Here is a 57671-nt window from a genome sequence, read left to right as displayed (position 1 = left end):
AACAATGGACGTGGGGAACAATGTATATTTCACGTGATGATTATGAGCCACATTGTGAATTTCATAATGATCCTGTAACTGATGATTGTTGGCTCCAAAATAGATATAAGTGGGAGTATCAGAATTTTGGTGTTCTAGCTAGAGAAGATGAATTTGAGCCGGATGTATATAAAGAAATGCTAAAAGGTCCACGAGGTATTTTATTATTGGAAGATATGGAGTCTCGTGTATTAGCAAAAAATTATACTGCCATTGATAAGGCATTTAAGTTAAAGCATAAAAGCTTAGAATCGGAACTTGAAAAACATTATAATAAAGTGGCCAAAAGTATATACAAGTTAACGCCTCTAAATTGGTATCGTGCTAAATTATATTTTGATATGAATGTTGATAATCCTTCTGTAGAGCTTTTGGTTTATAAAACTGAAGATGATTCATGTATTATAAAGTATGTAGAAAATAATGATGAAGAGCCGGCTATTATTTCGGAGGTTATGTATGATTTAAAGAATGAAGTTTTAGCGATGATTGATACTTTTAAATTCTATAATCAAAATCCGTTCTCTGGATTAATATTTATATTAACAGCTAATGGTGAAGTATCTTTAGAGCTAACTTATGGAGATAAATGATTTAAAGTTCGTTGATGAAATTGATTGGATGAGCTTTCATGCAGATAGGAAAAAACTCAAAAAAATGGCTTGAGAGAATACTTCTTTCTTGTTTAATAGTAGTAGGTATTATTTTGGGCGGTTGGCTTTTCTTTGCTACAAACTTTATGCACCCATTTATCCACTATTTAGATCTGAGGGGAAGTATAATATATTACAAAGAGCCAACTAATATAATTGCTTCTAATGTTCTTGGTTTTGATGAAGTACGAGGGAAAATATATTATATAACTACAAATGGTATTGGTGTATATAATGAATTAAATAACGAACATGTATTTATATTACATAAAGAGCCACCTAATGAAATCAGAATAGATGACATTACTAATGTATATCCGGAATTTAGTCGATTCTCTGATGCGGAACAGGAGGTTTGGAAAAGTAAATTTTATGCTGACTTTAGGGAAAGAATTCCTATAGAGGAAGGCAATATAATTAGATTTCCATTCTTTTTCTCTTACGAAACCCGTGGAATTTATAATTTAGCTACAGGATCTAAATTATCGAAAATTGATACGTATAAAATTTCTAACAATATATTTTATAATGTTGATTTTGGTAGTATTACAAAGATAGATTTAGAAACAGGTACTGTATGGAAGTACTATTCCAATAACTTATTAAATTATAATTTTCTTAATGAGACGATTTCTAGTAAATCAAAAGAGTTTATTATTAATGAATTAATCAAAGAACGAAATCATGATAAACAATTGAAAGATAAAATTATAGCTATAGATCATTATAGTCAATTTAGTAAAGAGGATAAGGAGGTTATAGAAGAATTATTTGTTAAGTTAGTTACTGCACGAGATAATATGAGCTTAAAACCAGAACATAAAATGAGGTTAGAAAACTATTTAGAGTGATTAACTTTTCAATGTATTCATACTTAGTTGGGGAGGCTGGCTAAAGAATATATATTATTTATTACTATAAATAAAAAGGGTTAATGATAAACCAGTAAACCAAAAGCTAAAATAATATAGTGGGTATAGGTATAATTATGATTTATTTTAAAAATAAAAAAAGCTTAGATACATTTTTAATGGTCTTTATATTGGGTGCTGTTAAGGCATATAGACGAAATTATATTGACTTGACCATTCTAGAATATTACATATTTAGTATGTTAATTCGATTAATGTGTAGAAAAGCACATCTGTCTGATAAACTGTTAAATATAATTGGTGATGGGATGAGTTTAGAGGATGTTGATGAGTGGATGGCTCGTAGAATCCCTATACCAGCATTAAATGATACGTTAGATGATATTGAATGCAGTAGTTGGATTGCTTTAATAGAACGGGAGTTAGAGGGTAATACTTTATCTGAAGCGTTAAAAATTTCTACACATGATGAAAAGAAGTTCGGTATCTATTTCTTTACCGATTATGTAGAGGAGATATTTTGGGCGTTGTTTTTGTTAGGATTGTATGAAGTCTTACAAAAACCTGAATTCATTTCTGAATCAATCTTAAGTTGTATTAAACAGACCTATTTGTCTGAAATATATACGTGTGAACGTATTCAGAATGAAGATCTTCAAGCATGTATTTCCAATTTACAGGAGATAGCCGATACTAATATATCCGGGCAATTAAGTAAAGATTTAATTACTATGAAAGCAAAATTAGCATCATTACAGGTATTATTACCATTTTATGGTATGAGTTCTGACAAGTTAGAAACAGGCATTGATTTAAAAGCCACTAAAGGGATGTTTTGGCAGATCAAAGTTTCAGGGAAGTTTATAGACTTGGGATTATAGATTCTAGAAGATTTTTAAGTTGTATATATACTTATGATTATTATTTAAGAAAACTAAGCTAGAAGGCTTTTCAAAAGAGGCATTATATAACTTTAGAACAATGCTAATGAACTCAAACCATGGTGCTAAATACTAACAATAATCGCTGGTATTATTTAGGTTATGAACTAACATTTCTTGATTTAGATAAACATCGAATCATTACTAATGATGATGTAAGAGGAATAGAAGATCCTCCGATGAAATTTCTAATAATTAATGTGAGGATATATGGATAGATATATTAATAAAATAAGAGATTTACTTATTGATTGTATGCCTGAACATTGGTATAAGGCTTATTTATATTTTGAATGTACAGAATCAGGTACGAGTTCGGCTTGTTATTATGTAAAAACCCCGGCTGGTTCAATCATTAATTATGGAGATTTGCTATATAATTGCAGTGATGAAAAAGTAAAATCTATAAAAGCTGGGACTAGTAAGATTTTAACGTATGTACGTTTACTTCATGAAGCCTCTACAGAACAATGGACGTGGGGAACAATGTATATTTCACGCGATGACTATGAGCCACATTTTGAATTTCATAATGACCCTGTATCTGACGATTGCTGGCTCCAAAATAGATATAAGTGGGTATATAAAAACTTTGGTGTTTTGGAAAATGAAGATGAATTTGAGCTGGATGTATATAAAGAAATGCTAAAAGGTCCACGAGGTATTTTATTATTGGAAGATATGGAGTCTCGTGTATTAGCAAAAAATTATACTGCCATTGATAAGGCATTTAAGTTAAAGCATAAAAGCTTAGAATCGGAACTTGAAAAACATTATAATAAAGTGGCCAAAAGTATATACAAGTTAACGCCTCTAAATTGGTATCGTGCTAAATTATATTTTGATATGAATGTTGATAATCCTTCTGTAGAGCTTTTGGTTTATAAAACTGAAGATGATTCATGTATTATAAAGTATGTAGAAAATAATGATGAAGAGCCGGCTATTATTTCGGAGGTTATGTATGATTTAAAGAATGAAGTTTTAGCGATGATTGATACTTTTAAATTCTATAATCAAAATCCGTTCTCTGGATTAATATTTATATTAACAGCTAATGGTGAAGTATCTTTAGAGCTAACTTATGGAGATAAATGATTTAAAGTTCGTTGATGAAATTGATTAGATAAGCTTTTACGGACCTGTTCATTAGGTATTCGGAATCGATGGGTGGCAAACTATACTACAAAGAGTTAACTAATAGAGTTGACTCTGATATTAGTGATATTGATGAGATAAGAGGGAAAATTAGTGATGAAATTTAAAACAATTTATTCTGTTTTTTGGTACTTATTTTTAGGCTGCTCTTTTGTATGGCTAATTTGTGGATTATGCTACAATTTCTTCTATAATGATAAAGTTGAGCAGTCTAGAGTAGAATTGATACAAGCTTTAAATGCATATTTTCCTCGAGAACAATATTTGAATGCTAGCGAAGTATATGAGTCGAACAGAAGAACTCTTTTCTCAAAAGGTATGGCAAGAAATATAAGGAAAGATTCATTACATAAAGATATAGAATCAATAAAACCTATAAGTGGGAATTGGGAGTTAATTGACCAAGCTAAAACTCGTTATGTATATGAAAATGAATCGTATAGAGTATATGTATTAGAGGATCCAAGGAATGATGGATATATTGTAGTTTTAGCACGTAATAATTGGTTAGAAAGATTGCATTTATAATTTTATTTTAAATGGAGCTATATATGAAGATTGGTCTTTCATTATTTTTATTATGTATATATTGTCTATATTTTATTAGGAATCCTTATTTTGTATTAGACAAGGAACAAGTTAAACGTTCTAAATCTATGTTATATACGGAAATAGGAATAGGCTGTCTGGTTTTTATAATCATTAATATTCCTTATGATGGTGCTAATTTAATTCATCTTTTAGCTGTTATAGGCATATTGAGTTGGGTATTAGAATTGTGGTTGAGAATTTTGGCCATTAAGTCTGACTCTTCACTTACTTTAGAGAAAATGCCTATTCTATTGAAAAAAGCAAAAAGAGATTTTTATTCTGTAATACCTATAATAGTTATTTTTATGCTTATGATTCTTTTTAATGTGATAACTGATAATTTTAAATAATCTTAAATTGCAATATGAAACTGAATATAACTAAAATTAAGTATATTTTGATTGATTAGTGAAAGAGAGTTGTATGAATCAACTCTCTTTTGTTCTATAAAACATATATATACATAAAATATTGATTTTATGTTTTCTGAGAGATATAAACGAACTAATAAGTTAATAATTATTTAAAAGTAATATATAGGAGAGAGAATTATGAAAGTAGTATCAATCGCTGCCGGTTGTGTGGGCTTAGTTGGCGTTATGTGTGCAACGACAACTTTGGCAGCGGATGTACCTTCCTCATTTATACAACAAGAAGCGGCTCGAGCCGATGCTTCTTTGCGTCAACGCGCGGAGGCACCGATGGCAAGGGCCGCTTTGTCGCGTTCAGAATCAAGTTATGACAATTTAAATGGCGCACCTATGGATGCATTGCCACAAGAAGCAGTGTCATTTCCAATTGACCAGATTGTGATTACGTCATCAGAACCGGTCTTTAAGAAGTATAGGAACCGACTGAAAATATATAATCATAACAATATTGGGGCAGAGGGGATTGTTGTACTGCAAAAGCAATTACAAGAGCAAATTCTTGCCGATGGATATGTAACGAGTCAAGTGATAGTTCCGAATCAGGATTTACAATCTGGTACACTCACTTTTGAAATTTTACCGGGCTATGTGGAAGATATTGTTCTCACGAATCCAAAAGCTCGCACGAATTGGCGAAGTGCGTTTCCTGTTCGTCCCGGATATGTACTGCGTAGACAAGCATTAGAGCAAGGTATAGACCAGATGCGAAATGTACCGGGACAAGATGTAAAGCTTAGCATCGAGCCAGGTACAAAGCCACTTCACTCTATTGTGAAACTAACGGTAGAACAAAAAGGATTTGTACATGGGTCGTTGATTTTAGACAATGCGGGTTACGAATCGACAGGGAAATACCAAGGCACTATGTATGTATCATTTAGTCAGTTGGCAGGGCTTAATGATACTTTATCGGCTAGTATAACGAAGGATATTGGTCATCATGGTGATGGACATGGATCAAAGCAGTATGCCATAAATTATGCCGTACCTGATGGGAATCGAATGTATCGCTTATCCACCTATCAATATAGTTATCATCAATTGGTATTTATGCCAGAAGCATTCCGTTCTTCTGGGAATACTCGGGGGATTGAGTTTTCTGTAGAGCAGGTTTTGAATCGGACGAGTCGCTCCAAGACCGCTGCTGTCGCTAAGGTGATTCATAAAACACGCCATAGTTACATTGATGATATAGAAATTGGTGTACAAGAGCAACATACCACAGCATTGGAACTAGGATTATCCCATCGTCAGTATAGTGGGAATACTATGTCTGATGTATATCTCTTTTATCGTCAAGGCATACGAGGCCTAGGTGCTACAGTACGTAGTTGGGAAGGATTGGCAGATAATCCGACTACGTTATATAAAATGGCGGGACTTGAAGGTGAAATTCAAAGCGGTGTACGAATAGGTCATAAACAAGGTGTGTATACGATGCGTTTTAGAAGTCAGTTTACCAATCAACGATTGTTTGGAACTGATCAATTTAGTATCGGTGGACGCTATTCCGTACGTGGCTTCAGTGGGGAAGAAACATTACGTGGTGACTCCGGTTACTACATTCAAAATGAATGGGCCTTACCATTTAGACGACAACGAATAACTCCGTATATAGGTATAGATATAGGTCATGTATGGGGGCCGTCCACAGCGACACAAATTGGTAATACCTTAGTAGGTGGGGTTATCGGTGTTCGTGGGAATATCGGTGATGCATTTCGCTATGATGTGTCATTAGGCACTCCACTTAAAAAGCCGGACGGTTTTACTACTGATACAAGTGTATGGGCTTTCAGATCCAGTTATCAGTTTTAATTAAAAATGTGTGTTATTAAATGAGAGGGTATAAGGAAAGAATAATGAAAATTAAACAGTATACAGCAACCGCATTGTGTGCAGCCCTATTAGTGACAAATTCTGGACCGTGGATTCCGCTAGCAGTGGCACAATCTATTGTACCGAATCAAGGAAAAATGGGTCCAACTATGGATGAAGCCCCTAATGGAACGCCCATTGTCAATATTAATAAACCGAATGCTAATGGGTTATCTCACAATCAATATGATATGTTTAATGTAGATGACAAAGGGGTTATTCTAAATAACTCAAGGAGACCTGTATCTACAGAACTAGCTGGCTATGTGATGGGGAATCCTAACTTGAGAGGTGCTGCAGCTAAGACGATTTTAAATGAAGTAACTGGAACGGGTGCGACTGCTATGAATGGTGCCTTAGAGGTAGCAGGCCGTAAGGCATATGTTATCATTGCTAACCCAAATGGGATTGCTGTTAATAATGGGACATTTATTAATACTAGTGCGGCTACTCTGACAACAGGAAACCCTATTATTACAGACGGAACTATTGCTGGATATGATGTAAAGCAAGGTACTGTGAAGGTATCTGGACAAGGTCTCGATGCATCGCGTACATCTCGTACAGATATTTTGGCTGAAGCGGTACAGCTCAACGGCAAGGTATGGTCTGATGAAAGCCATGTGGTAACCGGTAAAAATACAGTATCTGTCGATGGTAGTGGTAAGGTAACTAATGTTACGAAGACCAGTAACTCAGAACAGGTAGGTCTTGACGTTTCTCAAATCGGTGGTATGTATGCGAATAGCATGTACTTAGTAGGAACCAATGATGGTTTTGGCGTGAATAATAAAGGGATTCTTTCTGCACAAAATCATATTTCTGTAGACAGTACCGGCAAGGTACAAAATAGTGGCACTGTGGTGGCGCCGGATATAAGCATTAGTGCAAAAGGCTTTACACAAGTCGGTAAGGCTAAATTCTATGCTGATTCGGCACGTATTTCAGCAGATGCTTTCACACAAACCGGTAATGCTGTTACGAAAGATGCACCGGTACTCATCGTGCGTAATAATTTAGCGGTGTCTACCAATACAATAAAAAATACAAATGGTAGTGTGCTGAAGTCTGAGGGTGTGTTACAACTAGGAAAGACGATAGATTATAACGGCGCTATAGCCGGCAAGATGGATGCGTTGACTAATGTGGCGGCTACTATCGAGGCTGGTCAGCAGGGAGTGATTCTTGCCAAATCCATTGCTAATAAAAATGGTGGAGTTACCGTGAAACGAGCTGCCACAGGGACTACTGAGCATGTAAAAAATGAAGTGGCACCAGCAGGTAGTATCAAGCGGTACCAGCTTTCTGAGGAACGCATTTATGGGCACGATGATCCGATTCCACAAGATAAGGTTGTAGTTCACTCTTCTGAAAATTTACAATTGTCTATTAATGGAGAGCATCATGATAGCTGGACGAAATATGAATATGATCGTACACGAGTAAAAGAAGTAGTAGATACCTCTAAACCGGGACGTATTATTTCTGGCGGTAATTTACAGATTGAAGCGGATGTTGAGACTAATGATGCCAGTCAAATTAGTGCAGCAGGGGCACTGGCAGGTAAAATCGGCCATTATGAAGCGCTTAATCCGAAAGGAAATGAATATATTAGTGAGAATGGGACTGCTACTGGTTATAGTCGCCATAAACATCATGGATGGGATTCCACAAATATTCGTGAGGCGGAGTATCATAATGATGTAGTACAACCGATAGATATACCGGTAACTGTTTATGGTAGCAATATAGCAAACAGCACAACAGGTGCTACGGTAGATACGTCGGTATTGACGTCTATGAGTCAGTTATCCACTAATCCGAATACAACATATGCGATGGAAACTGACCCAAACTTTACCAATCGAAGAAGCTTCTTATCCTCTGATTATGTCATCAATCGTTTACAACTCAACCCTATGCGTACACAAAAACGATTAGGAGATGGTTACTATGAACAACAATTGGTGATGCAGGCTATTCTACGTCAGACAGGAAAAAGTAGACTACAAGCGGGATTAACAGAGGAGGAGCAGTATCGTAAGTTGATGGATGCAGGCCTCACTATAATGAAGTCTAAGTCCATGGTACTTGGACAAGGATTAACTGAGTCGGAGCAACAGCAATTGACGGAAGATGTGGTAATGCTTGTTAGCCAACCGGTAGTATTGCCGAATGGTAAGACTGAAACCTTACTCGTACCAACATTATATTTGGCGCCGACCACACAACGTGTTGAGGGGGCTGCGAATATGCAGGCTCAGTCAATTAACTTGCAAGTAGGTACGATGCATAATCGCGGTAGCATAGTGGCCGATGATGCGATAACCGTACATGGCAATACGATACACAATGATAACGGACTGATTAAAGGTCGCACAACAACAGTGGTGGCGGATACCGATGTTCGTAATACACAAGGCACGATAGAAGGCCGTGACCGTACAACTGTATATGCTAAGAATGATGTGATAAATGAGGGCGGTACGATTAAGCAAACCGATGACAAAGGAAAACTTGTCGTGGCGGCGGATCGTGATGTTATCAATAACGGCGTCAAGTATGAAGCTAGCAATAATCAGGTTGTATGGAACAGTGCCAATAGCCGCCGTGAGATTGTAACCGCTATAGATCAAGGTCAAATTACGGCGAAAGGTGATGCTGTAGTTACAGCAGGTCGTGATGTTGCTATGCAGGGTGGTAAAGTGACTTCCGATAAAGATGTTACTCTAGTAGCTGGACGTCAGGTAAATATGCAGTCTATGACAGCGAATCATGAATTAGAGGAACATCGCTATGACAAAGGAAAATCCGGTGGTGGTCATTCTCAGACTACAGAAACACATGATTTAGTTAATGAAGTAACCACTGTAGGCAGCAGTGTGGAAGGTAACAATGTAACTGTGGCTGCTAATGATGATGTAGCACTTAGTGGTAGTGAAATTTTGGCAGCTGATAAGGCTCAGGTGGAAGGTAAGAATGTAAAACTTGATACCGCAGCGGCTACAAGTACTGCCAATCATGTGTATAAGGACAAGAAGAAGAGTTTAGTTAAACGGGAACGTACGGATGCAACCGGTGTAGCACAAGTGACGGCTGTAACAGGTTCTGTTGTGAGTGGCAAAGACGTTGCGGTTAAATCTGGTCATGATGTGACGGGGAAATCTGCTAAACTAATGGGTGAACAAGGCATTCGAGTGACGGCAAATGGAAAAGTTGAACTCGGTGCGGATAAGAATGTAACAAAAGAGGCGAGTACATATCGTCATAAGACTTCAGGTTTAATGGGAAGTGGTATCGGATTTACTATTGGTACAGAAAAACGAAATATAGATGACACCAATCGTGAAGAGAAAACTGTACGTAATACTATTGCTAGTACAAAGGGCCGTGTAAACATTACGGCTAATGATACGGTACATCTTACTAGTGCTGATGTATTGAGTAAAACCGGTACAATGATTGAGGGAGCTGCAGTAACCCTTGATGGTAATACTGATACGCAGCATATGACACATGATGTTCGCTATAAAAAGTCCGGTTTAACAGTAGCATTAGGTGGCGCTTTAGCTGATAGTATAACGAATGCAACGCGAACTATTAAACAAGCTGGTGGCCGTGATGACAAACGTTTAGCAGCACTTGAACTTAATGAAGCTCGTAAACAGTTACAAGATGGATATGAAGCTGTAGATAGTGCTTTACATGGAGCTAAAATACGAGATGCAGTGACTGGTAAAGTTGAAAAAGTAGATGGCAAAGCTAAACGAGGTCCAAAGAATATTGATAATGCTATTAATTTATCTGTATCAATTGGTAGCACATTACAGAAACAAGGTCAAACTGTAGATACCGCAACTTATAAGGGCGGCGCTGTTATTAGTGACGGCGATGTTCGTATAACGGCTCGTGATACTAAGAAAAATGGTATTACCCTTACTGGTGAAAGCGTATCTGCTCAATCTATTAGTTTGGCTAGCGCTAGCGATATTAATCTTGAGGCTGGTAAGAATACAGTAGATGTGAAAAATGACTATAAGAGTTCTGGCTGGAGTGCAGGCGCGAGTATTAGTTTAACTGGTGGTGGACTTCTCGATATTAGTGCGAGTGCTCATATGGCACGACAAAATGGAGATACCCATCAAGAAAGTTATGTGCCAACAAAAATTAAAGCTGCTAAATTAGCTCAACTTAAGGCTAAACGAGATACGAATATTATTGGCTCTACTGTAGCGGGTAAAAAAGTAGAAGTAGATACAGGTCGTGATTTACATATTCAAAGTTTGCAAGATGTAGATAACTTTAAAGAACATAGTAAGTCCGCTGGATTCTCTGTATCCTCGAAACCTAATTTCAAGGATCCAACTGGTAGCATAAATGCTAGCGTAGGAAGAATCGATAGCAAATGGAAAAGCGTAACTCAACAAGCTGGTATTCTTGCTGGAGAAGAAGGCTATGACATTAATGTAGGTAACAGTACTACATTAGAAGGTGCTCTAATTAAAAGTAACGCTCCGAAAACTAAGAATAAACTGACTACAAAATCTCTAGAGATGAAAGATATCCAAAACGAAGCTGAGTATACATATAGCAACAATGGTATTGGCTATAACTACTATGGTAGTAAAAAGAAACTCGAAGAGATGAAGACCAACGATAAAAAAGGCTATGATAAGATTTATAACAATATCGGTCTAATTCCAAATCTAGGTGTTGGCTCCAAAGGTAAAGCAAGTTCGACTACTCACTCTGCTATTTCGGATGGTATACTTACAGTAGATGGTAAAGAGATTGATACTAAAACCATCAATACGAATACAGAAAATACATTACATCAATTAGATAAGATTTTCGATAAAAAGAAAATTGAAGAACGACAAGAATTAGCTCGTCTATTCTCTAAAAATGCATTTGAACAATTACATAATTGGCAACCAACGACTAAGGATGGTAAAGTCGCTAAGTCAATTGCGCATGGTATCATTGGCGAGTTATCTGCACGTATGGCGGGTAATGCACCAGGTAGCGGATTTAAGGCTACTATGACTAATGAGATGCTAATTAGCGAAATTAATAAAGTGGCTAAACATGATCCAGCTGTAGCACAATGGTTGAGTGCTGCCGTAGGCGGAGTTGTTAATAAAGTAGGTGGAAAATCAAGTAATAGTGGTGCTGCAGCTGCATCTTATGCTACAAAGTGGAATGAAAATCAACAATATTCTGGATATGATAAAATGGATCATTTTACACCTGAAATGTTTGAAAAAGATAAACTTGATACTATTATTAACACTCACAAACGAGAGATAGAGGCGTTCGCTATAAATGAAGCACGATATCTAAGAAGTCAAGGTAAGCATATAATTGATAATTCATTTGATTATATGTCTGTTCAAGGTGAGGTCGCATTTGGTGTAAAAGCTTTTGCAGGTGGTTATATTATAGATAGACATGGTAATGTTTATGGAACTTTTGCAGCTGGACCTGGAGTATCTTTGGGGGTGCCAGCGGCGGTTAGTTTTGGAGTAATAAAAAATAAAGATTATATTAAATCTATTCCAGGATACTTTGGTACTATTACTGCTCGAGGTGGTGTTGGTGGAACTATAGGTGTCAGTGGTGGCGGTGCAGTTACTGAGGTGACTATTTCCCCATCTGTTTCGTTATCAGCTTCTGCTGGATATATCTGGTATATAGGTAACATAGAGGATATTTAGCGATGAAATTTAAAACAATTTATTCTATTGTTTGGTACATATTTATAGGCTGTTTTTTCGTATGGCTAATTTGTGGATTAGGCTATAGGTTTTTATTTAATGATACTGTTGAGCAGTCTAGAATGGAACTGACACAAGCTTTAAATGCAGCTTTTCCGCGAGAACACTATATAATTGATGGAGATGTATATGATCCGAACAGAAGAAATCTATTATCTATAGGTGTATCAATAAGTATAAAGAAAGATTCACTACATAGAGATATAAAATCAATAAAGCCCTTAAGTGGGGAATGGATTTTAGTTAACCAAACTAAGTCTCTTTATGTATATGAAAATGAATCATATAGAGTATATGTAACAAAGAATTCAGAGAATGATGGATATCTTGTACTGTTAGCACGTAACAATTGGCTAGAAAAGTTGCATTTATAATTAATTGCTTTCGTTCTAATATGTTCTTTTGTGGTTGAATATAGAATAATAACAATTAAATTATTTATAACAACTAGTGAAAGCTGTTGTACTAAGGAGCTGTTTTATACGGCTCCTTTTTATTATTTTATCTATATCAAATAATTCCTATTAAAATCACCAGATTTCTACGTTTTTATGAGTGTTTTATGATAAAATAAAAGGTATGAATACTTCAACAACTAGGTCTATTACCTATAATGGCGACACAATTGAATATGAGTTAACCATCAAGCGTGTGAAGAACATGAACATGCGGATTACCAAGGATGGTGTGATCCATGTGTCGGCGAATGCGTATGTGCCGGATTATAGGGTGGACAAGTTTGTCATCGAGAATATGCCCTTTATTGAGCGGGCTCGTTACAAGATTGATGCATTGAATGCCAAACGTGTTGAGGCGTTGCAGTATGTGAATGGTGAAAGCTTATCCATCCTCGGCATTCCAGTTACCTTGCACCTAGTTGAGCAGGATGGAAAGCCTCACATCGGCTTTGACGGAAAAGCCATTCTTACCATGGTTATACCTCGAGGTACGACCTTTGAAGCGAAGCATAAATTAATGCAAAGTTATTGGCGTAATTTAGGGGAGAAGGTCTTTGTCCATTGGGCAAAGGTCGTGTATCAGCGCTTTCACAAGCAAGGTATTGATGTGCCTATGCCAACCATAAAACAGCAGCGCATGAAGAGTCGTTGGGGTTCTTGTACGCCTACAAAGCAGCTCATCAAGATGAACACCCGCTTATTAGAGGGACCACAGGCGTATATTGAGTACGTTATGGTTCATGAGTTTGCTCATTTTAAATATTTAGACCATTCCAAGATCTTTCACAATCTAGTGGCACAGTTTTTGCCAGATTGGAAGGCCCGCAAGAAGTCATTGAACATGTATTTTGCTCATCGCCCTTAAAGGAGGTGTACCATGCAGCCATTTGTACATTTACATAGTCATACAGAGTTTAGTTTGCTAGACGGCATCAGTCGTTTGCCTGACATGGTACGTCGTGCGAAGGAGTTAAATCAGCCGGCCCTTGCCATTACAGATCATGGCAATATGTACGCAGCCATTTATTTCTACAAAGAATGTATGGCGCAAGGCGTTAAGCCTATCATCGGTTGTGAAGTATATGTAACGGAAAACAATCGATTTGATCGTCCCGAAGGTCGTAGCCGTGAAAGACTAAAACATCTTATCCTTTTGGCTGAGACCATGGAAGGGTATCGTAATCTCGTTAAAATCGTGTCGAAAGCATCTACGGAAGGAATGCTGTATCGCCCACGTGCAGACCGAGATTTGTTGCGTCAATACAGCAAGGGAATTATCGCTCTCAGTGCTTGTATTCAAGGGGAAATCCCTCAATATATTCTGCAAGACAATATGGAAGGCGCTAAACGATCCATCGAATGGTATATCGAGACATACGGCAAGGATAATTTCTTCTTAGAAATTCAAAACCATGGCTTGCCAGAGGAAGCAAAGGCGCAAGAGGAGCTCATTAAATTGAGCAAGGAATACGGTCTTGGCATCGTAGCGTCTAATGATTTCCATTATGTTTTAAAAGAGGATGCAGACGCTCAGGATATTAAGGTTTGTATTTCTACAGGCCGCCGCCGTGCCGAAGTGGACCGCTTAAAGTTCCCTAATGATGAGTTCTATTTGAAATCTGGGGATGAGATGGCGCAGTTGTTCTCTCATATTCCTGGGGCCATCGAAAACACCTTAAAAATTGCAGACCGCTGTAATGTAGAATTCAATTTTGACGAACATCACTTGCCGCACTTTGATGTGCCAGAAGGGGAAACCTCTAAAACGTATTTGCGTAAGGTTTGTGAACGAGAAATTCCTCGCCTCTATGGTGAAACGTCTGAAGAATTACAAAAACGTCTCGACTACGAGTTAGATGTTATCGGCACCATGGGCTTTGAGGACTACTTCCTCATCGTATGGGATTATGTGCGCTATGCCCGTGAGCATGATATCTTAGTAGGCCCTGGCCGTGGTTCTGCGGCAGGTTCTGTAGTAGCCTATCTATTAGGCATTACAGGCTTAGATCCATTAAAATATGATTTGCTTTTTGAACGGTTTTTAAATCCAGAACGGGTAAGCATGCCTGATATCGATATTGACTTCTGCTATGAAAAGCGTGGTCAGGCTATCGAATATGTAACGCGAAAATACGGACAGGAGCGTGTATCCCAGATTATTACGTTCGGTACAGAGGCAGCGCGTGCCGTGATTCGTGACGTAGGTCGCGTGCTAGACTTACCACTGGCCGAAGTGAACCGCATCGCTAAGATGATTCCTAACGAACTGGGAATTACCTTAGATAAGGCTTTACAAGGCAAAGAGTTAAAAGCTTTATACGAAGCTGATCCAAACGTTAAAGAATTATTTGATTTTGGTAAAAAGCTGGAAGGCATAGCGCGAAATTCGTCCACGCATGCGGCGGGCGTCGTAATTTCTGCGGACCCTCTCGATGACCATGTACCCGTACAAAATGCCAACGATGAAGGCTTTGTAACGCAGTACGATAAGGATAATATCGAGGAGTTAGGCCTCTTAAAGATGGACTTCTTGGGCCTCCGTACCTTGACGGTTATGGGGGATGCCTTAAAGCTCATCAAGGCGAACCGTGGTATTGACCTAGACTTAGATGCCATTCCGCTTGATGATGCGGCGGCTTGTGAGCTTCTCACCAAGGGTGATACGTCTGGTGTATTCCAGCTTGAGTCGGAAGGTATCACTAAGCTCGTTATGGACCTTAAGCCTGAGCATTTTGAAGATTTAATTCCATTGGTAGCCTTGTATCGTCCAGGCCCACTAGGCTCTGGGATGGTGGCGGACTTTATTGACCGCCGTCACGGTAAAAAAGAGGTTACCTACTTACATCCAATTTTGGAACCTATCTTGAAAGATACCTTCGGGGTAATCTTATACCAAGAACAGGTTATGCAGATTGCCTCCGCCATGGGTGGCTTCTCCCTTGGTCAAGCGGACTTGATGCGCCGTGCCATGGGCAAGAAAAAGGAATCTGTTCTAAAGGCGCAACGGGAGTCCTTTATTCAAGGCTCTGTAGCAAACGGTATTACTGAATCCGTTGCGAATGAAGTATTCGACTTGCTCGTATACTTCGCTGGCTACGGCTTTAATAAATCACATAGTGCGGCGTATGCGTACATTGCGTACCAAACGGCGTACTTAAAAGCCCATTATTTCCCGGAATTCATGGCGGCTACCATGACGAGCTTCATGCAGAACATGCAAAAGTTAACGTATTACATTAACTCTTGCAAGAAGCATAATGTTAAGGTTCTAGGCCCAGATATTAACTATTCTGAGCGCAGCTTTGCCGTACAAGACGACGCCATTCGCTTTGGTCTTGGTGGTATCAAGAACGTAGGGGACAATGCTATCGATCGCTTGATTCGCGAGCGCAATGAGCATGGTCTCTATACGGATATCGTAGACTTTTGCAAACGGGTAGATAATCGAGTTGTGAATAAACGACTTCTTGAAAGTCTCATCCGTTGCGGTGCCATGGATGGCTTCCAGGAAAACCGGAATCAGTTGCTACACATGTATGAAAGCGCCCAAGCCGTTGGTGCTAAAGAGCAAAAAGATGCCGCTATGGGCACTATGAGTCTCTTTGGTGATATGGAAGAGGCGGTAGAGTTTATTCCTGTTCCTACTGTAGAGGATTTATCGGAAGACGATAAATTAAAGGATGAAAAGGAATATACCGGCTTTTACATTACAGGCCATCCATTGCAAGGCTATGCGAAGGAGCTAGAGGGCCTCTTTGAACTGGGCGCTCTCGTAGAAAATCCAGAGCAATACGATGGTCAAACCATTACCTTTGGTGGCCTTATCGAAAATAAATCGGATCGCATGACAAAGCGCAATGAGGTTATGTCCATTCTTCGCATCGAGGATTATTCTGGTGTGGCTAACGTAGTGGCATTCCCTAAGGTCTTTAGTCAAAGCCAGCAATTCCTTGCGGTCGATATGATTGTTAAGGTAAAAGGTCGGGTTGATGCGGATGAAAAGGGCGTGCAAATCATTGCAGACCGTATTACTCCATTAAAGGTAAACTATAATCAGGCAAAACAGGTGGCAATCCATATTTATAGTCAATATGATACACCGGAAAATAGTGAAGCCTTAAAATGTGTGCTAGTAAATACAGCAGGTTCCGTGCCAACATCGTTATATTTACACCGTCAACGGAAACGCATTAATTTACCACCGAATATGTGCTTTGATCCTAGTGACGAATCCATCAAGGCTATTGAATCTATTCTAGGCGCGGGCTCCGTAGAGGTACAGTAAACATATAATGTTAACGCAAGTATGTGCGACATGTAATGAGCATATATAGGTGCAACATGTAATAAGCATATACTTGATACAATAAGTATATAAATGGTGTAGAGAAACATATGTTGCGTGAGGCACAGATAGCTTTCACCAACATTGATATAATAAGAAATGAACTATCCTATCTAGGGATTGCTTTCATAGGAGGGATTATGAAACGTACAAAAATTGTATGTACTGTAGGTCCAGGAACGGATAAATTTGGCATCTTAGAAGATATGATGCGGGCTGGCATGAACGTAGCTCGTTTTAACTTCTCTCACGGATCCCATGAAGAGCAAGCGGAACGCATGCAAATGGTGCGCGATGCGGCGATGATTGTGAATAAACCAATCGCATTATTGCTCGACACAAAAGGTCCTGAGGTTCGTCTTGGTCTATTTAAAGAGGGCAAGGTATTCCTCGAAGCAGGTCAACAATTTACGTTGACTACAGATGACGTGGAAGGTACAAAAGAGCTTAGCTCCGTGAACTACAAAGGTCTTACAGGCGATGTGTCCGTAGGGGATAAAGTCCTCTTGGCTGATGGGCTTGTAACACTTATTATCGATGCTATCGAAGGTAATAATATCGTTACAACTGTTCAAAACAGCGGGGAAATCGGTAACCGCAAGCGCGTAGCCGTACCAGGCGTAGCCCTAAGTTTGCCACCCGTATCTGAACAGGATGAAGCAGACTTGCGCTTTGGTTGTCAACAAGGGGTAGACTTTGTGGCCGCATCCTTTATGCAACGTGGCAAAGACATTGTGGCTATTCGTCGCATTCTTGAGTCTGAGAAAAAAGACATCAAGATTATCGCGAAAATTGAAAATGCAGAGGGCGTTAAAAATATCGATGAAATCTTGGAAGTTGCGGATGGACTCATGGTTGCTCGTGGCGATCTCGGCGTAGAAATTCCTGCAGAAGAGGTGCCAGTACTTCAAAAGATGATGATTGAAAAATGTAATGACTTGGGGAAACCCGTTATTACGGCGACACAAATGCTCGAGTCTATGATTCAAAACCCACGTCCAACACGGGCGGAAGCAAGTGACGTAGCCAACGCCATTTTGGATGGTACCGATGCGATTATGTTATCTGGCGAAACAGCCAATGGTTCCTATCCTGTAGAAGCTGTTGCAACCATGACTCGTATTGCAGAGGTAACGGAGAAGGCTGCAATTTATGATAGTTATAGTCGCGCTCGTGAGGATGAAGAAATGACTACCACAAGCGCTGTATGCTTGGCTAGCGTGCGCGTAGCTCAAAACCTCGGGGCCGCAGCTATTTTGACATGTACTGAATCTGGTCACACCGCACTTAGTGTGGCTCGGCATCGTCCAGATTGTAAAATCATCGCTGTTACACCTCATGAGGAAACTATCCGTCGCATGCAATTATGCTGGGGTGTAGAGGCTATCAAGGGACATGAAATCATCAACTCCGATGAAATGGTTAAACAAGCTATTACCGGTGCTCTCGGGACTGGCGCCATCGAGTCTGGTGACCTCGTAGTTGTTACCGCTGGGGTACCATCTGGTGCCACAGGCACGACCAATATGATTCGCGTTCACATTGCAGGTCGAGTGCTCTTGTCTGGTAATGGTATTTTACGCAAATCTGTTACAGGTAATGTGTACATTGCGGCTAATCATAAGGGTAATTATGAAAGCTTCAAGGACGGCGACATCCTCGTGGTAGGTACAATGGAGCCTGAATTGATGGCCGTTGCTAAACGTGCTGGCGGTATTATCGCAGTGGAAGATGGTTATACATCGGACAGTGCTATTGCGGGCATTACGTATGGTATTCCTGTTATCTTAGGCGCTAAAAATGCCCATGAAGTGCTCCTCGAAGGTCAAGAAGTGACTATCGATGGAGAACGTGGGAAGGTGTTTGCCGGCATTGCCAATGCAAGATAAAAAGAGAGAGGGAATTTATAATATGGAGCTTACATCAATACTCACGAATTTCTTGATTTGAGAGCATTAATGTAAATGCCATAGAATTTTTATTTAATATAAAGGAGAGAAATTATGAATCAATATGATGTAGTAGGACCTAGCGAATCTGAAATCGCTCAAGTTGAAAGAATCGTATCCCATCGTTTAAAGGGATCCTTCTTGTGGATGGTTGTAGGTTTGCTTACAACTATCGGCGTTGGCTTTGCCGCATTAGCAAATCCAAACTGGTTGCGCTTTGCGTTCCAAAACTTTAATATTATTCTAATAGCAGAGCTTGGCGTTGTATTCCTATTTAGTGCTCGCGCGTATACAGCCAATGTAATGACGTTGCGCGGTATGTTCTTCCTCTATAGTGCCTTGAATGGTCTTACATTGACTTTGGTATCTTTGCGATACGATGTGTTTGGTGTAGTCATTCCAGCCTTAGTAGGGACGTTAGCATTCTTTATTGGCTTTGCCGTTGTGGGGGCTATGACAAAACGTAATTTATCATCCTTCATACCATATTTATTGGCTGCCATAATTGGTATGATTATCGTATCTGTAGTGATGATGTGCGCTCGTTACTTTAACTGGGGTTTACTCAGTGCTTATAGTAGTACAGTAAGTCTCGTACTTGGGTATGTAGGAGTTGTAGTATTCTCCATCTTTACGGCTGTTGACGTAAACCGCATTAAAAATAATGTTACGGAAGTGGCTTTATTAGATGATGAAACAATCTTAGATCGCATTGAAATCACTGGTGCCTTGAACCTATATTTAGATTTCATTAACTTATTCTTATCCTTATTGCGCATCTTTGGTAATAAGCGATAACAAGGAGATTGTATGGACGATAGAGAATGGCAAACCTTTGTTACCGTTGTCGATGAAGGCAATATTACAAGGGCTGCAGAAAAATTATTTTTATCGCAACCAGCGTTGAGCTATCGGTTGCGCCATATGGAAAAAGCCTTGGGCCATTCTCTGTTGTTACGAACTGCTGAAGGGATTGCCCTCACGGCACAAGGCGAAATTTTCTATGAGTACTGCAAGCGAATGATGCAAGAACAAGAGGCTTTGGAGAATGCTATGAATTCCGCTTCTGGCAAGATTCAAGGGACTTTGAAAATCGCGTCATCTATAAACTTTGCAGACTATGAATTACCAGCTTTATTGAGATCTTTCCGAGAACAATATCCAGATGTTCACATTCAAGTGAAGACTGCTTTCAGTCATCAAGTAGTTAAGATGTTTAATACTGGTGACTGTATGGTAGCCTTTGCTCGTGGTGGTTATGACGTTTCTGGGAAATCTGAATTGCTTTTAGAAGAACCTTATTGCTTGGTTTATAAAGAATTGGTACCCCCTAAATCACTAGAGAAGGTGCCGTTCATAAAGTACCAAACGGATGCATCAGTGGCTAATACTATCGAAACTTGGTGTGCCGAACATTTTGAAGAGCCACCGAGCGTGGCGATGGACGTAAATTCTATGAGTACTTGTCGCCATTTTGTTCGTGCTGGTCTTGGTTGGTCTATCTTGACCTATATGGGACTTGGATCCTGTAAGGATAAAGACATCTATGTGAGTCCATTGCGTAGCAAAGATGGTGAATATATTACCCGTGATACCAATATGGTGTACACAAAGGATGCGGAAAATCTGGTTGTAGTCAAAACATTTATCGAATATGTCCGTAATTACTATAAAGAACATACCGTAGTGGATGACAGTATTTTTAGGGAATATAAAGCGTAGAATGGTTAAAATAAAGCATATCTATGTATTTTTCTAACTGTTTATCCATGCTGTTTCGGTATTGGACTTTTTCGATATAATAAAACATAATAAAGATGTCTCGAAAGAGAAATGCAATACCATGTAAGTGCATGTATATCCCCTTTGGGGAGGTATACATGCATTTTTTTCATTTTGGGATGTGTTTCTATGCTTAAAATGCATAAAAAGTATGATTAGTAGATATAAAAGTTTTTATAACCCCTATAAAGGTAATCTATTTTTCATATTACTTTTAAACATTTATAATGAGGGTAGACTTAATCAATGTAATCGACGTCGCGAGCGGTTATGTTGTTAAAGACTAGATGATTTTATGTATGCCTAAGTTAGTTAAGAAAGGGAAAGACACACATGAAAGACAAATTATGGCGCATTGGCCTTATGGTTGCCATCGTCGCATTTATGTGGTTCGGTGGCACACCTGAAGGCCTCAAACCACAAGTATGGAAATTATTTGGTATTTATTTAGCTACTATCGTGGGCTTGGTATTAAAACCATTCCCAGTTCCTATTACAGTATTATTAGGTGTTGCGACATCTTCTGTTTTATTGAACAATACAAAAGACGTATTGGTTGGTTACAGCAATACAGCATTGTGGTTGATCTTCGCAGCCTTCGCTTTATCCGTTGCATTCGGTAAAACTGGCCTTGGTCACCGCATTGCGTACTACTTGGTTCGCGCTTTTGGTAGTACAACACTTCGTCTTGGTTATGTAACTGCATTCCTTGATATGATCTTATCTCCTGCAACACCATCCAATACAGCTCGTGCGGCAGGTATCGTATATCCAATCAACTTATCCATCGCTGAAGCAGTTGGTTCTTACCCTGGTGAGACTGCTAAAAAAGCAGGTGCTTACCTCTTGCAGAATGGTTACTTTGCAACAAAAGTAACATCCTTTTTCTTTGCGACAGCAATGGCGCCAAACTTATTGGCTTTAGACTTCATTACTAAATTGACAGGTGTAACGTTAAACTGGGCTCAATGGGCATTAGCTATGTTTGTACCTGGTTTCATCATGTTAATGCTTATCCCACTTATTGGCTACATGTATGAACGCCCAAGTGTAAAAGACATCGACAACAAGAAAATTGCTGCTGACGGTTTGGCGGAATTAGGACCTATGAAAGCGTCCGAAAAAGGTCTTATCGCTATCGCACTTCTTGCAATCGTAGGCTGGATTCTTCCTACTTTTGATGTTACTCTTAATGCAACAGCAGTTGCTATCGTAGCGATGCTTGCTACATTCGTATTTGGTATTATTACTTGGGATGATTTGCTCAAAACTAAAGCTGCTTGGAACACATTGATTTGGTTCGGCGGTATCTTGGGCTTATCCTCTGCATTGACTAAAGGTAAATTCTTCGAATGGTTGGCTAAATACTTAGAAACTCACATGAACTTCGGTTTAGATCCATTCATGATGCTTATCCTTATCTCCATTGTTTCCGTTGCGGTTCGTTACTTCTTCGCATCTGGTACTGCATACATCTCCGCGATGCTTCCAGTATTCTTGATTTTAGGTGTTAACGCAGGCGTGGATCCTACATTACTTGCTTTCATCATGATCGGCACAAACTCCTATGGTGGTTCCGTAACTCACTACGGTGCTGCTCCTGGTCCAATTATCTTCTCCGCTGGTTACAACAACGTAAAAGATTGGTGGACAGTTGGTTTGATTTCCGCTTTAGTATGTTTAGTATTGAACTACGTAATAGGTATCCCTTGGTGGAAAATCACTGGTTTCATGTAATATGAAGCTTTCACTATGGAGTGTTAGAATTTAATTGTTAGTATTCAATGTCTGTACTGGGCTCTCGCGACGAGCCTGTACAGACTTGAACTTTATATATGTTTCACAACGAAAGGATGCAACATGGCACAATTAGTAAAAGCTGCGCAAGCTGGCTTCGACGAAAAAAATGATGCATTAGTAACGGTTGAACCGATTGCTAGCGGTATCGAAATCGAATTAACATCCAAAGTTATCCGCCAATATGGCGACCAAATTAAATCCGTTGTTTTAAACACAGTGAAAGAAGCTGGTTTTGACGGCGTAAAAGTAATCGTACAAGATAAAAACGCTTGGGATTACACGATTAAAGCTCGCGTATTAGGCGCATTGGAAAGGGGGAGCAAAGCATAATGGCTAACGATAAAACATTCCCAGAAGTTAAAACAAACCCATTAACAGAGGCTGCTAAAAAACGTTTGTCTCGTTCCATGATGTTCGTGCCTGGTAATACACCTAAAATGATTAATAGTGCTGACATTCACGGTGCTGACTCCATCATGATCGATATCGAAGATTCCGTTGCTGTAACAGAAAAAGACACTGCTCGTCTTTTAACTGCAGAAGCATTGAAATCCCGTAAGTTCCGCGGTGAAACAGTTGTTCGTATCAACCATCCTACACAAACTCCTTATGGTTATGATGATCTTGATGTTATCGTTCCTGCAAAACCTGATTTGATTCGTTTGCCTAAAACTGAAGATGTATCCGAAGTTGAAATCGTAGCGAAAAAAATTGAAGAAGTAGAAAAAGCTAACGGTTGGGAAGAGGGTACAATCAACATTATCGTAGCTATCGAATCCGTTCGTGGCTTGTACAATGTTCGTGAAATCTGCCACGGTCCTCGCGTAGTAGCTATCGCTCTTGGCGCTGAAGACTACCGCGCTGACCTTCGTACTGGTAAAAGCAAACCAGCTGTTGAATTATTGTTCGCTCGTCAAACAATCCTTCATGCAGCACGTGAAGCAGGTATCCGCGTAATCGATACAGTATTCTCCGATGTGAAAGACCCTCAAGGCTTCCGCGAAGAAGTTGAATTCATTAAAGCGTTGGGCTATGATGGCAAATCTTGCATCCACCCAAGCCAAATCAAAATCGTTCACGAAGTATTCACTCCTGACGAAAAAGAAATCGCTCATTCCGTTAAGGTATTGAACAGCTATGCAGATGCATTGCGCAACAACAAAGGTGTAATCTCCGTAGATGGCAAAATGATCGATGGTCCTATCGTAGTTCGTGCACAACGCGTAGTTGACAAAGCACGTGCAGCAGGTATTAAAGTTGAATTAGAGGAAGGAGCAGAATACGATGTTAAATAAAGTAGGTCGCGATATCCCAACAAACATCCCAGCACTAGAAGGTCGCGAAGTATATCAAGGTGAATTCGCAATCGAACCTAAAGTGAACCGTGCGGGTAAACCTGTACATATGAGCCGCTTAGGTACTAATAAAGTGCTCGCTTCCATCGATGAAGCAATCGAAAAAGCTGGCGTAAAAGATGGCATGACTTTGTCCTTCCATCATCACTTGCGCAATGGCGACTATGTAATGAAAATGGTTATGGAACGCGTACAAGCAAAAGGTATTAAAGACATCACTGTGGCGTCTTCTTCCTTGTCCCCATGCCACGAATTCTTGGTAGAAATGATTCAAGACGGTACTGTAACAGCTATCGAAACATCTGGCTTGCGCGATCGTCTTGGTAAATTCTTAACACAAAACCCAGGCGTATTAAAACGCCCTGTAATCATTCGCTCTCACGGTGGCCGTGCTCGTGCTATCGAATCCGGCGAAGTTCATATCGACGTTGCTTTCATGGGCGCTCCTACAGCTGACCCACGTGGTAATGCAACTGGTCGCACAGGTAAATCCGCTTGTGGTGCACTTGGTTATGCTAAAGTTGATTCCCACTATGCAGATACAACAGTTATCATCACAGATAACTTAGTTGACTATGTACACAATTATGCAATCCCTCAAACTGACGTAGATTACGTTGTTGAAGTAGACTGCATTGGTGATCCAGAAGGTATCGCTTCTGGTGCAGTAGGTTTCACTAAAAACCCTATTCAAATCAAAATCGCTGAGTTAGCTGGTGAATTCCTTGATCAAGCTGGTATCATTAAAGATGGTTTCGTATTCCAATTGGGCGCTGGTGGTGCTCCATTGACTGTAGCGAAATTCATCGCTGAAAAACTTCGCAAACGCGGTGAAGTAGGTGGCTTTGCTATTGGTGGTGCTACTGGTATTTTGACTGGTATGCTTGAAGAAGGTTTGATTCGTGCCATTTACGATACTCAAACATTCGATACTACTGCAGCTGCATCTTTGGATAAAAACCCTGCACATATCGAAATGTCCGCGTCCATGTACGCTAATCCATGGACTGACTGCACTACAAACTACTTAGATGTAGTATTCCTTGGTGCCACTGAAATCGATCTTGATTTCAACGTAAACGTAATGACTGACTCCAATGGTATCTTGATGGGTGCTTCTGGTGGTCACTCAGATACAGCAGCAGGTGCTAAATGCACAGTTATTACTTGCCCATTGATCCGCGGCCGCTTGCCAATGATTCGTGACAAAGTAGCAACTGTCATTACACCGGGCTCCTCCGTTGACGTACTTGTTACTGAATACGGTATTGCAATCAATCCAGCTCGTACTGATTTGATTGAACGCTTCAAAGATAGCAATTTGCCTATCTTCACAATTGAAGAATTACAACAATTAGCATTCGACTTAGTGGGTAAACCAGTAGACATTCCTGTGTCTGACAAAGACGAAGACATCGTGGCAATCGTAGAATACCGCGATGGTTCTATCCTTGACGTGGTTCGTAAACCGCTATAAGTTAGATATGGTGTCCGGTAGAATCTGTAACGGTTCCGTCGTCGTCTCACCATTCCTTGCTGATTAGTTAATATAAAGACCCTCTCCATGGTCCTTGGACTTCATATATGACTGAAGTTCGTCTACGGACCACGGAGAGGGTTTTTTGGTGTTTTAATTTATATATTTTCTAGGGGAGGGTGATTTCTCCAGCGGTATGGAGCAAGGGTTTATCGTGCTTTCACACCACGTACTCTAACATATCGGTAGTTACGCCTCCACATGATTGTAGAGGGTGCGGTATTCTACGGATTACGTTTTTTGTGGATGTTTGAGGAAGAGAATTAAGTATAGTAGAAGGGATTAGCATATACGAAATATTTGTAGTGCTATATACTATAAGATAGAAGGTTTATTTTGTATCGAGTATTTACTTTTAGGAGAGAGATATGAGCCAAGTATTTCAACAGGATTTGACTGACACTTCAGTTCGTCCCGGTGGTTTATTTTTTATCGAGTTATTGATGGCGGAGCATTGTGATATACCTGACCGCGATACAATGGTTAAAGTCCTTACAAAGCATTTAGGACCTGTCGATTGTTTTGATCACCGTCGTGATTCCGCAGGTTTTGCACCTCAGAACTATAAGGTGCATTATGAGGATAATGATGCAGATATTCCCCCAACATTAATGGTGACAAATTGTGAGAAAATCGATAAACCTGTACTAGATGATTTTGATCGTAGTCAGGTATGGGATTGTCCAAATGTGGATGAGTTATTAGCAGAGTACCAATACAGGGTGTTTGCTACAGATATGTTAGCCTCTGGTTTAGCGGCCAAAGAACGTGCAGATATGCTTGTAAAGTATGTAGATGCATTACTAGAATTATATCCGTCTTGTAAAGCCGTAGTATTTGGTCCATCTCGTAAGTTCTTAAGTCGTGAATCGATTGAAAATCATCCAGATAAAGATGTGACTCGTTTTATTTATTACGCTGTAAATGTGCGATATTTTAGCATTCAAGGCACAGATGACATGATGGTTGATACTCTAGGCATGAGCACATTGTTTTTGCCTGATTTGCAGTACCATTTTCACGGTATGAATCCTGATGAGGTAGTGAATCATGCATATAGTGTATTGTATTATATTTTTGAGCATGACAATCCTATTGGTGATGGGGAAACAATTGCTGGCTTAGGAAATGGAGATATGAGTCCAGACATCCAATGGAAGGTTCAATACGAGGACTCTTTAATTCAGCCTGTTCGAGAGGTTCTAGATATTAATATGGGAGAATATGCATCTGGTACTCGGTAGTACTAAGACTTTATGTAACTTTATCACGAAAGGAATGCCAATAAAAACAGTTTCAGAGGAAACTATTCAACGAATGTTATAATGGTGTAAATTTGGATACTGTTCAACTTCCTGTTACAATTTTCGAAATAGTATTATTTAAACTTGAGGAGACAAATATTGAAAGAGTGTAGACCTAAGTTTGATGAAATTACATCATTTGATGAATTTAAAAAATATTATTGGTATCGTGATGAACTTTCACAAATATGTAAATCATTAGGATTAGAATATAGGGGAACCAAAAAAGAACTCAATTATATTATTGAGCAGTACTTTAAAGGCGATTTAATTAAAAAATCATCAATAAAAAATAGAAAAAAACGAGTGGAAAATATAACTTTAGATACACCATTACTTGAATGTAATTTTTCTTTTAATACGAAGTTTAGAGAATATTTCTCTGATTTAATAGGTGTTTCACGATTTAAATTTAATGCTGATATGGCTACTGCCTGGAGAAAAGTAAAAAGTGAAAAAAATATAAGTTTTACAATTGGAGATTTGCTGAAAGTATATTATGGTGAATCAGATTATGCAAAGTATGATAATTCGGTTTGTCAATGGAATCAATTTTATAAGGATTTTTGTGCAGATGAATGTAGTTGCAATTATTCGAATAAATTAAAAGTAGCATCTATTATTTGGAAAGAAGTTAGAGATTCAGAAAATGAAAAAATTTATTCAAATAATCTTTTAACTGAATATGCATATAAATTAGAAGCGTATCGCAAGTAGAAGCAATTAGTCATTGTAGAGACGTATGGGAAAACTAGCAATTAAATCTATCAAATAATAACGATAAAAGCACCTTATATCCTATGAGAAGAGTCATTTGTGATGACTTTTGTGTAGGTATATAAGGTGCTTTTATTTATTCCTGATTTCTTTATTGACTTTGTTTTATTATATCAGGCACTTTCCCAGGGTTCATATCGAGATTTAGATCTGTGGATTTAAACTGGTGTGGGTTTGCCTCTGGTGGTTGTACTTTGAGTTCTGGATGCAACCATTGCAGTTGCTTTAATTCCCAATCGTACTTGGCACCATCATTTTGTAGGTGGCGAATGTTTTTTAAAATTTCGTCTAGTTGGTCGCTATGTTTATTAGCCATCCCTTCAAGGATATAAAGGCGACCTGCTACGCTGTTAATGGTGGAGCCATCGTGGTCTTCATCGACACGCCATTGTAATTCAGAAATTTGTATTTGCTGGAATATTATGACGATAACCAGCACAATGATAACGCCCCACATGGGAGCTTCTTTAGCTTTCAAAAGGGCCCGCAATTTAGATGCGAGCCCAGATGGTTTGTTCATTATTGACGATCCTCGAGTTGTAATCCAGGTAATGGTAATTTGGAGTTTACAAAGTCTAACCACAAGCGAGAAGCGTGGGAGAGGTAATGACCTTTTTTCCAAATAACATAGAGGGTATGAATGATTTCAGGTACGAGCGGTCTTACGACAACCTTAGAGCCAACCTCAGTATTTTCACCTACCTCAGGACAGAGGCGAGATGGTAATAATGCGATAGCAAGGTTTGCACTAACCGTTTGTAACATGAGGTCACGTTGACTTGTTTCAAACACGATATGTGGTTGGAAACCAGTGTGTTTACAAGCTTTGATGATTTCGTCATGTAAGTTGAAATCGTCTTTATGCAATACAAAGGATTCATCAGCTAGCATTTCTAGGCGAATTTCTTTTTCTTTCGCAAGAGGGCTAGACTTCGGAATGATAACGGAAAGTGGGTCACTAGTAAGGTAGAAGGATTCAAATTCTTTAGGGTTTGGTTTAGTACAGATGATACCGATATCAATTAAACCTTCTTGAACACTGATCTCAACCTTTTTAGAACCTTGTTCATACAATTCCAATTCAATTTGTGGATAAACTTTTTTGAATTCACCTAATAACTGGGCAAAAATTGGTGCATCCGTAATTGGTGGAATACCAATCCTGATGGAACCTTGCTCCAAACGAAATTCGTTTTCAAAATCAGTTTTTAGATGCTCAAACATGAACACAACGCGTTTTGCGTGGGTTAAGAAGATGGTACCCCCATCAGTAAGTTCTACAGATTTAGCATTACGCATGAAGAGAACAACACCAAGTTCGTCTTCTAAGGCTTTGATTGTACGGCTGATAGCGGATTGGGAGATGTGTAAATTCCTTGCAGCCTTACTAAAGCTCTTTTGATCAGCTACTTCAACGAAGTATTTCAAATGATGAAAATCCATAATTAACCCCCTGAAAATAAAACTTGGTTATAGGACGTGACCTAACTAAATGAGAATAGTTATTACTATAATGCAACTAGCTATTACTTTATGTAAAGCATGGATAGCAATATTGGCAAAGCGATAGTCACTGTATGTGTTGCTTTGATAGGCCCCAGCACGTTATAATTACCTTATAGGGCTATATCAAGTTATGATATTAGGAATTATGGTTGTGCCCATCACAAAAAAGTATGCTCACACATAATGCCATATTATATATAACATATATATTATTGCATTATTTTTTCATGTGCGCAAGTTTGTAATGGTTGTTATTCCTAAACATAATGATAGATTAAGCAAGTGTTCTATTTTTGCTAAATGCTTAAGGAGGCAATAATCACATGAGTCGTAAATTTAAAACTATGGACGGCAACCAAGCGGCTGCTCACGTTTCTTATGGTTTTACAGAAGTTGCTGCGATTTACCCAATCACTCCATCTTCCCCAATGCCAGAACACATTGACGAATGGTCTGCTGCTGGTCGTAAAAACATCTTCGGTAACACAGTTCAAGTTGTAGAAATGCAATCTGAAGCAGGTGCTGCTGCTGCATTCCACGGTTCCTTACAAGCTGGCGCATTAACAACAACTTTCACATCTTCCCAAGGTTTGTTATTGATGCTTCCTAATTTATACAAAGTAGCAGGCGAATTACTTCCAGGTGTATTCCAGGTAGCTGCTCGTGCATTGGCTGCACACGCTTTGTCTATCTTTGGTGACCACCAAGACGTTATGGCTGCTCGTGCATCTGGTTGCGCTATGCTAGCTGAATCCTCCGTACAAGAAGTAATGGACTTGTCCGCTGTAGCTCACTTGACAGCTATTAAAACTCGTGTACCTTTCATCAACTTCTTCGACGGTTTCCGTACATCCCATGAAATTCAAAAAATTCAAATCTGGGATTATGAAGATTTAAAACCATTGGTTGACATGGACGCTGTTAAAGCTTTCCGTAAAAACGCTTTGAATCCAGATGCTCCTGTAACTCGTGGTACTGCAGAAAACCCTGACGTATACTTCCAACATCGTGAAGCGTCCAACAAATTCTATTTGGAACTTCCAGACGTTGTAGAACATTACATGAACGAAGTTAACAAATTGGCTGGTACTAACTACCAATTGTTCAACTACCATGGTGCTGCTGACGCAACAGATGTAATCGTTACTATGGGTTCTTCCGCTCAAGTAGTACAATCCACTGTTGATTACCTCAACAAATTGGGTCGTAAAGTAGGTTTCATCAACGTTCACTTGTTCCGTCCATTCGCAACAGATCGTTTGTTGAAAGCTCTTCCTCAAACTGTAGAACGCATTGCAGTTCTTGACCGTACTAAAGAACCAGGTGCTTTGGCTGAACCATTGTTCTTGGACGTACAAGCAGCTGTAGTTGACGGCGGCCGTAATGTAAAAGTTATCGCTGGTCGTTATGGTTTGAGCTCCAAAGACGTTATCCCTGCAGACATCGTTGCTGTATTCGATAACTTAAACGCTGAAAATGGCAAGAAATTCTTCACATTGGGTATCAATGACGATGTTACATTCTTGTCCTTAGATCGTGCTGAAGGCGTAGAAGTAGAAACTCCTGGTTTGACTGAATGTAAATTCTGGGGCTTCGGTTCTGACGGTACTGTAGGTGCGAATAAATCCGCTATCAAAATCATCGGTGACCACACTGACATGTATGCTCAAGCATACTTTGACTACGACTCCAAAAAATCTGGTGGCGTAACAATGTCTCACCTTCGTTTTGGTAAAAACCCAATCAATTTACCTTACTTGGTAACTGAACCTCAATTCGTAGCATGTCACCGTCAATCTTACGTACATGAATACGACTTGATCCGCGGCATCAAAAAAGGCGGTACATTCTTATTGAACTGTACTTGGTCTCCTGAAGAATTGAACGAACATTTACCTGCTAAATTACGTCGTCAAATCGCAGAAAAAGAATTGAACTTCTACATCATTAATGCTGCGAAAATCGCTTCCGAAATCGGTTTGGGCGGTCGTATCAACATGGTAACTCAAGCTGCGTTCTTCAAATTGACTGAAATCATCCCTGTTGAAGATGCTGTTAAATACCTTAAAGAATCCGTAGTAACTTCCTATGGTAAAAAAGGTCAAAACATCGTTGACATGAACAATGCTGCTATCGATCAAGGCGTTGGCGCTTTGGTAAAAGTAGATGTTCCTGCTGACTGGAAAAATGCTGTTGATGAAGGTGGCCACGCAGTTAAACCTGGTTGCGAATCTTGCCCATCCTTCGTACAAAACATTGCACAACCAATCAATGCTCAAGCTGGTTACGATCTTCCTGTATCCACATTCTCTGGTTACGAAGACGGTACATTACCTGCTGGTACTGCTAAATACGAAAAACGCGGTCCTGCATTATTCGTTCCAAAATGGTTACCTGAAAACTGTATCCAATGTAACCAATGTTCCTTCGTATGTCCACATGCTACAATTCGTCCAATCTTGGCAACTGAAGCAGAAGTGGCTGCGGCTCCAGCTCATTTCGATACAATCCCTGCAATGGGTGCTAAAGACCTTCAATTCCGTATCGCAGTATCCCCATTAGATTGCTTGGGTTGCGGTAACTGTGTTGATATCTGTCCATCCCCTAAAGGCAAAGCTATCGTAATGACTTCCATCGACACTGAAATCGAACAAGCTGAAGCTTGGAACTACGGTGTTAACCTTCCTGTAAAAGAAAACCCTATGAAGAAAGAGACTCTTAAAGGCTCTCAATTTGAACAACCATTGTTCGAATTCTCCGGTGCTTGCGCAGGTTGTGGTGAAACTCCTTACGCTAAATTATTAACTCAATTGTTCGGCGACCGCATGATGATTGCCAATGCAACTGGTTGTTCCTCCATCTGGGGTGCTTCCATGCCTGCATCTCCATACACAACTAACCAACAAGGTCAAGGTCCTTCTTGGGCGAACTCCTTGTTCGAAGACAATGCTGAGTATGGTTACGGTATGTACATCGGCGTTAAGAAAATCCGTCAACAATTAGTAGAATTGGCTGCTAAAGCAGTTGAAACTGCTACTGGCGAATTGAAAGACGCTTTAGAACAATGGATTGAATTCGCTAACCTTGGTGCAGCTACTCGTCAACGTTCCGAACGTTTAGTAGCAGCTATCGAAGCTGAAGGCGCTACAACTCCTGAATTGAAAGAAATTCTTGAGAAAAAACAATTCTTGATCAAACGCTCTCACTGGATCTTCGGTGGTGACGGCTGGGCATACGACATCGGCTTCGGCGGTGTTGACCATGTATTAGCTTCTGGCGAAGACGTAAACATCTTCGTATTTGATACTGAAGTATACTCCAACACTGGTGGTCAAGCATCTAAATCCACTAACGTAGCAGCAGTTGCTCAATTCGCAGCTTCTGGTAAACGTACTAAGAAAAAAGACCTTGGCATGATGGCTATGTCTTATGGTTATGTATACGTAGCACAAGTAGCTATGGGTGCAGATAAAAACCAATTGATGAAAGCTGTTACAGAAGCTGAAGCATATCCAGGTCCATCCTTGATCATCGCTTACAGCCCATGTATCAACCATGGTATCAAAGCTGGTATGGGTAAAGCTCAAGAAGAACAACGTAAAGCAGTTGCAGCTGGTTACTGGGATCTTTACAGATACAACCCTCAACTTAAAGAAGAAGGTAAAAATCCATTCTCCTTGGATTCCAAAGAACCAACTGAAAGCTTCCAAGACTTCCTTAAAGGTGAAGTACGTTACGCTTCCTTGGCTAAAGCGGCTCCAGACGTTGCAGAAGAATTATTTGCTAAAACTGAAAAAGACGCTAAAGAACGTCGCTTAAGCTATGTTCGCTTACAAAAAGGTTTTGACGACGTAAAATAATTCGTTATTTAACGACTGAGAACTATATGAGGCACCCTTTCGAGGGTGCCTCTTTTTGTATGCCCGATTCAATTTGTTAAATTAGTTTATATCATATTATTAAGGTGATAACTGCTCTAAACGTAGGTAATATACTGGGAATTTGGTATAATGATAAGTAGCAATGCATATTTTATAAAGTAAGACATAGAGGTTCATATGGCTAAGGATAATACACAAATGACAACAGAAGACATGCAACAAACGATATATAAAGAGTTAGGCTATAAATCCTATCCATTTCCTTTTACTACACCGGCGTATTTAGAAGCGTATGGCGCTCTTGTAGGTCTTAATACTCCACCCACAAAGACTGCTCGTGTTCTTGAACTAGGTGCTACTTATGGTGGTAATATCATCTCCCAAGCAGTACATAATCCAGAGGCGACCTTTGTAGGTATTGAACTTTCACAAGACCAAGTAGAGAAGGGCAATCAAATTATTTGTGATGCAAAATTAGATAATGTATCCTTGGTACAAGGAGATATTTTGAATTTTGACGAATCCTTGGGAACTTTTGACTATATTATTGCGCACGGGTTCTACTCTTGGATAAATGATGAAATGAAGGATAAGCTGCTCAATATTATTTCTAATCATTTGGCAGATAATGGGATTGCGTATGTGTCTTACAATACGTACCCAGGTTGGCATACCATGGAAGAGGTACGTCAGCTCATGCTGTTTGCTAATCGTGGCCAAGATAAGTTGACCCATAAGGAAAAGGTGTTGCGCGGCAAGACCGTAGGCAGTCTTGTGGGTGCTCAGATTCTTAATTATGATAATCTTAAAGAACGAAATAGTAAATTCTTGGGTGCATTGCGCTCTGTAATGCAAAAGGATGACTATTATGTAGGTCATGACCATCTAGAGCCTCATAATGATCCATGCTATTTCTATCAATTTAATGATCATTTGAAAGTGCATGATCTTGCGTATGTATGCGATGCAGACCTTACACTATCTATGGTTCGTACCTATGATGAAAGTATTGCAGATAAACTAGAGCAACTGGCGCCTAATAGTCAAGCTGACCAAGAGCAATATTTAGATTTTATATTAGATACAACATTCCGCAAGTCTATTATTTGTAAAGCTAGCGCTACAAAAGATATCAACTATGCTGTAGCAAATCCGGCTGAAGTGAATACAATTCCTGTACGTACTACTGTAAATAGCTTTGTTTTCCAAATCCTCTTTGACGAGGAAGCATTGAAAATGTTTGAAAATGAGCTAGTAAGAGATACGTTCCAAGCTCTTATCAAAGACGGAGGTACATTTAATATGATTGAAGCCCTCGCTATTTTGAAAGCGGCTCATGAGGCGGCTAATGTATCTGATGATGAATTAGAACCTGCTGTATGTAGCTTGTATAAAGCTGTAGTAGAGCATATGGTACGTGGTGGTATTCGCTTCTATAAAACATTCCCTGTAAAAGAAGAATATATGGAGGGCTTATCTTATGTGCCAGCCCGCTTTACAAACTTTGTAAAAGCAATTGCCGATGGTGGTAGTGAATATATTTATGGGGCAAATATGTTCAATGATGCTATTGGTGATATCTCTGAAGAAGATCTGTTATTTATGGAATTGTTGAACAAACCAAAAGCTAAATCTACGCTAATTAAAAAGATAAAAGACTTTCTCTTTAGTGCTGATAAATCTCAACCGGCGAAACATCAAAATGCTATGGCTGAAGCCTTTTATAATGAATTAACAACGCGCATGGAACAATTAGGCTTTATTAGAAGTAAGAAAGTAAATAAATAGTATTTCCTAATTGATAGAGTCCGTTATTTGATTGTATTGCTAGGAGATTGTATTATATTCATGCTGATTTCATAGTTAAAATAAAAACCCGTTACACTTATAACATATATATGTACTAAGTGTTAACGGGTTTTGTTTTATATAATTAAATTTAATTTTATTTTATAATTATTACTTTTAGTTATATAATATTGCTAAAAAAGTATAGTAAATCGATAAAATTAATGAGTAAAAAATGAACCGTTCATGAAAGTATGGTATAATGTGTATGGGTATTTTTGTAAACGTCATCCAATGTGTTGTGGATGATTCTATAAATTGTATTAGTTAATAAAGTTGTATTAATTGTATTATTTGTAAAAGGAGTCTTTTATGGCATCTAAGAAGGCAGTTCTAGTATACATACTAGAAATCCTGAAAGACGAAACAGATGCTAATCATACGTTATCTCAAGAGGAGATTCGCAGTATATTAGCCGAACGGTACGAGGTATCCGTCGATCGGAAAACCTTAGGCCGTCATTTAAATGATTTATATGAATCTGGAGATTTTAGTATTCAATGTGAAGAGTCTGCTGTGGGAGCAGATGGCACCATTCGACGTACTGATTTCTATATGATTCATACCTTTGAAGATTCTGAATTGCGATTATTGATTGATGGTATATTGGCATCTCGCCATATTACTGCATCTCAACGTAAAGATTTAATCGGGCGTGTTGCAAAATTGGGTAGCTCCTATTTTAAGCCTCATGGTATTGATATTGAAAGTACTACAGGGTACCTTCATAGAAGCCAAGATTTATTTCTTAATATTGATCTCATAGAAGAAGCAATACAAAAGGGTAGAAAAATTTCGTTGGCTTATTGCCAACCAGATGTGGATAAGCGGTTGCATATTAATCTTGGTCCAGATAATAAGGAGCGGAAATATGTATTTAACCCATTCCAACTAGTAATGAATCGGGGACATTATTACTTAGTAGGAAACCATGAAAATTATGATGACATGTCTACATTACGTGTCGATCGAATTGCACATATTACGGTGCTAAATGAACGTAGAAAACCTTTGCGGGAGATAAAGGGATATCAACAACAACGCACCTTTAATGTGTCACAATATGTAAAAGAACATATTTATATGTTCGGTGGTGAATCCATTACAGTTAGTTTTAAAGCTAAACGTTCTATCGTAAATCAAATTTTAGATTGGTTCGATGGTAATGTGGAGTTCACAAATATAACATCTGATAATGTTGTATGTCGTGTACGCGTTAATCATGATGCCTTTAAATATTGGGCACTCCAATATATGCAAAGTGTAAAAGTTATTTCTCCAGCTTCTTTAGTAGCTGAGGTGAAAGCAGCAATTGAGGAAGGTTTACGCCAATACTCATAAAAAAAAGCTAGTTGATCGGTGAATCAACTAGCTTTTTTATGTTGTCTTATAGAACGTGCATTTTTTCTGCTTCTTTATAGTCCTTAAGCACTGGACGAGGAGGTAATTTATCCATGAGGCTCACAATATAGATTGCGATAGAAGAGAAGATGAACCCCGGCACAATTTCGTATAGGCCAAGGAACCCAAATTGCTTCCAAATGAGTACTGTTAAACCACCTACAACAATACCAGCGATGCAGCCGTGACGCGTCATGCGCTTCCAGAATAGGGAGAACAAGATTGCCGGACCAAAGGCCGCGCCAAAGCCTGCCCATGCATAGGCTACCATCGTCAAGATATAGCTGTCTGGATCCATAGCCATATAGATGGCAACCAATGCCACTAAAAGCACTACAATACGACTTACTAATACAAGCTCTTTATCGCTTGCTTTTGGATGGATGATATTAGCATAGAAGTCATTAGAAATAGCAGAGGCTGTTACTAACAACTGTGCAGAAGCGGTACTCATGATAGCTGCCAATACGGCGGACCAGATAAGCCCAGCTACAAATGGAGTAAAGAGGCGTTCTGTCATGATGAGGAATACTGTTTCTGCATTGGTGCCCACCAATTTATCAGGTAACATATATACATGACCGATGAGACCTACTGCGATAGCTGCCATAAGGGATAAGATAACCCATACCATGGCGATGTTCGTAGATTTTTTTAGTTCTTTTGCATCAGAGATAGCCATGAAGCGCACTAGTATGTGTGGCTGACCGAAGTAGCCAAGGCCCCAACCAAGAGAAGAGATTAGGGCGATAGCCCAAGTAAACCAATCGGATGGATTACCAAACAAGCTAAGGCCTTCAGGAAATTCGTGTTGAATAAGTTGGAATGTTTCTATAGGGCCACCCATATACATGGCTGCCGTAATTGGTACTGCCAAGATGGCAAAGAACATTAATGCGCCTTGAATACAGTCTGTCCAAGATACGGCGAGGAATCCACCAAGGAAGGTATAGAATACGACGATACCAGCGGTGATGAAGAGAGATACCGTGTAATCAAGACCAAAGATGGTATTGAACAATTTGCCCCCTGCCACGAAGCCTGATGATGTATAAATCAAGAAGAAAATCAAGATAAATAAGGCGGAAATGACAGCTACCGAATGAGACTGATCGTGGAAACGATTCTTCAAATAATCCGGTAAGGTTAAACTGTCACTGGCTACCTCCGTATGGTTACGTAAGCGTCTAGATACGAATTTCCAGTTCGCCCAAGTACCTAATGTGAGGCCTACGGCAATCCATACACCAGAAATCCCCGTAGTATACGCTAGACCCGGCACACCCATGAGCATCCAACCACTCATATCTGATGCCTCTGCACTAAGTGCTGTAATCCATGGTCCTAGTTGTCGGCCACCGAGGATGTAATCACCAATGCTGTTTGATTTGCGATAGTAGTAGACCCCGATATACATCATGAGTCCTAGGTATAAGGCAAAGGCGATAATAATCATTAAGTTGTCTTGTGTCATGCCTATATAAGACCTCCTTAGGTTCTAGTTATATTCTATAGTATGATAAATAATTTCTATTGTATCACATATTAGCACTTTAGAGGGTAAAATTTGATGATATATACGAGATTCTTATACTAATTTAGACTATATACTTTCGAGATACGCATTAGGTCATCACTTATGAAATCATATACTAATAAGCCCCATACTGAACGAAATATGATAAAATAAAAGAATGAAAAAACGATATTTCGTATTGGGTATACGAAATATTGGTCAGTAGTAATCGAGATTAATATTTACATTTCTGGAACGTGAAAGGAGGACCCTATGGAACAACAAGTAGGCACTAAGCATGAAGTACCTAAACCGCATCAAGTTGTGACGAAACAACAAGCGTTGCGCATGTTGGAGACCCACTTTGGGTATACCTCCTTTAGACCGGCTCAAGAGGCTCCTATTGCATCATTGTTGAGGAACGAAGATGTAATTGGCATCATGCCGACAGGGGCAGGGAAGTCTATCTGTTTCCAGATTCCTGCGCTTTGTAAGCCGGGCTTGACTATCGTGTTTTCTCCGCTTATTTCTCTTATGAAAGACCAAGTGGATGGTCTCTTAGTACAGAATATCCCAGCGGCACTCATCAATAGTACACTTACACAATCTGAGTTTAATAAAACCATGTACGAAGTACGCAGTGGTAAGATTAAACTTTTATATATCGCACCAGAGCGGTTGAGCTCTAATTTTTTCTGTAATGTACTGCGAGCGTTACCGATTGCTCAAGTCATTGTAGATGAGGCTCACTGTATCTCTGAGTGGGGCCATGATTTTAGACCGTCTTATCGACTTATTGGAGAGTGGCTCAATTCATTACCAAAGAGACCTATCGTGGGGGCTTTCACGGCGACGGCGACGAAATATGTAGAAAATGATATAAAAAAATTATTAGGTCTAGATACGGCTAATGTATACGTGACGGGTTTTGATCGGCCTAATTTATCCTTCTCTGTCATCCGCACCCCGAAGCGGATGGATTACGTTGTCCATTATGTGCGACAGCACGCCAATGAAAATGGTATTATCTATTGTGCAACGCGCAAGGATGTAGATCGGGTTTATGAAAATCTAACTCGTGCGGGCATTAAGGCGGGCCATTACCACGGAGGACTCAACGACGAGGTGCGCCGTGAAATGCAGAATGCCTATGCAGACGATAAATTACAGGTTATGGTGGCGACGAATGCCTTTGGTATGGGCATTGATAAAAGCAATGTACGCTATGTGCTACATTATCAAATGCCGCGTAATATGGAGTCCTATTATCAGGAGGCAGGACGAGCTGGCCGTGATGGAGCACCTGCTGAATGTATCTTGCTTTATAGTGGGCAGGATGTGCAGGTTCATAAGTATTTAATTGAACAGTCCATTGAAACGCCTGAGCGACAAGATGTGGAGTTACGCAAATTACAGTCCATGATTGATTACTGTTTCTGTAGTAATTGCTTGCGTAAATATATGCTTAATTACTTTGGTGAAAGCACCGTTTGGACTACTTGTGATAATTGTAGCTCTTGTAAGGGCTCTGCTGATAAGGTCAATGTTACGAAAGAAGCAAAAGCTATTTTCCGTGCCATCATGGGTACCGATGAGCGATATGGGGCATCAATGATAACCTCTATCGTCCGTGGTGAGCGAACGGATCGGATTATGCGTGCTGGCCATGATGCATTGCCTGTCTTTGGCTTACTGAGCAATGTAGATGAAAAATCTATTAAAGGTCTTATTCAGCAGTTTGTAGCATCTGGCTACTTGCGCAGTTCAACGGGAAAATATCCTGTGTTATCCTTAACGGCTGGTGCCGAAGAAGTGTTAGCAGGTCGTAAAGAGGTAGAAGAAATCAGACAACATGTGTCTGTGCCTTCTCGCACTAGTAAGTCTGCTGCCTCTGTGGCACGAGGAAAATCCAGTCCTACATCGGGTGGTTTATTTGAACATTTACGTCTACATCGCAAACGTTTGGCTGAAGAAGCGGGCCTTAGACCATATCTTATCTTCCCTGATACCGTGCTCATTGATTTGGCGAACTTACGACCTACTACATTAGGTGAGTTTGGCAATGTTAAAGGCGTAGGGGAAGCAAAATTGAAAAAATATGGACTTACCTTTTTGCAGGCCATTGCAGAATATAAGGGATGATAAATTTTACTGTATATATGGTAGTACCATATATTTTTTAGTATGATAGTACTATATGTTTTAGTAAGATTAGCAAGATATACGTTAGTATTATTTGGCTTATTATAAATAGATTTAGGGGGATATATGAGCTTAGCAGATACACAATACCTCGGTATTATTGAAAATATTTTAGATCATGGTATTTATGGTCAAAACCGTACAGGAATCGCAACGTACAAATTGCCTCAACAAATCATGCAATTTAACTTGCAAGAGGAATTCCCGATTTTGACTACAAAATTTGTAGCTTTCAAAACGGCTGTAAAAGAATTACTTTGGATTTGGCAAATGCAGTCCAATGACGTACGCAAATTGCAAGAAATGAATGTGCACGTGTGGGATGAGTGGATGCGTGAAGATGGTACTATTGGTAAAGCATACGGCTACCAAATTGCGAAGTATAAGCAATTAGACAAGCTCATCAAAACTATTAAAGAAGATCCTGATAGCCGCCGAATGATAGTAACCCTTTGGAATATTGAAGATTTAGATGATATGGCGTTGCAACCATGTGCGTATGAAACCTTATGGGACGTAGGGGATGGTTACTTGAACTGCATGCTCATCCAACGCAGTGGCGACATGGGGCTTGGCGTTCCGTTTAACACAGCTCAATATGCGGCATTACAATGTATGATTGCTCAAGTAACAGGTTTAAAACCAGGTAAATTTACACATGTCATCAATAATGCCCACATCTATGAAAATCACGTAGATGCATTGCGTGAGCAATTAGCGCGCCGTGATCAAGCGTTGCCAGCTCCAAAAATTATTGTGAATCCTGAGGTAAAAGACTTCTATGATTTTACACCAGAGGACGTTACCTTAGATGCTTATGAGCATCTTGGTAAATTATCCATGACTGTTGCTGTATAGCATTGTATTCATGACAATTGTTAAATAGCATAATATGTATGGCTGTTGCTATATAGTATTGTGTTCATAGCCATTGCTAAATAGCATAATTTATGACTGTTGCCATATAGTATTAACCGAAAGAGGGCAGTATGTTAGCATTAATCGTAGCCGTAGCACATAATCGTGTAATTGGTAAAGATAATACCTTGATTTGGCATTTGCCAAATGATTTGAAATTCTTTAAGGAAAAAACAACAGGCCATGTTATCATCATGGGCCGTAAGACCTTTGAAAGCTTACCGTTCTTGTTGCCAAATCGTGAGCATTGGGTAATTACTCGTGATAAAGGCTTTGATGCACCGGAAGGTGTTAAGATTTTCCATAGCCCTGAGGCGGCTGTTGAAGCAGCACGTGCTCTTGATGCGGCCTACGTTATTGGTGGTGCTCAAGTATACGAGGCTTTTCTACCTTACGTAGATACTATGTATATCACTGAAGTAGACCATGAATTTGACGGGGATGCATTTTTCCCTGAGTTCTCTGAGGATGCTTTCACCATCGAATCCGCTGTAGACGGTATTGAGGATGAAAAGAATCAATATCCTCATCGTTTTGTAACCTATCGCAGAAAGGCAGCTAAATGAGTGAAAGAATGTTTGCCCTTATCGGCAGTGAATTAAATGTTAAGCCAAAGCAGGTGCAAGCTGCGGTAGAATTATTGGACGAAGGCAATACGGTGCCATTTATTGCACGGTATCGTAAGGAGGTAACGGGCGAATTGCAAGATGAGCAATTGCGCACCATTGAAGAACGCATTAAATATTTGCGCAACTTGGAAACACGTCGCCAAGAAATCATTGCATCTATTACAGAGCAAGAAAAGATGACCGACGAGTTGATGAAGTCCTTAGAAGCGGCAACAAAGCTTCAAGAGTTAGAGGATTTGTATTTACCGTACCGTCCTAAGAAACGTACGCGTGCCATGATTGCCCGTGAACGTGGCTTGGAGCCGTTAGCGGAAATGATCCTTAACGATACAGTTATCTCTGGTGATTCGTTAGAGATCGCAAAAGAATACATAACAGAAGAGGTTCCTACGCCAGAGGATGCAATTCAAGGTGCTTCTGATATCGTAGCGGAAATCGTCAGCGATAGTGCAGACTTCCGGGCGTACTTGCGTAAGAAGATGTGGAATGAAGGCTTTATTCAAGCTGAATTGAGCGGTGAAGAGGAAGAACAACAACAATTCTTGCAATACGCTGAATATGCTGAGCCAGTTCGTCAAATGCCATCACATCGTATCTTGGCGGTAAATCGCGGTGAAAAATTAGGTGCTTTAAAACTAGCTCTAACTGTACCAGGTGACACCTATGTCGCTTATATGGTTCAAAAGTTAGAGAAAAATCCGAAGTCTATCTTTGCAGACTATAAAGCAGCCGCCGTAGCCGATGCGTACAAACGCCTTATTTTCCCAGCTTTAGAGCGTGAAATCCGCAATGAGTTGACGGAAAATGCCGATGAGCAAGCTATCAAGGTATTCGGTGTAAACCTTAAAAATCTATTGTTACAACCACCGTTGGCGGGACATGTTATCATGGGCCTTGATCCCGGTTACCGCACCGGTTGTAAGATGGCCATCATCGATCAACAAGGCAATGTGCTCGATTACGGTGCTTACTACTTAACAAATAGTGAAAAGCTTCGCAAGGAAGCTCAAAAGGTATTGACTGATAAGATTCGTAAATTTAAGGTGACGCTCTTGTCCATTGGTAATGGTACTGCATCCTACGAAACAGAGCAATTTGTATCTACTATGATTGAAGAGGAAAAATTAGATTGCCACTATATCATTACTAATGAAGCGGGCGCATCTGTGTACTCAGCATCTAAATTGGCTATCGATGAGTTACCAGATTTAGACGTTACCATTCGCGGTGCTGTATCGATTGCACGCCGTGTACAAGATCCATTGGCTGAATCTGTTAAAATCGATCCTAAATCTATCGGCGTAGGTCAATACCAACATGATGTAAATCAAAAACAATTGACACATACCTTAGACCAAGTAGTCGAAACTGTAGTAAACCACGTTGGGGTAGAGCTAAATACTGCATCTCCAGCTATCTTGCAACATGTTGCAGGCATTTCTAGTGCTGTGGCTAAAAATATTGTTGCATACCGTCAAGAGAATGGTGTGTTTAAAAGCCGTAAGGAATTGCTAAAAGTGCCTCGTTTAGGCCCTGCAGCCTTTACACAATGTGCTGGTTTCTTGCGCTTACAACACGGTAAAAATCCGTTAGATAATACATCTGTCCATCCAGAGTCTTATGAATTGGCAGAGCGCATCATTGGTGAGTTAGGCTTTACCTTAAAAGACTTACAAGATAAATCTCAATTAGAAGCATTGCAAGTAAAATTACCTCTTGTAGATGCCAATAAAATGGCTGCCAAGCTTGATGCGGGTGTACCGACAGTGCGCGATATCCTTGGAGCTCTTGCTAAACCAGGCCGTGACCCTCGTGAAGATTTACCGGCTCCATTGACTAGAAAACACGTAGTGAGCCTTGAAGATATCAAGGTAGGTACCGTTGTAAAAGGTACTGTTCATAACGTAGTTGATTTCGGAGCCTTTGTAGATTTTGGTCTAAAAACAAATGGTTTGTTGCATCGCAGTGAATTATGCAATAGTCGTCAACATCCATCCGATGTGCTTGCTGTAGGAGATATCATTGAAGCACAAATTATTTCTGTTGACGTAAAACGTAATCGTATCGGTTTGTCTGTAAAAGCATTGCAACCGGAAAAGCCGAAAAATAACGATAATAACTGTAATAGAAATAACAATGGTCAGCGTCGAAATAATGGTAACCGAAATAATAACCGTAATAATGGTGGACGTCAAAATGATAATCGCAATAATGGCTTTCGTAATAATGGGGATCGTCGAAACTGATAATTTTTTAGAAGGCTAGTTAATCTATATTAATAGATTTTAAATGAAAGTCATTCTTGACTAAAAGTCATTATACGAAAAACCGCACCCTCTATGGTTTTAGAGGGTGCAGTTTTTCTATATAGCTAAAAACTATGCATATTAATGCAGAACAGATATATCGAAAATAATATATATGATTGAAAAATTTAGATATAGGGAGTATGATGAAACCATAGAGGGGAAATTCCTAAATCATATTCCTAAAGAGGAGGTAATGCAATGAGCTTGAACCTTAAAGAAAGATATGGACTTTTAATTAATAATGAATGGGTAAAGGCATCTGACGGTGCTGAATTTAAAGTATATAACCCTGCTAATGGCGAACAACTTGCTATCTGTGCAGAGGCTACCAATAGTGATGTTGATAAAGCTGTAGAGGCTGCAACAGAAGCTTTCAAAACATGGAAACATGTATCTCAAGTAGAACGTGCTGATTATTTGTTAAAAATTGCGGATGCTATCGATGCGCATAAAGAACATTTGGCACAAGTTGAAACATACGACAATGGTAAACCTATCCGTGAAACATTGAACGTGGATATTCCACTTGGAGCGGACCATTTCCGTTACTTTGCAGGCGTGCTTCGCTCCGAAGAAGGTTCTGCACAAGTATTTGATGAAAATACATTGAGCCTTATCGTTCGCGAACCAATTGGCGTTGTAGGTCAAGTTGTGCCTTGGAACTTCCCATTCCTAATGGCAGCTTGGAAATTGGCACCAGCTCTTGCAGCAGGTTGTACAGTTGTTATCAAACCTTCTAGCCATACATCTCTTAGTCTTTTAGTATTAGGCGATATTTTGAAAGAAATCTTGCCACCAGGTGTTGTAAACATCATCACTGGTAAAGGCTCTAAATCTGGCCAATATATCCTTGATCATCCAGGTTTTAGCAAACTTGCTTTCACAGGCTCTACAGAGGTAGGTCTAGATGTATATAAAGCAGCATCTGAACGCTTGATTCCAGCGACATTGGAATTAGGTGGTAAATCTGCGAATATCTTCTTTGAAGATGTGAACTGGAAACAAGCTCTTGATGGGGCAATGCTCGGCATCCTCTTCAACCAAGGTCAAGTATGCTGTGCAGGTTCCCGTATCTTCGTACAAGATACAATTTACGATAAATTCGTAGCTGAACTAGCTGCACTATTTGATAAGGTGAAAGTTGGTTTGCCTTGGGATCCATCTACTCAACTTGGTTCCTTAATCTACGAAGATCAAGTTAATAAAGTACTTAGCTATGTAGACCTTGCAAAAGAAGAAGGTGCTCGTGTTGTAGCTGGTGGTGTGCGTGTTACTGATGGCGAACTTGGCAAAGGTTGCTTCATAAGACCTACACTTATCGCAGATGCTACAAATGATATGCGCGTAGCTCGCGAAGAAATCTTCGGTCCTGTGGCTGTTGTTATCAAATTCCACAGCGAAGAAGAAGTTATCGAACAAGCAAATGACAGCTTATACGGTCTTGGCGGTGGCGTATTCACTCAAAACATCAACCGTGCTATCCGCGTAGCTCGCGGTATTGAAACAGGTCGTATGTGGGTAAATACATATAACTCCATCCCTGCAGGCGCTCCGTTTGGTGGCTACAAACAATCCGGTATTGGTCGTGAGACTCACAAAGTTATCCTTGAGCACTACACTCAAATGAAAAATATCATCGTAAACTTGAGCGATAAACCATCTGGTTTCTACGATTTAGATTAATCATATACAATTCTCCAATAAACCATAACAAAGAGGCATCTCGAATGAGGTGCTTTTTTTGTACTGAATAATAGTCTATTATATGTAAAAGTATACGATATGCTATAATTGTAGCCATACGAAAATGTATTGTTATGAGAGGACAATATAAACCATGATTCATTTAGATTATCTATTAATTATAGGAATATCACTTAGTGTTTTACTTTTTCTTTTGGTTGGAGTATTTTACTATAGTAAATCTAAACTTTTAAAGGGACTAAATATTTGGTTCTTAATAATACTTAGCGTCCTGTTGAGTTATTTATTATATCCCTTATATGAACTGACAGATTATAGAGAAGAATTTACCTCAATAGTTATTATTGCTGCGATAATTATTAAAATAATTATCAATTTATCTATATTTATGATCGTTGATAAAATAAGAACGAAATGGATTTCTAAATTACTATTAATTATATGGGTTGTTCTTGTTGAATGCTTGTATACTCCTATTAATTTATCCTATATTGTTTTGCTATGTGTATCAGGTGGAATCGTTTTAATGGAACGTTTTTGGACGAGAAGAAAACAGATTTAATTTAGATTCAAAATAACTCTTATAGCGCTCACTTTCAAAATATGATATACTATCTAAATGCGCATAGTTCGTGCGCGATAGGAGGAAACACATTTAGATGTTAGAAAAATTTGAACAATTAATGATTAGCGAACCTGTTCTAAGAGCGTTAAACGATATGGGCTTTGAAGAGCCTACGCCAATTCAACAGGAAGCTATCCCAGTAGCCATGAGCGGTAAGGACATGATCGGTCAAGCTCAAACAGGTACTGGTAAGACAGCAGCATTTGGCTTGCCTGTATTGGAACGCGTAGACGGGAATGAGCGTCACGTTCAAGTAGTTATTTTATCCCCTACACGAGAATTAGCTATTCAAGTAGCTGAAGAGCTTAACAAAATGGCTCAGTACACGAATATCACGGCACTACCTATTTATGGTGGTCAAGATATTAATCGTCAGTTCCGTGCCTTGAAAAAGAACCCTCAAATCATCGTTGCTACTCCAGGCCGATTGATGGACCATATGGATCGTGGTTCTATCCATTTTGATCATGTGAAAGTCGTGGTATTGGACGAAGCCGACGAAATGTTAAATATGGGCTTTGTTGATGATATCAATAAAATTTTAGGGGCTATCCCAGAAGACCATCAAACTTTGTTGTTCTCCGCAACTATGCCTAAAGCTATCCAACAATTAGCTGAAACATATTTGACAGAGCCAACATTGATTCGCATGAAACCGACTCAAGTTACAATGGACTTGATTGAACAATATTATATCGAAGTGCAAGACCGTCAAAAATTTGATGTTCTTTGCCGTTTGTTTGATATCCAAACACCTGAACTTGCTATTATCTTCACACGTACGAAACGCCGTGTTGATGAAGTAACAGAAGGTCTTAAGAAACGTGGTTACATGGCGGAAGGCATTCATGGCGATTTGTCTCAACAAAAACGGGACAGTGTAATTCGTCAATTCCGCGAAGGTACCATCGATATTCTCGTGGCTACTGATGTGGCAGCTCGTGGTCTTGATATTTCTGGCGTATCTCACGTATATAACTATGATATGCCTCAAGATCCTGAAAGCTACACACACCGCGTAGGTCGTACAGGCCGTGCTGGTAAAGCTGGTCAAGCTTTCACGTTCGTTATTCCTCGTGAAATGGAGCATTTACATGCTATCGAGCGTTTAACGAAACGTAAAATCGCACGCCGTCGTGCACCTTCCTTAGGCGAAGTTCTCGAAGGTCAACAACGTTTGGCAATTGAAAGCCTCGTTGAAATGACAGATAATTTAGAAGCGTTAGCGCCATTTAAAACAAGTGCTGAGGAATTGTTGAATGATACAGATTCCGTAACATTGTTGGCAGCAGCTCTTAAATTGTTAACAAAAGAGCCAGATACTACACCTGTAATTATTACAGAAGAAAAACCATTGCGCGTACGCCGTCGTCGTGACAGTGGTCGTGGTGATCGTCGTCGCCGTGATGGTGACCGTCGTCGTGAAGACCGCCCACGTCGCAGTCGAGATGATCGTAGAAGTGATCGTCGCAACGACCGTAAAGGTGACCGCCGCAGAGATGATCGTAAATCTGATCGTCCACGTGGTGAGAAAAAAATTCGTCATCAAGGTGAAGGTTTCAAGCCTTACTTTAAAGACTAATAAGATGTGGATTGCTTTTGGCAATCCACATCTTTTATTACTTAATAGCTAATACTATTTATCTTGATAAGTATTGAGAATTTTGGTATAATAAATAATAATTATTTCTTGTAAACGGCCGATAATGGCCTATGCCTAATAGATTTCCAAGTGGAGAAAGGTAGATTATTATGGATATCGCACAAATTTTGCGTAGCCAGGGGTTTAAAGTAACCCCACAACGTATTGCGATTTATGATGCATTGCGTGGTCATCATGATCATCCAACGGCAGAAATGTTGTATCATACGTTGCGCCCAGAACATCCAAGCATGAGCTTGGCTACAGTGTACAAGACGATGGAGATTTTTGAAAAAATCGGTCTTGTTAAAATTTTAGAAGTTGGTGATGAGCGCGCTCATTACGATTGGGATACACAAGCTCATTCCCATATCCGTTGCATTCGTTGCAATAAGGTAGAGGATATGATGGGCATTGATTTGAAAGCTATCAAAACGATTGCTGATCAAGGTAGCGAATATCAAATCACAGGTCAACATATTACCTTCGAAGGTGTTTGCCCTGAGTGCGCAAAAAAAGAAAGTCATTAATAGATAACCCCTGTTGTTGAAGGGCTCCTTCACGGCAGGGGTTATATTAGTTATTGTATATCTTGTATCTTATATCTTATATCTATTAGTGTTATAGAATAGCTATAAATAGATATAAGCATAATACAATAGATATTAGATTTAAGCATTTTCTAATTATAAAATTGTAGAAATCGTATAATCATATATAAAGGAGTATTATGTTTGTAATAGGCAGTCACTTATCAATTAGCAAAGGTTATTTACATATGGGCAAGGAAGCTACTAAAATTGGGGGCAATACCTTCCAATACTTTACGCGTAACCCTCGTGGAGGGGGCATGCGAGCTCTCGATGTTGAGGATATGAATAATCTTAGTGCATATATGAAAGAGCACAACTTTGGCACCTTGTTAGCACATGCACCGTATACCTATAACCCATGTGCAGCCAAAGAGGATTTACGCGCTTTTGCGAAGCAGTCTATGATGGAAGATTTAGAGCGTATGGAGTATTTGCCAGGTCAAATGTATAACTTTCACCCAGGTAGCCATGTGAAGCAAGGTGTAGATCAAGGTATTGAATACATTGTAGAGTGCTTGAATGAAATCTTATTTCCAGGTATGAAGACAACAGTCCTCTTGGAAGTAATGGCTGGTAAAGGTACAGAAATTGGTTCCCGTTTTGAAGAGATTGCGCGCATTATCGATGGTGTAAAGCTAAAAGAGTACATGGGTGTGTGCGTTGATACTTGCCACATTCACGAAGGTGGTTATGATATCGTAAACAATCTTGATGGCGTTATTGACGAATTTGATCGAATTGTAGGTCTTGATCGCTTGAAAGCCATTCATTTAAATGACTCTAAAAATCCTATAGGTGCCCATAAAGATCGTCATGAAAAAATTGGGGAAGGACATATTGGAATAGATGCGATAGCCCGCATTGTAACACATCCTAAATTGACGAACCTGCCATTCTACTTGGAAACGCCAAATGAATTAGACGGATACGCAAAAGAAATTGCTATGTTGCGCTCTATCGTAGAGAATAAATAATTAAATCACAGATGTTAATTTAGTTATATAATAAATATGTAGAATACTTGATGCTATACTTGTTATTGAAAACATATAAAATTATTAAAGCTATTAAAGTTATAAAAGCTATATAACGTTATTGAAGTCCCATAAAGTTATGGGACTGAGCGTTTGTTTTTGCATTTGAATACATACATTGTGTAAGGTGTAGGAAGAACTGGAAAGGGGGGACGAAATGCGTTTTTTACATACTGCCGATTGGCATTTAGGGCGTATTTTTTATGGCCAGTACTTAACAGAAGACCAAGCTCATGTGTTGGAACATCAGTTTTTTACTATTTTGAAAGATGAAAATATCGATGGCATATTGCTCGCAGGGGATATTTTTGATAGAGCGGTGCCACCTATTGAAGCTATCGAACTGTGGGACTCCATAATTACTCGTCTCGCTATGGACTACAAAGTGCCTCTTTTTGTGGTGAGCGGTAATCACGATGGGGCGGAACGTCTTGAAGTGGGGCGCTCCATGTTGGGACAATCGGGTATTCATATTTGGGGCTCTCCTCATTACGCTTTAAAACCTTTTGAATTTGAAGGGACAGATGGCACGGTGGCAATTTGTCCAATGCCTTTTAGTGAACCTCGGCGCATAGGGGAGGCTTTGGGCTTAAGTTCTGCTAATACTGCTTCAGCAACTGTTCAAAATCTGGAGAGTGTAGAAACTAAGACTAAAGCAAAGTCAAAATGGTCTAAATCAAAGAAGTCATTTCAAGATGTTATAGAAGGCTCTTTATTTGCTGATGTAGATTCTACTAATACAGAAACTACCAATATTGAAATTGCTGACATAGTAACACCGTGTTATGAACAAAATTGCGAAAGCGCTTTGAATCTGCACAATTATGACCAAATGTATCAGGCTTGGAGCGACTACTTGTATAAACAAGTGCCTAAGGGGATGCGCAGTATCGCCATTAGCCATGCTTTTGTTATGGGTGGTGAAGTAGGGGGCTCAGAGCGTACCTTGTCTGTAGGTGGCAGTGAACAGGTAAATCCTCAAGTCTTTAAAGACTTTCACTATACTGCCTTGGGACATTTACATGGACCTCAACGAATGGGTGCTGATTATATTCGCTATAGTGGCTCTCCATTAAAATACTCCTTTGATGAACATACACAGAAGAAATCTTTCACCATCATTGATTTGGATACAAAGGGGAGCGTAGATATTAGCATGATTCCTGTAGAGGCGAAGCGAGATGTAGTCATTTTGGAAGGATATTTTGAAGACCTGTTAAATGATAAAGTATTACAGGCTAAACATAGGGATGACTATGTGCAAGCTCGTTTACTTGATACGATGCCGATTATGGATGGAATGGCTAAATTGCGCCAGGTTTATCATCGTTGTATGACCATTAATCTAGTTGGTCGCGTGGCAGGACCAATAGCAGAGATGGGCGATGCGGTTTTTAAAGAATTAAATGAGCGTCAATTATTTAATCATTTTGCTGAAACTGTGTGGAAGGAACCTTTAACAGAGCAAGAACAGCAATATATCAACTCTGTATGGGAACGAATTCTTAAGGAGGACTAAATGAAGCCTATATCATTAACTATAGAAGCCTTTGGTCCGTATCGTGATTCGGTCACATTGGACTTTAACGAGCTCCAAGACCATTCCATGTTTCTCATCGCTGGTCCTACAGGGGCAGGGAAAACATCAATCTTAGATGCCATGGTGTATGCCTTGTATGGTGAGCCGAGTGGGGAAGTACGTAAAACAGATGCTATTCGCAGTGACTTTGCAGAACCTCATCGCATGACTCGTGTTGATTTTTCCTTTGCTATTGGCGATGCACAATATCGTGTTGAACGGTTACCGAAACAGATGGTAGCAAAGAAACGCGGTACAGGGATGCGTGAGCAGAATGCTAGCGCTACTGTATATGAAAAGAAAGATGGTGAGTGGAAGGTTATTGCTACCTCGGCTGCCGCTATTCGCGATACCATTCAGCAAATTATAGGCTTTCGCAAGGATCAGTTCTTACAAGTTGTGTTATTACCTCAAGGGGAATTCCGAAAGTTGCTAGTTGCCTCTACGAGTGAACGTGAGGAATTACTGCATACACTCTTTAGAACGGAACTATATCGGAAATTACAAGAAGCACTCAAGACTGCCTATGATGAAGCAAAGGCAGGTATTGAAGAAAAGCTAACAAAGCAAACTGCCTTCATACAGTCCATCCCTCATGATGGAGCAACTCCAATGGTAACCATTGAGCATGTGCGTGAGTTACTAGCAAATCGGGGCTCACATCGAGACGCTCTTGCTATAGAACGAGATGAGGCAGTAACCGCGGTAGAACAGTTTAATGTGCTTCGAAGTCAATGGTCTTTATATAATCAGGCTCAACAATCTCTTACTGAGGCTACTTCGAAACTTGACTTGGTGAAAACAAGGGAAACTGAGCGCGTAAACCTAAGCGAAAAGGTTCAGTTCCTCAACTCTTTGGCACCAACGCATGAATTCTATAAACAATATATTGAGAAACAGGCTGTATTAAAAACTTTAGAACAGGCTCTTTCAGATGCAGAAGAACGTGTGAAACTGGCAACTCAACATGAGGCTAAATGTTTAGAGGTTTACAGTGGTTTAGAAGGTCAAGCTGAAAGTATACAAGCTAAGAGAACTACCTTAGCTCAATTTCAACAACAAGCGGAGAAGTTTGATGAGTTAGATGTATTGAAAAAGGAATTCTCCACATTACATAGTAGTTTAGAAGAATTAGACAGTAAAAAAAGCGAAGATGCATTAGTAAAACAACGGGAGCTTGTAAAAACGTTAGAAGCTGATTTAGAAGCTTTGCGTAAACAGTTACAAGATAATAATAAATTCTTAGAAGATACTCCTATTATTCAAGAACAACTAAATGATTTGCATAGATATTCTGAATTACTAGAAGAAATTAGTAAGGTACAAAAAGAAATCGATGATAAAAGCAAAATGTTAGCGTCTTTAGATGAAACAGTGCAGGTTGCAAAGGTACATCTTGAACGATTAGAGCATCTAATGCAAGAAGGGCGCGCCTTTGAGCTAGTTCATTTAGTTGTAGATAATGAGCCTTGTCCGGTCTGTGGCTCTACAGATCATCCACAGTTAGCGGCGAAGCCAGAGATTTATCCAACTAAGGATGAAATTGAAAAGGCTCGTACAGCTCGTGACGTAGCACTGCAAAAGCAAGCTAGCGAAGTGGGACAACAGAAAACCTTACTTACTCGTCTTGGTGAGTTAACTAAGCAAGTAGACGCGCAAGTTTCTACGCTAAAGTTATCTATGGATGATTTTTCTGAGAAAAACTTTGCATCTGTTCAACAAGATTTGTTGGCTAAAATGGAGCAACTCACTGCTTTACGTGGTAAGTCTGAATTGTTAAGTAAAACTATAGCTGACAAGGAGCATAATTTAAAAGTAGCTCGAGATAAGCTAGCAACTTTAGAGATTGCCCATAATGAATTACTTAAAAATCTACACGACCTAGAGATTCGTATTAGCTCAGTACAAGCTAATATTGATGCTCTATCTAAAACCTTACCAACCACGGATATAGTTGCATGGCAAAAACAGCTAGAGTCATTGGATAGTGATATTACGGCCTACGATGAGCAGGTGAAAGTTGGTAAAACTAATTTAGATGCTGCTCGAGAACAGTTGAATGCCAAACGCGGACGCTTAGAAACTTTGTCCTCTCAAGTAAAAGAAGAAACAAAAAATCTCAATTTGATGTATAAGAACTATACAAAGTCATTACAAGCCATTTCTTTAGCAGAGGATGATTTTGTAGAGGCTTTACGTGATATTAAAGAGATAGAAAACTATAGAACACAGCTGCATGCTTTGGATGAAGACTTTAATAAAGCACAAGCTGTATATGATGCGGCGTTAAAGGCATCAGAAACTGTGGTTAAGCCAAGTGATACTGTTTCTGATGAAATCTATACTACAGCAGTAGAACATCGAGATACGCTAGTAGGTAATCTAGTGGCATGGGATAAAGAAACAAAGCATATCGAAACTACGCTCATCTCATTAGAAGCACTTGAAGCTGCTATGGGCGAGGCTCGGGAAAAGGTGAAGTTCTTAAGTCGATTAAATGATCTCGCTAATGGAGGGGAGCAAGGCTTTAAAAATGTTACCTTTGAGCGTTATGTATTGGGGGCTATCTTAGATGAGGTCGTATATGCAGCCAATTTACGACTTCAGAAGATGAGTCGCAACAGATATTCCTTGGAAAGATCTGACTATACAGGTGGTGGTCGTGGCAAGCAAGGCCTTGATTTGGCAGTTATGGATGCTTTCACGGGGCAATCTAGACCTGCAAATACCTTATCGGGTGGCGAAACATTTCTGGCCTCTATGGCGCTTGCCTTGGGATTAGCGGATGTTATTCAGAGTTATGCTGGTGGTATCCATATGGATACGATGTTCATCGATGAAGGCTTCGGCACACTCGACCCAGATACATTGGAACTAGCTATGGAAACATTGGTACAATTGCAATCTTCTGGGCGCCTTATCGGTATGATTTCCCATGTGCCTGAGTTAAAATCGCGTATACCTGCTCATTTAGAAGTTATTCGAGGAGATGACGGTAGTACGGCAAAATTTGTCATTAACTAGATATCATTAACTAGATATAGATTTGCTAAATGTGTTACTATTAAAAGAGGAGAATTCCTACAAAAACATCCTGTATTTACGAAGGAGGTTCTATGAAGTTTTCGTTCGCGCATAACAATATAAATGTTAAAGATCTTGATAAAAGTCTAGCCTTCTATAAAGAAGCATTATTGCTCGAGGAGTCTCGTCGTTTGGAAGACCCAAGCGGTGCTTTCACTCTCGTGTATTTAAAAAGTCCTTATACAGCACATGAATTAGAACTTACATGGTTGCACGATTGGGATCGTCCTTATAATTTAGGCGACAATGAATTCCATTTAGCGTTTTACGTAGATGACTATGAAGCAGCTCTTAAGAAACATAAAGAGATGGGCGTTGTAGCTTACGAAAATGCTGATATGGGTATTTATTTCATTGCAGATCCAGATGGATATTGGACTGAAATCATTCCGTCAGGTAAATATTAATGGAATATATGTTAACCCGTTTAGAGTGGTTGGTTGGTTCTAATAAAATCCAAACATTAAAGGACACGTCTATCGCGCTCTTTGGTGTCGGTGGCGTAGGTGGTGGTGCCCTTGAGGCGTTAGTGCGAGCTGGTGTGGGGCGCATCGTCATTATCGATGGTGATTCCATAGCGTCTAGCAATTTGAACCGTCAAATGATTACGACTCATGATTCGATTGGAGCACGTAAGGTAGAGGTAGCAAAGGCGCGAGCTCTTTCCATTAATCCTGATGTGGTGATAGAAACTCATGATATTATGTATACTGAGGAACATTACCCTGGATTTATTCAAAGCTTGAATGTTGATTATGTAATCGATGCTATTGATATGGTAACGGCTAAACTTAATCTCATTGAGATTTGTCAACGTGAAAGCATCCCTGTTATTTCTTGTATGGGCGGTGGTAATCGCTTTTACCCAGAAAAGTTTATGATTGCTGATATCAATAAGTCTCATACATGTCCTTTGGCACGCGTTATGCGTAGGGAACTTAAAAAACGGGGTATTAAAAAACAATTAGTTTTATTTTCTACAGAAAAACCGACAAAGCCACAGTTCCGCGGCGAAGCGACAAGTCCTGGGACATGTAGTTTTGTGCCCTCAGTGGCCGGTTTTATATTAGCAGCACATGTGTTGCGTACAATTTTGGAGGTACCTGAACAATGAAACAAGCAAAAATTCATATGGCTGACGGCGGCGATATCGTAATTGAATTATTCGAAAAAGAAGCACCTGGAACAGTGCAAAACTTTGTAGACTTAATTAATAAAGGCTTTTACAATGGTCTTCGTTTCCACCGTGTAATCCCTGGTTTCGTAGCACAAGGTGGCTGCCCTAATGGTAATGGTACAGGCGGCCCTGGCTATACAATTAAAGACGAACTAGTTGGCAATCCTCATAAACATGAGCGTGGTGCCTTGTCTATGGCTCACCGTGGGCCTAATACTGGGGGCAGTCAATTCTTTATCGTATACGAACCACAACCTCATTTAGATGGTGTGCATACAGTATTTGGTAAAGTAATCGAAGGTATGGACGTAGTTGATGGTATCCACCAAGGTGCTATCATGGAAACTGTTGAAGTAATCGAAGGTTAATCTCATGAATGATGTATCTATTAAACATCCGGAATGGTTATATATCGATGTAAATGGTGAAACATCACATGGTTACGACCAAGAGTGGTTCGCTGACGAGTGGCAACGCTTGTCTGGTTGTGGGCCTACAACGGCATCACAAGTATTGGGCTATTCAAAATTTAGGGATGGCTTATTAGATCTAGATACTACATCCAATCATACTCTAGCATTAGAACGGATGAACTTAGTTTGGAAATACGTAAAACCACGCTTTGGTGGTGGTGTTTATAAAACTCAATGGATGGAACGCGGCCTTGTTCGCTTACTAGAGGACGAAGGCTTGCCTTATGATGTACATATGTTGAATGTATCCCCTTTCTGCGCATCTCGCGTAGAGGTGGAGGCTGCAGCTCAATTTATTCATGATGCCTTGGCACAAGATGTGCCTGTGGCATTTTTGAATCGTCATAAAGGAAAAGAAAAGGCTCTCTATACATGGCATTGGGTTCCGATTCACAAGATGTTTAAGGACGGTGATGATATTCGCTGTGGCATCTTTGATGAAGGTGAAATTCGCGATTTCTCTTTAGTGAATTGGATGAAAGATACCATTTTAGGTGGTGGCTTCTGTTACATTAGCCGTAAAGAGTAAGTAACAGAGCAATTAAAGTAATATACATACGCATCGCAGTGATTTGCGGTGCGTATTGTAGTATAAATAGTAGGAGGTACTACATGAGTCAATGGGTTACTGAGGAACAAACACCTCATTTGCGTCTAAGCGCTGAAGCGGAAGAAGTGCTTTACTCTGGGGAATCTGAGTTTCAAAAAATTGAAGTTTTTAAATCAAAAGAGTATGGTATGATGCTCGCTTTAGATGGCGTATTCCAAACATCTGAGCGTGAAGAGTTTATCTATCATGAAATGATGAGCCATATCCCTTTGTTCTTACATCCTAATCCTGAGCGCGTCTTGATTATCGGTGGTGGTGATGGTGGCGTAGCTAGAGAATGCGTACGTCATGACTGCGTAAAAGAAGTAACGATGGTTGAAATTGATGGTAAAGTTGTGGAGCTAGCAAAACAATACTTACCAACTATCGCTAAGGCTATGATAGAAAACCATCCTAAATTGACTGTAAAAATCGGTGATGGTATTGGCTTTATGGCTGAGGCGGAAGATTATTATGATGTTATTATTGTAGACTGTTCTGATCCGATCGGTCCTGGTGAAGGTTTATTTACAGAAGAATTCTATAAGAATACATTAAAAGCTTTGAAAGCTGATGGTTTGTTTGTACAACAAACAGAGTCTCCGATGTTACATCAACCATTAGTGGAAAAAGTGTTTGGTTACGTCAATAGTCATTTTCCAATTGCTCGCTTATATACTGCTTTCATTCCAATCTATCCTGCAGGGATGCATTGTTTCACATTGGGTTCCAAAACATTTGATCCATTAACATGGACTTCAAATCGTGAACAAAACTTTGAAACTAAGTACTATAATGCAGACATTCAAAAAGCTGCTTTTGCATTGCCAAATTTTGTAAAAAATTATTTGCCAAGTAAGTAAATAATATGTATAATGGGGAAGCGCTGTTTGTGAAATGAAAGTTTTTGATAGTGCTTCCTTATTTATATGAGGATTAAAGGGCTTATATTAGAGATGACACAATTAAAAGTTTCGTTTGTAAAAATTAATGAAATTGAGAAAAAGGTGTTGACACAAATCTCTAGAAAAGATATAATTCTCTTTGTTACGAAGACAATGTCTTCGATACCTACAAGGTGGTGGGTATGGTGAAGCGGTTAACACGGCGGATTGTGGCTCCGTTACGCGTGGGTTCGATCCCCACTACTCACCCCATAACCTACACATCGTAATCACTGTAGGGGTGTCGCCAAGTGGTAAGGCAACGGACTTTGACTCCGTTATGCGCTGGTTCGATCCCAGCCACCCCTGCCAACATGACTCACTAGCTCAGTTGGCAGAGCACCTGACTTTTAATCAGGGTGTCCCGCGT

General features: G+C 39.6%; 41 protein-coding genes and 2 tRNA genes (1 of these 43 running past the window's edge). 40 read left to right on the top strand and 3 right to left on the bottom strand.

The features are described 5' to 3' along the window. From Q0507_RS06915 to Q0507_RS06820, 20 genes are all read left to right on the top strand, one after another. Window positions 1–632, top strand: partial view of an immunity protein YezG family protein gene (locus Q0507_RS06915; protein ID WP_298714302.1) — the 3' portion only. The gene continues 256 nt to the left of window position 1, outside the view; 632 of the gene's 888 nt are visible here — the last part of the coding sequence; its start codon lies off the left edge, out of view; its stop codon occupies window positions 630–632. Window positions 633–670: 38 nt separating this feature from the next. Continuing rightward, window positions 671–1543, top strand: a complete 873-nt coding sequence (locus tag Q0507_RS06910) for a hypothetical protein (protein ID WP_298714299.1) — start codon at window positions 671–673, stop codon at window positions 1541–1543. Between the two features lie 137 nt (window positions 1544–1680). After that, entirely contained in the window at window positions 1681–2445 is a 765-nt protein-coding gene (locus tag Q0507_RS06905) for a DUF3969 domain-containing protein (RefSeq protein ID WP_298714297.1), read from the top strand. A gap of 270 nt (window positions 2446–2715) precedes the next feature. Then, window positions 2716–3603 carry an immunity protein YezG family protein gene (locus tag Q0507_RS06900; protein WP_298714294.1) on the top strand — a complete coding sequence of 296 codons (888 nt, stop codon included), beginning with the start codon at window positions 2716–2718 and terminating at the stop codon, window positions 3601–3603. A 156-nt stretch (window positions 3604–3759) separates the two neighbouring features. Beyond that, window positions 3760–4191 carry a hypothetical protein gene (locus Q0507_RS06895; protein WP_287540897.1) on the top strand — a complete coding sequence of 144 codons (432 nt, stop codon included), beginning with the start codon at window positions 3760–3762 and terminating at the stop codon, window positions 4189–4191. Between the two features lie 23 nt (window positions 4192–4214). Then, the gene (locus Q0507_RS06890; RefSeq protein WP_298714291.1) at window positions 4215–4604 is read left to right on the top strand and encodes a hypothetical protein; all 390 of its coding nucleotides are present in this window, start codon (window positions 4215–4217) and stop codon (window positions 4602–4604) included. A 201-nt stretch (window positions 4605–4805) separates the two neighbouring features. Beyond that, window positions 4806–6503, top strand: a complete 1698-nt coding sequence (locus Q0507_RS06885; RefSeq protein WP_298714288.1) for a ShlB/FhaC/HecB family hemolysin secretion/activation protein — start codon at window positions 4806–4808, stop codon at window positions 6501–6503. A gap of 44 nt (window positions 6504–6547) precedes the next feature. After that, on the top strand, window positions 6548–12280 hold the full coding sequence (locus Q0507_RS06880; protein WP_298714285.1) for a hemagglutinin repeat-containing protein: 5733 nt from the start codon (window positions 6548–6550) through the stop codon (window positions 12278–12280). A 2-nt stretch (window positions 12281–12282) separates the two neighbouring features. Continuing rightward, window positions 12283–12714, top strand: coding sequence for a hypothetical protein (locus tag Q0507_RS06875; RefSeq protein ID WP_298714283.1), 432 nt, complete (start codon window positions 12283–12285; stop codon window positions 12712–12714). A gap of 181 nt (window positions 12715–12895) precedes the next feature. Continuing rightward, window positions 12896–13663, top strand: a complete 768-nt coding sequence (locus Q0507_RS06870; RefSeq protein ID WP_367268457.1) for a M48 family metallopeptidase — start codon at window positions 12896–12898, stop codon at window positions 13661–13663. Between the two features lie 12 nt (window positions 13664–13675). Continuing rightward, on the top strand, window positions 13676–17083 hold the full coding sequence (locus tag Q0507_RS06865; protein ID WP_298714277.1) for a DNA polymerase III subunit alpha: 3408 nt from the start codon (window positions 13676–13678) through the stop codon (window positions 17081–17083). A 200-nt stretch (window positions 17084–17283) separates the two neighbouring features. Further along, window positions 17284–19032 carry a pyruvate kinase gene (pyk, locus tag Q0507_RS06860; RefSeq protein WP_298714274.1) on the top strand — a complete coding sequence of 583 codons (1749 nt, stop codon included), beginning with the start codon at window positions 17284–17286 and terminating at the stop codon, window positions 19030–19032. A 114-nt stretch (window positions 19033–19146) separates the two neighbouring features. Then, on the top strand, window positions 19147–19890 hold the full coding sequence (locus Q0507_RS06855; RefSeq protein WP_298714271.1) for a Bax inhibitor-1/YccA family protein: 744 nt from the start codon (window positions 19147–19149) through the stop codon (window positions 19888–19890). 12 nt (window positions 19891–19902) lie between these two features. Then, window positions 19903–20814, top strand: a complete 912-nt coding sequence (locus Q0507_RS06850; protein ID WP_298714268.1) for a LysR family transcriptional regulator — start codon at window positions 19903–19905, stop codon at window positions 20812–20814. A gap of 393 nt (window positions 20815–21207) precedes the next feature. Further along, window positions 21208–22611 (top strand): DASS family sodium-coupled anion symporter, encoded by a 1404-nt coding sequence (locus Q0507_RS06845; RefSeq protein ID WP_298714265.1) that lies wholly within the window; start codon window positions 21208–21210, stop codon window positions 22609–22611. Between the two features lie 123 nt (window positions 22612–22734). Next, window positions 22735–23004, top strand: coding sequence for a citrate lyase acyl carrier protein (citD, locus tag Q0507_RS06840; RefSeq protein WP_009351290.1), 270 nt, complete (start codon window positions 22735–22737; stop codon window positions 23002–23004). Continuing rightward, window positions 23004–23969 carry a CoA ester lyase gene (locus Q0507_RS06835; protein ID WP_288188158.1) on the top strand — a complete coding sequence of 322 codons (966 nt, stop codon included), beginning with the start codon at window positions 23004–23006 and terminating at the stop codon, window positions 23967–23969. Before citD ends, Q0507_RS06835 begins: the two co-directional genes overlap by 1 nt. Beyond that, window positions 23959–25506, top strand: coding sequence for a citrate lyase subunit alpha (citF, locus tag Q0507_RS06830; RefSeq protein WP_298714259.1), 1548 nt, complete (start codon window positions 23959–23961; stop codon window positions 25504–25506). Before Q0507_RS06835 ends, citF begins: the two co-directional genes overlap by 11 nt. A gap of 428 nt (window positions 25507–25934) precedes the next feature. Then, window positions 25935–26810, top strand: coding sequence for a DUF4261 domain-containing protein (locus Q0507_RS06825; RefSeq protein ID WP_298714256.1), 876 nt, complete (start codon window positions 25935–25937; stop codon window positions 26808–26810). Between the two features lie 159 nt (window positions 26811–26969). Continuing rightward, window positions 26970–27587: an SAP domain-containing protein gene (locus tag Q0507_RS06820; RefSeq protein ID WP_298714253.1), complete on the top strand. Its 618-nt coding sequence runs from the start codon at window positions 26970–26972 to the stop codon at window positions 27585–27587. 151 nt (window positions 27588–27738) lie between these two features. Here Q0507_RS06820 and Q0507_RS06815 read toward each other — a convergent pair whose 3' ends face one another. Together Q0507_RS06815 and Q0507_RS06810 are read right to left on the bottom strand one after the other, a co-directional pair. Next, complete coding sequence (locus Q0507_RS06815) at window positions 27739–28167, bottom strand: hypothetical protein (RefSeq protein WP_298714250.1); 429 nt, start codon at window positions 28165–28167, stop codon at window positions 27739–27741. Further along, a complete protein-coding gene (locus tag Q0507_RS06810) occupies window positions 28167–29090 on the bottom strand; it encodes a LysR family transcriptional regulator (protein ID WP_008602616.1) in 924 nt (307 codons plus the stop codon). Before Q0507_RS06810 ends, Q0507_RS06815 begins: the two co-directional genes overlap by 1 nt. Before the next feature lie 386 nt (window positions 29091–29476). Here Q0507_RS06810 and nifJ point away from each other — a divergent pair, with 386 nt between their 5' ends. From nifJ to Q0507_RS06795, 3 genes are all read left to right on the top strand, one after another. Continuing rightward, window positions 29477–33013 (top strand): pyruvate:ferredoxin (flavodoxin) oxidoreductase, encoded by a 3537-nt coding sequence (gene nifJ / locus Q0507_RS06805; RefSeq protein ID WP_298714246.1) that lies wholly within the window; start codon window positions 29477–29479, stop codon window positions 33011–33013. A 198-nt stretch (window positions 33014–33211) separates the two neighbouring features. Then, entirely contained in the window at window positions 33212–34822 is a 1611-nt protein-coding gene (locus Q0507_RS06800) for a methyltransferase regulatory domain-containing protein (RefSeq protein WP_298714243.1), read from the top strand. A gap of 372 nt (window positions 34823–35194) precedes the next feature. After that, window positions 35195–36223: a YafY family protein gene (locus Q0507_RS06795; protein WP_298714240.1), complete on the top strand. Its 1029-nt coding sequence runs from the start codon at window positions 35195–35197 to the stop codon at window positions 36221–36223. Between the two features lie 46 nt (window positions 36224–36269). Here Q0507_RS06795 and putP read toward each other — a convergent pair whose 3' ends face one another. Continuing rightward, the gene (gene putP / locus Q0507_RS06790) at window positions 36270–37757 is read right to left on the bottom strand and encodes a sodium/proline symporter PutP (protein WP_298714237.1); all 1488 of its coding nucleotides are present in this window, start codon (window positions 37755–37757) and stop codon (window positions 36270–36272) included. A 315-nt stretch (window positions 37758–38072) separates the two neighbouring features. On the opposite strand from putP, the gene recQ reads away from it, so the two are divergent. The 17 genes from recQ to Q0507_RS06705 all read left to right on the top strand — a co-directional run bounded on the left by recQ (window position 38073) and on the right by Q0507_RS06705 (window position 57613). Beyond that, window positions 38073–39941, top strand: a complete 1869-nt coding sequence (gene recQ, locus Q0507_RS06785) for a DNA helicase RecQ (RefSeq protein WP_298714234.1) — start codon at window positions 38073–38075, stop codon at window positions 39939–39941. A gap of 126 nt (window positions 39942–40067) precedes the next feature. After that, on the top strand, window positions 40068–40859 hold the full coding sequence (locus tag Q0507_RS06780; RefSeq protein ID WP_298714231.1) for a thymidylate synthase: 792 nt from the start codon (window positions 40068–40070) through the stop codon (window positions 40857–40859). Between the two features lie 131 nt (window positions 40860–40990). After that, window positions 40991–41485: a dihydrofolate reductase gene (locus Q0507_RS06775; RefSeq protein WP_298714228.1), complete on the top strand. Its 495-nt coding sequence runs from the start codon at window positions 40991–40993 to the stop codon at window positions 41483–41485. Continuing rightward, window positions 41482–43794, top strand: coding sequence for a Tex family protein (locus Q0507_RS06770; protein WP_298714225.1), 2313 nt, complete (start codon window positions 41482–41484; stop codon window positions 43792–43794). The genes Q0507_RS06775 and Q0507_RS06770 overlap by 4 nt, the downstream gene beginning before the upstream one ends. A 261-nt stretch (window positions 43795–44055) precedes the next feature. Further along, complete coding sequence (locus Q0507_RS06765; RefSeq protein ID WP_298714221.1) at window positions 44056–45540, top strand: aldehyde dehydrogenase family protein; 1485 nt, start codon at window positions 44056–44058, stop codon at window positions 45538–45540. Window positions 45541–46220: 680 nt separating this feature from the next. Continuing rightward, entirely contained in the window at window positions 46221–47768 is a 1548-nt protein-coding gene (locus Q0507_RS06760; RefSeq protein WP_298714217.1) for a DEAD/DEAH box helicase, read from the top strand. Window positions 47769–47938: 170 nt separating this feature from the next. Further along, a complete protein-coding gene (locus tag Q0507_RS06755; RefSeq protein ID WP_004695325.1) occupies window positions 47939–48358 on the top strand; it encodes a Fur family transcriptional regulator in 420 nt (139 codons plus the stop codon). Window positions 48359–48558: 200 nt separating this feature from the next. Then, on the top strand, window positions 48559–49395 hold the full coding sequence (locus Q0507_RS06750; RefSeq protein WP_298714214.1) for a deoxyribonuclease IV: 837 nt from the start codon (window positions 48559–48561) through the stop codon (window positions 49393–49395). A gap of 217 nt (window positions 49396–49612) precedes the next feature. Beyond that, a complete protein-coding gene (locus Q0507_RS06745; protein WP_298714212.1) occupies window positions 49613–50974 on the top strand; it encodes an exonuclease SbcCD subunit D in 1362 nt (453 codons plus the stop codon). Continuing rightward, window positions 50975–54058 carry an SMC family ATPase gene (locus Q0507_RS06740; RefSeq protein WP_298714209.1) on the top strand — a complete coding sequence of 1028 codons (3084 nt, stop codon included), beginning with the start codon at window positions 50975–50977 and terminating at the stop codon, window positions 54056–54058. Window positions 54059–54150: 92 nt separating this feature from the next. Next, the gene (locus tag Q0507_RS06735; protein WP_298714206.1) at window positions 54151–54525 is read left to right on the top strand and encodes a VOC family protein; all 375 of its coding nucleotides are present in this window, start codon (window positions 54151–54153) and stop codon (window positions 54523–54525) included. Next, entirely contained in the window at window positions 54525–55232 is a 708-nt protein-coding gene (locus Q0507_RS06730; RefSeq protein WP_298714205.1) for a tRNA threonylcarbamoyladenosine dehydratase, read from the top strand. Before Q0507_RS06735 ends, Q0507_RS06730 begins: the two co-directional genes overlap by 1 nt. Beyond that, the gene (locus tag Q0507_RS06725; RefSeq protein WP_298714202.1) at window positions 55229–55663 is read left to right on the top strand and encodes a peptidylprolyl isomerase; all 435 of its coding nucleotides are present in this window, start codon (window positions 55229–55231) and stop codon (window positions 55661–55663) included. Before Q0507_RS06730 ends, Q0507_RS06725 begins: the two co-directional genes overlap by 4 nt. Before the next feature lie 4 nt (window positions 55664–55667). Beyond that, the gene (locus Q0507_RS06720) at window positions 55668–56297 is read left to right on the top strand and encodes a hypothetical protein (RefSeq protein WP_298714199.1); all 630 of its coding nucleotides are present in this window, start codon (window positions 55668–55670) and stop codon (window positions 56295–56297) included. A gap of 83 nt (window positions 56298–56380) precedes the next feature. Further along, window positions 56381–57220: a polyamine aminopropyltransferase gene (speE, locus tag Q0507_RS06715; protein WP_298714196.1), complete on the top strand. Its 840-nt coding sequence runs from the start codon at window positions 56381–56383 to the stop codon at window positions 57218–57220. Window positions 57221–57438: 218 nt separating this feature from the next. Beyond that, window positions 57439–57514, top strand: a tRNA-His gene (locus tag Q0507_RS06710). A gap of 24 nt (window positions 57515–57538) precedes the next feature. Continuing rightward, window positions 57539–57613 (top strand) — tRNA-Gln (locus tag Q0507_RS06705). Window positions 57614–57671 lie beyond the last annotated feature (58 nt).

Origin of the sequence: uncultured Veillonella sp., assembly GCF_938010505.1 — a bacterium.
Taxonomy (GTDB): domain Bacteria; phylum Bacillota; class Negativicutes; order Veillonellales; family Veillonellaceae; genus Veillonella.
The sequence above is the reverse complement of the archived record's forward strand: the minus strand, read 5'-3'. Positions and strand labels throughout refer to the sequence as shown.

Bases quoted from the DNA above. Each gene is read 5' to 3' on its own strand.
- Q0507_RS06740 (WP_298714209.1), top strand. From the start codon at position 50,975: ATGAAGCCTATATCATTAACTATAGAAGCCTTTGGTCCGTATCGTGAT.
- Q0507_RS06730 (WP_298714205.1), top strand. From the start codon at position 54,525: ATGGAATATATGTTAACCCGTTTAGAGTGGTTGGTTGGTTCTAATAAA.
- speE (WP_298714196.1), top strand. From the start codon at position 56,381: ATGAGTCAATGGGTTACTGAGGAACAAACACCTCATTTGCGTCTAAGC.
- Q0507_RS06905 (WP_298714297.1), top strand. From the start codon at position 1,681: ATGATTTATTTTAAAAATAAAAAAAGCTTAGATACATTTTTAATGGTC.
- Q0507_RS06765 (WP_298714221.1), top strand. From the start codon at position 44,056: ATGAGCTTGAACCTTAAAGAAAGATATGGACTTTTAATTAATAATGAA.
- Q0507_RS06850 (WP_298714268.1), top strand. From the start codon at position 19,903: ATGGACGATAGAGAATGGCAAACCTTTGTTACCGTTGTCGATGAAGGC.
- putP (WP_298714237.1), bottom strand. From the start codon at position 37,757: ATGACACAAGACAACTTAATGATTATTATCGCCTTTGCCTTATACCTA.
- Q0507_RS06780 (WP_298714231.1), top strand. From the start codon at position 40,068: ATGAGCTTAGCAGATACACAATACCTCGGTATTATTGAAAATATTTTA.
- Q0507_RS06800 (WP_298714243.1), top strand. From the start codon at position 33,212: ATGGCTAAGGATAATACACAAATGACAACAGAAGACATGCAACAAACG.
- Q0507_RS06735 (WP_298714206.1), top strand. From the start codon at position 54,151: ATGAAGTTTTCGTTCGCGCATAACAATATAAATGTTAAAGATCTTGAT.
- Q0507_RS06855 (WP_298714271.1), top strand. From the start codon at position 19,147: ATGAATCAATATGATGTAGTAGGACCTAGCGAATCTGAAATCGCTCAA.
- Q0507_RS06815 (WP_298714250.1), bottom strand. From the start codon at position 28,167: ATGAACAAACCATCTGGGCTCGCATCTAAATTGCGGGCCCTTTTGAAA.
- Q0507_RS06835 (WP_288188158.1), top strand. From the start codon at position 23,004: ATGGCTAACGATAAAACATTCCCAGAAGTTAAAACAAACCCATTAACA.
- citD (WP_009351290.1), top strand. From the start codon at position 22,735: ATGGCACAATTAGTAAAAGCTGCGCAAGCTGGCTTCGACGAAAAAAAT.
- Q0507_RS06825 (WP_298714256.1), top strand. From the start codon at position 25,935: ATGAGCCAAGTATTTCAACAGGATTTGACTGACACTTCAGTTCGTCCC.
- Q0507_RS06770 (WP_298714225.1), top strand. From the start codon at position 41,482: ATGAGTGAAAGAATGTTTGCCCTTATCGGCAGTGAATTAAATGTTAAG.
- Q0507_RS06810 (WP_008602616.1), bottom strand. From the start codon at position 29,090: ATGGATTTTCATCATTTGAAATACTTCGTTGAAGTAGCTGATCAAAAG.
- Q0507_RS06900 (WP_298714294.1), top strand. From the start codon at position 2,716: ATGGATAGATATATTAATAAAATAAGAGATTTACTTATTGATTGTATG.
- Q0507_RS06760 (WP_298714217.1), top strand. From the start codon at position 46,221: ATGTTAGAAAAATTTGAACAATTAATGATTAGCGAACCTGTTCTAAGA.
- Q0507_RS06895 (WP_287540897.1), top strand. From the start codon at position 3,760: ATGAAATTTAAAACAATTTATTCTGTTTTTTGGTACTTATTTTTAGGC.
- Q0507_RS06845 (WP_298714265.1), top strand. From the start codon at position 21,208: ATGAAAGACAAATTATGGCGCATTGGCCTTATGGTTGCCATCGTCGCA.
- Q0507_RS06725 (WP_298714202.1), top strand. From the start codon at position 55,229: ATGAAACAAGCAAAAATTCATATGGCTGACGGCGGCGATATCGTAATT.
- recQ (WP_298714234.1), top strand. From the start codon at position 38,073: ATGGAACAACAAGTAGGCACTAAGCATGAAGTACCTAAACCGCATCAA.
- Q0507_RS06880 (WP_298714285.1), top strand. From the start codon at position 6,548: ATGAAAATTAAACAGTATACAGCAACCGCATTGTGTGCAGCCCTATTA.
- Q0507_RS06875 (WP_298714283.1), top strand. From the start codon at position 12,283: ATGAAATTTAAAACAATTTATTCTATTGTTTGGTACATATTTATAGGC.
- Q0507_RS06720 (WP_298714199.1), top strand. From the start codon at position 55,668: ATGAATGATGTATCTATTAAACATCCGGAATGGTTATATATCGATGTA.
- Q0507_RS06865 (WP_298714277.1), top strand. From the start codon at position 13,676: ATGCAGCCATTTGTACATTTACATAGTCATACAGAGTTTAGTTTGCTA.
- Q0507_RS06745 (WP_298714212.1), top strand. From the start codon at position 49,613: ATGCGTTTTTTACATACTGCCGATTGGCATTTAGGGCGTATTTTTTAT.
- Q0507_RS06755 (WP_004695325.1), top strand. From the start codon at position 47,939: ATGGATATCGCACAAATTTTGCGTAGCCAGGGGTTTAAAGTAACCCCA.
- pyk (WP_298714274.1), top strand. From the start codon at position 17,284: ATGAAACGTACAAAAATTGTATGTACTGTAGGTCCAGGAACGGATAAA.
- Q0507_RS06775 (WP_298714228.1), top strand. From the start codon at position 40,991: ATGTTAGCATTAATCGTAGCCGTAGCACATAATCGTGTAATTGGTAAA.
- Q0507_RS06890 (WP_298714291.1), top strand. From the start codon at position 4,215: ATGAAGATTGGTCTTTCATTATTTTTATTATGTATATATTGTCTATAT.
- Q0507_RS06885 (WP_298714288.1), top strand. From the start codon at position 4,806: ATGAAAGTAGTATCAATCGCTGCCGGTTGTGTGGGCTTAGTTGGCGTT.
- citF (WP_298714259.1), top strand. From the start codon at position 23,959: ATGTTAAATAAAGTAGGTCGCGATATCCCAACAAACATCCCAGCACTA.
- Q0507_RS06750 (WP_298714214.1), top strand. From the start codon at position 48,559: ATGTTTGTAATAGGCAGTCACTTATCAATTAGCAAAGGTTATTTACAT.
- nifJ (WP_298714246.1), top strand. From the start codon at position 29,477: ATGAGTCGTAAATTTAAAACTATGGACGGCAACCAAGCGGCTGCTCAC.
- Q0507_RS06795 (WP_298714240.1), top strand. From the start codon at position 35,195: ATGGCATCTAAGAAGGCAGTTCTAGTATACATACTAGAAATCCTGAAA.
- Q0507_RS06910 (WP_298714299.1), top strand. From the start codon at position 671: ATGCAGATAGGAAAAAACTCAAAAAAATGGCTTGAGAGAATACTTCTT.